At 54.8% G+C, this 57671-nt stretch carries 52 protein-coding genes and 1 other annotated feature (2 of these 53 running past the window's edge); of the genes, 9 read left to right on the top strand and 43 right to left on the bottom strand.

Annotation, left to right across the window (positions count from 1 at the left end; genetic code table 11):
• Positions 1-917, top strand: partial view of a Na/Pi cotransporter family protein gene (locus tag FHS19_RS09505; protein WP_183581675.1) — the 3' portion only. It extends 55 nt beyond the left edge of the window; only the last 917 of its 972 coding nucleotides appear in the window; its start codon lies off the left edge, out of view; it ends in the stop codon at positions 915-917.
• Between the two features lie 66 nt (positions 918-983).
• Here FHS19_RS09505 and FHS19_RS09500 read toward each other — a convergent pair whose 3' ends face one another.
• The 18 genes from FHS19_RS09500 to gpr all read right to left on the bottom strand — a co-directional run bounded on the left by FHS19_RS09500 (position 984) and on the right by gpr (position 19696).
• A complete protein-coding gene (locus tag FHS19_RS09500; protein WP_183582869.1) occupies positions 984-1412 on the bottom strand; it encodes an NUDIX hydrolase in 429 nt (142 codons plus the stop codon).
• A gap of 122 nt (positions 1413-1534) precedes the next feature.
• Complete coding sequence (gene mtaB / locus FHS19_RS09495; RefSeq protein WP_183581674.1) at positions 1535-2875, bottom strand: tRNA (N(6)-L-threonylcarbamoyladenosine(37)-C(2))-methylthiotransferase MtaB; 1341 nt, start codon at positions 2873-2875, stop codon at positions 1535-1537.
• A 2-nt stretch (positions 2876-2877) separates the two neighbouring features.
• Positions 2878-3642, bottom strand: a complete 765-nt coding sequence (locus FHS19_RS09490) for a 16S rRNA (uracil(1498)-N(3))-methyltransferase (protein ID WP_183581673.1) — start codon at positions 3640-3642, stop codon at positions 2878-2880.
• A 117-nt stretch (positions 3643-3759) separates the two neighbouring features.
• Positions 3760-4449 carry a site-2 protease family protein gene (locus FHS19_RS09485; protein WP_183581672.1) on the bottom strand — a complete coding sequence of 230 codons (690 nt, stop codon included), beginning with the start codon at positions 4447-4449 and terminating at the stop codon, positions 3760-3762.
• Positions 4449-5423, bottom strand: coding sequence for a 50S ribosomal protein L11 methyltransferase (prmA, locus tag FHS19_RS09480; protein WP_183581671.1), 975 nt, complete (start codon positions 5421-5423; stop codon positions 4449-4451). The genes FHS19_RS09485 and prmA overlap by 1 nt, the downstream gene beginning before the upstream one ends.
• Positions 5424-5560: 137 nt before the next feature.
• Complete coding sequence (locus tag FHS19_RS09475) at positions 5561-5758, bottom strand: YfhD family protein (RefSeq protein WP_183581670.1); 198 nt, start codon at positions 5756-5758, stop codon at positions 5561-5563.
• A 68-nt stretch (positions 5759-5826) separates the two neighbouring features.
• On the bottom strand, positions 5827-6195 hold the full coding sequence (locus FHS19_RS09470) for a hypothetical protein (RefSeq protein ID WP_183581669.1): 369 nt from the start codon (positions 6193-6195) through the stop codon (positions 5827-5829).
• Positions 6196-6478: 283 nt separating this feature from the next.
• Positions 6479-7597, bottom strand: coding sequence for a molecular chaperone DnaJ (dnaJ, locus tag FHS19_RS09465; protein WP_183581668.1), 1119 nt, complete (start codon positions 7595-7597; stop codon positions 6479-6481).
• 112 nt (positions 7598-7709) lie between these two features.
• Positions 7710-9563 carry a molecular chaperone DnaK gene (dnaK, locus tag FHS19_RS09460; protein ID WP_183581667.1) on the bottom strand — a complete coding sequence of 618 codons (1854 nt, stop codon included), beginning with the start codon at positions 9561-9563 and terminating at the stop codon, positions 7710-7712.
• A 66-nt stretch (positions 9564-9629) separates the two neighbouring features.
• Positions 9630-10253 carry a nucleotide exchange factor GrpE gene (gene grpE, locus FHS19_RS09455; protein WP_183581666.1) on the bottom strand — a complete coding sequence of 208 codons (624 nt, stop codon included), beginning with the start codon at positions 10251-10253 and terminating at the stop codon, positions 9630-9632.
• Positions 10254-10318: 65 nt separating this feature from the next.
• Entirely contained in the window at positions 10319-11872 is a 1554-nt protein-coding gene (locus tag FHS19_RS09450) for a TCP-1/cpn60 chaperonin family protein (RefSeq protein WP_183581665.1), read from the bottom strand.
• A gap of 14 nt (positions 11873-11886) precedes the next feature.
• Complete coding sequence (gene hrcA, locus FHS19_RS09445) at positions 11887-12921, bottom strand: heat-inducible transcriptional repressor HrcA (RefSeq protein WP_183581664.1); 1035 nt, start codon at positions 12919-12921, stop codon at positions 11887-11889.
• Positions 12922-13027: 106 nt separating this feature from the next.
• Positions 13028-13495 carry an N-acetyltransferase gene (locus tag FHS19_RS09440; protein ID WP_089548229.1) on the bottom strand — a complete coding sequence of 156 codons (468 nt, stop codon included), beginning with the start codon at positions 13493-13495 and terminating at the stop codon, positions 13028-13030.
• A gap of 72 nt (positions 13496-13567) precedes the next feature.
• Positions 13568-14764 (bottom strand): radical SAM family heme chaperone HemW, encoded by a 1197-nt coding sequence (hemW, locus tag FHS19_RS09435; protein WP_183582868.1) that lies wholly within the window; start codon positions 14762-14764, stop codon positions 13568-13570.
• 99 nt (positions 14765-14863) lie between these two features.
• Complete coding sequence (gene lepA, locus FHS19_RS09430; RefSeq protein WP_183581663.1) at positions 14864-16681, bottom strand: translation elongation factor 4; 1818 nt, start codon at positions 16679-16681, stop codon at positions 14864-14866.
• A gap of 82 nt (positions 16682-16763) precedes the next feature.
• The gene (locus FHS19_RS09425; RefSeq protein WP_183581662.1) at positions 16764-17165 is read right to left on the bottom strand and encodes a hypothetical protein; all 402 of its coding nucleotides are present in this window, start codon (positions 17163-17165) and stop codon (positions 16764-16766) included.
• A gap of 21 nt (positions 17166-17186) precedes the next feature.
• A complete protein-coding gene (locus FHS19_RS09420) occupies positions 17187-18569 on the bottom strand; it encodes a stage II sporulation protein P (RefSeq protein ID WP_183581661.1) in 1383 nt (460 codons plus the stop codon).
• A gap of 131 nt (positions 18570-18700) precedes the next feature.
• A complete protein-coding gene (gene gpr / locus FHS19_RS09415) occupies positions 18701-19696 on the bottom strand; it encodes a GPR endopeptidase (protein ID WP_183581660.1) in 996 nt (331 codons plus the stop codon).
• Between the two features lie 229 nt (positions 19697-19925).
• On the opposite strand from gpr, the gene rpsT reads away from it, so the two are divergent.
• Positions 19926-20198, top strand: a complete 273-nt coding sequence (gene rpsT, locus FHS19_RS09410; protein WP_183581659.1) for a 30S ribosomal protein S20 — start codon at positions 19926-19928, stop codon at positions 20196-20198.
• Between the two features lie 264 nt (positions 20199-20462).
• The gene (locus FHS19_RS09405) at positions 20463-21677 is read left to right on the top strand and encodes an MFS transporter (RefSeq protein WP_183581658.1); all 1215 of its coding nucleotides are present in this window, start codon (positions 20463-20465) and stop codon (positions 21675-21677) included.
• Between the two features lie 140 nt (positions 21678-21817).
• Here FHS19_RS09405 and murA read toward each other — a convergent pair whose 3' ends face one another.
• Positions 21818-23113 (bottom strand): UDP-N-acetylglucosamine 1-carboxyvinyltransferase, encoded by a 1296-nt coding sequence (gene murA, locus FHS19_RS09400; protein ID WP_183581657.1) that lies wholly within the window; start codon positions 23111-23113, stop codon positions 21818-21820.
• A 221-nt stretch (positions 23114-23334) separates the two neighbouring features.
• Between murA and FHS19_RS09395 the strand changes: the two genes are divergently transcribed.
• On the top strand, positions 23335-24228 hold the full coding sequence (locus FHS19_RS09395; protein WP_183581656.1) for a LysR family transcriptional regulator: 894 nt from the start codon (positions 23335-23337) through the stop codon (positions 24226-24228).
• A 45-nt stretch (positions 24229-24273) separates the two neighbouring features.
• Here FHS19_RS09395 and FHS19_RS09390 read toward each other — a convergent pair whose 3' ends face one another.
• The 7 genes from FHS19_RS09390 to FHS19_RS09360 form a co-directional block, all read right to left on the bottom strand.
• Entirely contained in the window at positions 24274-26370 is a 2097-nt protein-coding gene (locus FHS19_RS09390; RefSeq protein WP_183581655.1) for a multicopper oxidase family protein, read from the bottom strand.
• 203 nt (positions 26371-26573) lie between these two features.
• Positions 26574-27593: a DNA polymerase III subunit delta gene (gene holA, locus FHS19_RS09385; protein WP_183581654.1), complete on the bottom strand. Its 1020-nt coding sequence runs from the start codon at positions 27591-27593 to the stop codon at positions 26574-26576.
• A 377-nt stretch (positions 27594-27970) separates the two neighbouring features.
• On the bottom strand, positions 27971-29224 hold the full coding sequence (locus tag FHS19_RS09380) for a zf-HC2 domain-containing protein (protein WP_183581653.1): 1254 nt from the start codon (positions 29222-29224) through the stop codon (positions 27971-27973).
• Complete coding sequence (locus tag FHS19_RS09375) at positions 29221-29769, bottom strand: RNA polymerase sigma factor (protein WP_076169765.1); 549 nt, start codon at positions 29767-29769, stop codon at positions 29221-29223. Before FHS19_RS09375 ends, FHS19_RS09380 begins: the two co-directional genes overlap by 4 nt.
• A gap of 363 nt (positions 29770-30132) precedes the next feature.
• A complete protein-coding gene (locus FHS19_RS09370; RefSeq protein WP_183581652.1) occupies positions 30133-32832 on the bottom strand; it encodes a DNA internalization-related competence protein ComEC/Rec2 in 2700 nt (899 codons plus the stop codon).
• Between the two features lie 197 nt (positions 32833-33029).
• The gene (locus FHS19_RS09365) at positions 33030-33548 is read right to left on the bottom strand and encodes a deoxycytidylate deaminase (protein ID WP_183581651.1); all 519 of its coding nucleotides are present in this window, start codon (positions 33546-33548) and stop codon (positions 33030-33032) included.
• Between the two features lie 109 nt (positions 33549-33657).
• A complete protein-coding gene (locus FHS19_RS09360) occupies positions 33658-34335 on the bottom strand; it encodes a ComEA family DNA-binding protein (RefSeq protein WP_312887182.1) in 678 nt (225 codons plus the stop codon).
• 190 nt (positions 34336-34525) lie between these two features.
• Here FHS19_RS09360 and comER point away from each other — a divergent pair, with 190 nt between their 5' ends.
• The gene (comER, locus tag FHS19_RS09355; RefSeq protein ID WP_183581649.1) at positions 34526-35359 is read left to right on the top strand and encodes a late competence protein ComER; all 834 of its coding nucleotides are present in this window, start codon (positions 34526-34528) and stop codon (positions 35357-35359) included.
• Here comER and leuS read toward each other — a convergent pair.
• Positions 35356-37800, bottom strand: a complete 2445-nt coding sequence (leuS, locus tag FHS19_RS09350; RefSeq protein ID WP_183581648.1) for a leucine--tRNA ligase — start codon at positions 37798-37800, stop codon at positions 35356-35358. The two genes, comER and leuS, sit on opposite strands and share 4 nt — an antisense overlap.
• Positions 37801-37911: 111 nt before the next feature.
• Positions 37912-38148: a binding site (T-box leader), on the bottom strand.
• Positions 38149-38329: 181 nt separating this feature from the next.
• Here leuS and FHS19_RS09345 point away from each other — a divergent pair.
• Together FHS19_RS09345 and FHS19_RS09340 are read left to right on the top strand one after the other, a co-directional pair.
• The gene (locus tag FHS19_RS09345; RefSeq protein ID WP_312887181.1) at positions 38330-40630 is read left to right on the top strand and encodes a helix-turn-helix domain-containing protein; all 2301 of its coding nucleotides are present in this window, start codon (positions 38330-38332) and stop codon (positions 40628-40630) included.
• A gap of 256 nt (positions 40631-40886) precedes the next feature.
• Positions 40887-41861 carry a phosphotransferase enzyme family protein gene (locus tag FHS19_RS09340; protein WP_183581647.1) on the top strand — a complete coding sequence of 325 codons (975 nt, stop codon included), beginning with the start codon at positions 40887-40889 and terminating at the stop codon, positions 41859-41861.
• Between the two features lie 13 nt (positions 41862-41874).
• Here FHS19_RS09340 and FHS19_RS09335 read toward each other — a convergent pair whose 3' ends face one another.
• The gene (locus tag FHS19_RS09335; RefSeq protein ID WP_183581646.1) at positions 41875-42711 is read right to left on the bottom strand and encodes a helix-turn-helix transcriptional regulator; all 837 of its coding nucleotides are present in this window, start codon (positions 42709-42711) and stop codon (positions 41875-41877) included.
• 118 nt (positions 42712-42829) lie between these two features.
• Between FHS19_RS09335 and FHS19_RS09330 the strand changes: the two genes are divergently transcribed.
• Entirely contained in the window at positions 42830-43672 is an 843-nt protein-coding gene (locus tag FHS19_RS09330; RefSeq protein WP_183581645.1) for an NAD-dependent epimerase/dehydratase family protein, read from the top strand.
• 83 nt (positions 43673-43755) lie between these two features.
• Here the strand turns inward: FHS19_RS09330 and FHS19_RS09325 are convergent, their stop codons facing one another.
• Positions 43756-45369 carry a type 2 periplasmic-binding domain-containing protein gene (locus FHS19_RS09325; RefSeq protein WP_183581644.1) on the bottom strand — a complete coding sequence of 538 codons (1614 nt, stop codon included), beginning with the start codon at positions 45367-45369 and terminating at the stop codon, positions 43756-43758.
• Positions 45370-45789: 420 nt separating this feature from the next.
• Between FHS19_RS09325 and FHS19_RS09320 the strand changes: the two genes are divergently transcribed.
• On the top strand, positions 45790-45948 hold the full coding sequence (locus tag FHS19_RS09320) for an asparagine synthase (protein WP_076169753.1): 159 nt from the start codon (positions 45790-45792) through the stop codon (positions 45946-45948).
• Positions 45949-46078: 130 nt separating this feature from the next.
• On the opposite strand, the gene FHS19_RS09315 is transcribed toward FHS19_RS09320, so the two are convergent.
• The 14 genes from FHS19_RS09315 to FHS19_RS09250 all read right to left on the bottom strand — a co-directional run.
• Positions 46079-46927 carry a PhnE/PtxC family ABC transporter permease gene (locus FHS19_RS09315; RefSeq protein ID WP_183582866.1) on the bottom strand — a complete coding sequence of 283 codons (849 nt, stop codon included), beginning with the start codon at positions 46925-46927 and terminating at the stop codon, positions 46079-46081.
• A 20-nt stretch (positions 46928-46947) separates the two neighbouring features.
• Positions 46948-47754 carry a PhnE/PtxC family ABC transporter permease gene (locus tag FHS19_RS09310; protein ID WP_246426608.1) on the bottom strand — a complete coding sequence of 269 codons (807 nt, stop codon included), beginning with the start codon at positions 47752-47754 and terminating at the stop codon, positions 46948-46950.
• A complete protein-coding gene (gene phnC / locus FHS19_RS09305) occupies positions 47726-48514 on the bottom strand; it encodes a phosphonate ABC transporter ATP-binding protein (RefSeq protein ID WP_183581643.1) in 789 nt (262 codons plus the stop codon). The genes FHS19_RS09310 and phnC overlap by 29 nt, the downstream gene beginning before the upstream one ends.
• 48 nt (positions 48515-48562) lie before the next feature.
• Entirely contained in the window at positions 48563-49621 is a 1059-nt protein-coding gene (locus FHS19_RS09300; protein WP_183581642.1) for a phosphate/phosphite/phosphonate ABC transporter substrate-binding protein, read from the bottom strand.
• A 187-nt stretch (positions 49622-49808) separates the two neighbouring features.
• Positions 49809-50555: a phosphonate C-P lyase system protein PhnL gene (locus FHS19_RS09295; protein WP_183581641.1), complete on the bottom strand. Its 747-nt coding sequence runs from the start codon at positions 50553-50555 to the stop codon at positions 49809-49811.
• Positions 50503-51789 carry a phosphonate metabolism protein PhnM gene (gene phnM / locus FHS19_RS09290; RefSeq protein ID WP_312887244.1) on the bottom strand — a complete coding sequence of 429 codons (1287 nt, stop codon included), beginning with the start codon at positions 51787-51789 and terminating at the stop codon, positions 50503-50505. The genes FHS19_RS09295 and phnM overlap by 53 nt, the downstream gene beginning before the upstream one ends.
• The gene (locus tag FHS19_RS09285) at positions 51776-52621 is read right to left on the bottom strand and encodes an ATP-binding cassette domain-containing protein (protein WP_183581639.1); all 846 of its coding nucleotides are present in this window, start codon (positions 52619-52621) and stop codon (positions 51776-51778) included. The genes phnM and FHS19_RS09285 overlap by 14 nt, the downstream gene beginning before the upstream one ends.
• Positions 52618-53481: an alpha-D-ribose 1-methylphosphonate 5-phosphate C-P-lyase PhnJ gene (locus FHS19_RS09280; protein ID WP_183581638.1), complete on the bottom strand. Its 864-nt coding sequence runs from the start codon at positions 53479-53481 to the stop codon at positions 52618-52620. Before FHS19_RS09280 ends, FHS19_RS09285 begins: the two co-directional genes overlap by 4 nt.
• A complete protein-coding gene (locus FHS19_RS09275; RefSeq protein ID WP_183581637.1) occupies positions 53472-54620 on the bottom strand; it encodes a carbon-phosphorus lyase complex subunit PhnI in 1149 nt (382 codons plus the stop codon). Before FHS19_RS09275 ends, FHS19_RS09280 begins: the two co-directional genes overlap by 10 nt.
• Positions 54608-55216, bottom strand: coding sequence for a phosphonate C-P lyase system protein PhnH (phnH, locus tag FHS19_RS09270; RefSeq protein WP_183581636.1), 609 nt, complete (start codon positions 55214-55216; stop codon positions 54608-54610). Before phnH ends, FHS19_RS09275 begins: the two co-directional genes overlap by 13 nt.
• A gap of 14 nt (positions 55217-55230) precedes the next feature.
• Complete coding sequence (gene phnG, locus FHS19_RS09265) at positions 55231-55656, bottom strand: phosphonate C-P lyase system protein PhnG (protein ID WP_183581635.1); 426 nt, start codon at positions 55654-55656, stop codon at positions 55231-55233.
• Between the two features lie 64 nt (positions 55657-55720).
• A complete protein-coding gene (locus tag FHS19_RS09260) occupies positions 55721-56422 on the bottom strand; it encodes a GntR family transcriptional regulator (protein ID WP_183581634.1) in 702 nt (233 codons plus the stop codon).
• 23 nt (positions 56423-56445) lie between these two features.
• Positions 56446-57087, bottom strand: a complete 642-nt coding sequence (locus FHS19_RS09255; protein ID WP_183581633.1) for a DapH/DapD/GlmU-related protein — start codon at positions 57085-57087, stop codon at positions 56446-56448.
• Positions 57088-57099: 12 nt separating this feature from the next.
• A protein-coding gene (locus tag FHS19_RS09250; protein WP_183582864.1) for a PHP domain-containing protein crosses the window boundary here: on the bottom strand, positions 57100-57671 show its 3' portion. 277 nt of this gene lie beyond the right edge of the window; the window shows 572 of its 849 coding nt (coding positions 278-849); its start codon lies off the right edge, out of view; the stop codon is at positions 57100-57102.

The following is a 57671-nucleotide window of genomic DNA, read 5'->3' as shown; positions in this document are numbered from 1 at the left end:
GCATGAAGGTAATGGAGGCAGCCCTCGCCAAATGGGCTGGGCCCCTCCTGTCCGGCTTCCTGCAAAAGGCAACCGCTTCGCCGCTGAAGGGGCTCCTCTTCAGCACCGGCATCACGGCCGTCCTGCAGAGCAGCACTGCCGTAACTGTTCTTACGATGGGCCTGGTCAACGCCGGACTGCTGACGTACGAACGCACCCTCGGTATTATCCTCGGCAGCAACATCGGCACCTGCCTGACCACCGAGCTGATCGGCCTTCAGATCGGACGGATCGCCCTGCCGCTCTTGACCGTCTCCCTGATCGTATGGGCCGCCGCGGTCATCTTCAGCGAAAGCTCCCCGCCGGGAATCCGCCGTATTCAGCATCTGATGATGCCCGTCCAGTTTCTGTCGCTGGCCATCGCCGGCTTTGCCATGGTCATGCTGGGCATCCGCGTCATGCAGAAGGTCGGTCCTGCCCTGGAGCAGTCCGGTCTGTTCAGCTGGTTCCTGGACCGCGCAGCCGACAGCGTATGGTGGGGCATTGCCGCCGGAGCGGTACTGACCGCCCTGATGCACAGCAGCGCCGCCGTCATCGGCCTCGCTATCGCGCTGGCCTCCGCGGGAACACTGCCGGTCGACGTCGGCATCGCCATCGTGCTCGGCGCGAATGTCGGCACCTGCGTAACCGCGGTTCTCGCCTCCATCGGCAGCTCCGCCTCTGGCCGGTTCGTCGCCTGGACCCATGTGGTCCTGAACGTCGGCGGAGCCCTCGTCTTCATGCCCTTGATTCCGCAGCTGCACTGGGCCGTGGCGGCCATCACCGGCAGTGAAGGCGCCCAAATCGCCCACGCGCAGACGCTGTTTAATGTGATCAGCTCACTGGCCGCTCTACCTCTATGTTATCTCCCGATCTGGAAAAAAGCCGCGCACGCCTGACCGTAGAGCTCCCGCCTAAGTGTATTCTAGGGCAGACCGTTCCCTTCGGCCGACCCGAAATGATTCTTAAACCTCGATGCCGAGCAGGGACAGCCCTTTCCGGACGATCCGATCGTTGTTATCATACCCGTTTTGATCCTGACGGTGCCAGGCCTCATGCGGCTCATACCAGGCCACGCCGCTGATCTCCTCCACCTGGGGCCGGTGCGATCCGCCGACCGCCTCCACCAGGTAATAATGGACTTCTTTTTGAACCTGGCCATGAATCGGATGGTTGTACGTATACTTAATGATGTCCACGGGGGAAATGATGCTGCCGATAATACCCGTCTCTTCCTCGATTTCGCGCAGCGCGGTCTGCTCTACGGTTTCGCCCGGCTCCATCTTGCCTTTGGCCATCGAAATTTTGCCGTAGCGGTCCAGAATCAGCTGAATCTCCAGCCTGCCGGCGCTGCGGCGGAACACGACGCCTCCTGCCGATATTTCCTTCCTCATCACCCGCTCCTCCTCCTCATGCCATAGTACAAACAAGGATTTCACCTCCGGTGCTGCCGGAAATGAAATCCTTGCCATTCGCCCAAGATCCCGCCATGCACAGGGACCTTGCTATATACAGATTAAACCGCCTGCCCCGGTCTTTCGTCCAACACCCGAACGAGCTGGCCTTCGCACTCGTGAACGCCGGCTTTGGTCAGCTTGACGCGGCACAGCTTGCCTTGAAGGTCTTCCGGACCGTCAAAGATGAGTTGCAGATAGTTATCGCTGAAGCCGTGCATTTTGCCCGGACCATGGGTTCCTTTGGAAGTGCCTTCCGGGATGACATCCAGCACCTGGCCGACGAATTTCTGAGCATACGCCAGCTGCATCTGCTCGGACAGCGCGATTAATTCGCGCACCCGCGCATGCTTCACTTCCTCGCTCACCTGGTCGGTCATCCGCGCGGCCGGCGTGCCGTTCCGCTGGGAATACGGAAAGACGTGCATTTCCGAGAACCCGATTGCCTTCATCAGCTCATAGCCGTTGCGGAACATTTCGTCCGTTTCGCCGGGGAACCCGACGATGACGTCCGTCGTGATGCCGACATCCGGCATCGCCTGACGGATCAGCTGCATTTTGTTGTAGAACTCCTCGGTCGTATACTTGCGGCGCATCCGCTTCAGCACGGTGTCATCCCCCGCCTGCAGCGGAATGTGCAGGTGGCGGCACATTTTCGAGGAACGGTTCAGCACGTCAAGCATCCGCTCGTCGATTTGGCTTGCCTCGATGGAGCTAATGCGGACGCGTTCCAGCCCGTCCACCTTGTCGAGATCCCACAGCAGGTCCGCCAAGCGGTAGCTGTCCAGGTCGTCGCCGTAGCCGCCGGTATGGATGCCGGTCAGGACGATTTCCTTGTATCCCGCTTCCACCAGCTGATGCGCCTGGGTCACGATGCTCTTCGGATCCCGGCTGCGTGAAAGTCCGCGGGACCATGGGATGATGCAGAACGTGCAGAAGTTGTTGCATCCGTCCTGAATTTTCAGAAACGCCCGGGTTCTGTCGGCAAAATCAGGCACGTCCATTTCTTCAAATACGCGCGTCTTCATAATGTTGCGGACCGCATTGATCGGCTCGCGGGACTGGCGGATTTGATTCACGTACGGAATGATTTTGTCCCGGTCCTGGTTCCCGATGACCAGGTCAACCCCGGGAATGTCCAAAATTTCGGCCGGCGAGGTCTGCGCATAGCAGCCCGTCACGGCGACGATCGCTTCCGGATTTTTGCGCACGGCCCGGCGGATGATCTGCCGGCTCTTCTTATCGCCTGTATTGGTTACGGTGCAGGTATTAATTAAATAAACGTCAGCGTTTTCTTCGAAATCCACCTGCTCGTAGCCTTCATTTTTAAACAGCTGCCAAATGGCCTCTGTATCGTAAAAATTCACTTTACAGCCCAACGTATAAAATGCAACGGATGGCATGTTCAAGCTCCCCCCATTTCTCCGGATTCATAAAGCATGCAGGCCAGGGCAACCATACCCGCCGTCTCGCAGCGCAGGATCCTCCGTCCCAAGCCGATGCTGACCGCGCCGGATTCCTCCGCCGCCCGGCACTCCTCTTCGCTGAAGCCGCCTTCCGGCCCCACGATCAGAAGCACCTGCAGGTCTTCAGCAGCGCCGGTCTTCTCTATCCAAGGCTTCACTGCATCCCGCAGCTGAAGACCGTGTTCTTTCTCATAGCAGAAATATACCGCATCATACGCCGAAAACGAAGCCAGCAGGTTTTTCCAAGTGATCGGATAACCGACCTCGGGCACCCGGTTGCGGTGGCTCTGTTCGGCTGCCTCTTTGGCAATTTTGCTCCAGCGGCCGATGCGCTTCTCTTCTTTCTTGGCATCATACTGCACGATAGTCCGCCCCGACAAAAAAGGAACAAAAGCCGCCGCGCCGATCTCGGTGCATTTCTGGATCACCGTCTCCATCTTGTCTCCCTTAGGGAGGCTCTGGGCAATACTGACCTTAACCCGCGGCTCCTGGGTCATGGCCAGCGTCTCGACGACGGCGGTAGTGACAGCCCCTTGATCGATCGACCGGATTTCCACCAGCGCTTCCCGCTCGCGGCCGTCGCTGACGATAAAGGTGTCCCCTTCTTTACCGCGCATCACCTTGGCGATATGCCGCGCGTCCTCACCGGTAATCTCGACGGTATCGCCTTTAAACTGCTCCTGTGACACAAAATATCTCTGCATCTTTATCAACATCCTATTTCCAAAATCACAAACTTCATCATACAACTTTTAGGTTCGCATGACCAGACCCTATTCAACAAGCGAATACGGCCTCGATCGTACGCGTTCCCGCTCCGATTATATCGACACGCCGAACAATTTCAGGAAGGAGAACACGAACTGGTAGTTGATGCTATTGGCCCACATATATAGAGGACTGATCGTATACATCTGCAGCACCGGAATGAACAGAATCAGCAGGAAAATAAAGATGGACCACTGCTCAAACTGCTGCAGCTTAACCCGTACCCGCGGCGGAACGATATCTTCGACGATGCGGTATCCGTCCAGCGGTGGAAGCGGGATAAGGTTGAATAAGAACAGGAAAAAGTTCATGAAACAGAAATAGCGCAAAAACGTCGTGATCGCGAACAGCAGCCTTTCGTTCGTGATCCCATCCAGTACGCCCGTGGCGATCAGGATGGCATAAACGAGCGCCCCGATGATGCCCAGAACGAAGTTGCTCAGCGGGCCCGCCGCCGATACTACCACGCCCATGAGGCGGGGATTTTTGAAGTTGTCGCGGTTGACCGGGACCGGTCTGGCCCAGCCAAACCCTGCGATCACCAGCAGCAGAACGCCGAGAAAATCGAAATGAACCGCCGGATTCAGCGTCACCCTGCCCAGCAGTTTGGCTGTAGGATCTCCAAATTTATAGGCAAAATACGCATGCGAAAACTCATGCACCGTAAAAGCGATCACCAGCACGATCAGGACGAACGGAAGCTCTTCCAGCGGAAACCTGAGAATATTGTTCAGAAAATCCATCACGACCTCTTTCTCGCGACAAAGGCTATCCAGTCCTCGTCACGGCAAACGTCCTCGATCTCAAAACCGGAATCCATCAGCGCCTGCTGAACGACGTCTTCCTTATTTTTGTAAATACCCGAAGCGATGTAGACGCCTCCCGGCTCGAGTGCGCGATATACGTCGTCGATAAAGAGCAGAATGATTTCGGCCAAAATGTTGGCGACGATCACTTTGACGGGCAGGGTAACGCCCAGATCTTCGCGCTGATCACCGCTTAACAGAGACAGCAGATCGCTTTCCTTGACCGTAATCTGATGGTCCAGCATACCGTTCAAATGGCTGTTTTCCTTGGCGCTCGACACCGCCACCGGATCCAGATCCAGCGCCAGTACATGCTTCGCACCGAGCAGAACGGCACCAATAGCCAAAATGCCGGAGCCCGTTCCGACGTCGATGACTTCTTCCCCGCCCTGAATGACCTTCTCCAGTGTGCGCAGGCAGAGCGCCGTTGTCGGATGGGTTCCTGTGCCAAACGCCATTCCGGGATCGAGCTCGATGATCTTCTCCGCCTCGCTCGCCGGCGTGTAGTCCTCCCAGGTCGGCTTGATCGTCAGCCGCTCCGATACCTTCAGCGGTTTGAAGTAAGCTTTCCAGGCGGTAGCCCAATCGTCCTCATTCACCGTCTTGATCTCATAGCGCAGCTCTCCCGCGTCGATGCCGTACTTATGCAGCTGCCCGATCCGTTCCTTGACCTCAACAATGATGTGCTCCACAGGGGACTCTTCGGAAAAATAACCTTTGATCTCCGCCTGTCCCTCCGGAATATCGTTGAGAGGCATCTCGTACCATTGCCCGAACGACGTATCCCGTTTCTTGTTCAGGGTTCCAGACTCTTCGATGGATACGCCGCCGGCGCCGGCCTCATGCAAAAAATTCGAAATCATCTCCACGGCTTCTTCCGTGGTATGTATTGTAAATTCATGCCATAACATAATTCGTTAAATTCCTCCTCGACCTATGCATAAGTACCATTGTACTATACATCGGCGGCCGAGTACAAAATTTAGGGCTCCCTGCAAATAAAAAAACCGCAGGTACGCATCGCGCTTCCCCACGGTTTCGTGCATTCTTAATCTTCATCCGTCCAGCCGGTATCCATTTTCCGGAGCTGACGCTCGTCAGCCTCCTCGCTGCGGCGGAGCGCTTCAACATCTTCCGCATCGGCCAGAGCGCCCGAGAACTCGACGTCCTCGTTCTTCATCGACATCAATTCCTTGATTTTTTCCGTCTTGGTCATGATTTTGCCTTTTTTATCGCGGCTAGCCATCAAAGCTCCCATCCTTTCCTTGAACGGTCTATTCAGCTTTAGAACATGTTACGGTCTCTCTTTTGCGCCTAGACGAAGCCGCCGGCTTCCTCGACGATTCTCCTTGCCTTTTCGAACGATTCTTCCTCGACCACAACGCTCAGAATGATATCCCGGCCGGTCGGTCCTCCCTGTCCGCCGTCGCTCATCCCGCTCGCGGACGGATCGGCTGCGGCCAAGATGGAGACGTCCTTATCGCTGTATGTTGTGCCGAATGTCACTGACGTTAGGCTGGGCATACCGCCCGTAAAAGGGCCTGTGCTGTACAGCGAGGCTCCCGGAAACCGGCTGAAGCGGTCGATGGACAGGTCGACCACCCGCAGAGCCCGCAGCTTTTTGGCTACGCCCTCGGCTTCTTCCGGACTTTTAAAATAGGCCAGAATGCTCTTTTCAGACACTTGCATCACCTGCTTTTTATGTGGATTAAGCGTTTACGGCTTCTCACGTGCGGTTTTAGGCTTTGCATACGCAGTCCCTTTTATGCGCAGGAAACACCGTGGGCCGGGAATTGGAAACGTCAAATAAGGCGGTTCTGATTTCTGAAGCATTTACAGTTTGCATGGTATCTATAGTTTGCATGCAAAAAAAAAAGCCCGGCCGCCACGGCCGGACTTTCTAAATACAGTCCATCTTCCTGAAGGTTATCGGAAGACGTTTTACCTATATACTGCAATTGCGCGGTTACTCCCCGCGGAACGCTTTTTTCATGCGGTCGAAGAAAGACTGCTCCTGCTCATGCGTCTGCTCGCCGTCCAGGGAGGCAAACTGGCGCAGCAGGTCCTTCTGCTCGTCGCTGAGCTTGCTTGGCGTAACGATGACAACCTTCACGTGCTGGTCGCCCTGTCCGATGCCGCGCAGACGCGGGACGCCTTTGCCTTTAAGCCGGAAGAACGTGCCTGTCTGCGTTCCGGACGGAATTTTCAGCTTGACCTTCTCGGTCAGCGTCGGGATCTCGATCTCATCGCCAAGCGCCGCCTGAGCAAAGGTAAGCGGAACCTCGCAGTAAATATCGTCGCCTTCCCGCTCGAAGAAGTCGTGCGGCTTCACGCGGATGACGATGTACAAGTCGCCTGACGGACCGCCGCGAAGACCGCCTTCCCCTTCGCCGGTCATGCGCAGCTGGGCGCCGTCGTCCACGCCCGCAGGAATGCGCACGTGAATTTTGCGCTGCTTCTTCACCTTGCCGCTGCCGTGGCAGGTTGCACATTTGTCCTTGATGATTTGACCCGTACCGTTACAGTTGGAGCAGGTACGGCGGTTGACCATCCGTCCGAACGGCGTGTTCTGGACGACTTCCTGCTGCCCGCTGCCGTGGCAGACGGAACAGGTTTGCGGTTTCGTTCCCGGTTTGGCTCCCGAGCCGTGGCAAGTATCACAGTTCTCGGTTCTAGGAATGGTAATATCCGATTCCTTGCCGAATACCGCTTCCTTGAACTCGATCGTCATCGTATACTGCAGGTCGTTCCCCCGCTGCGGCGCGTTCGGGTCGCGGCGTCCTCCGCCCCCGAAGAACATGTCGAAGATATCGCCGATGCCGCCAAAGTCCGCACCGGAGAATCCTCCGCCCATGCCCTGGTTCGGATCGATATGGCCGTACTGGTCGTAGGTCGCACGTTTCTGGCCGTCGCTGAGCACATCATAGGCTTCCTTGACTTCTTTGAACTTGGCCTCGGCGTCATCCGCCTTGTTCACGTCCGGGTGATACTGCCTGGCCAGCTTCCGGTAAGCTTTCTTGATATCATCATCCGAAGCGTCCTTGCCGACGCCCAGGACTTCATAATAGTCACGCTTTTCAGCCACTCTTCCACCCCCAATATTTCAGTCATGCTCCGGTTCATGGACAAAAGGAAAGCCAAAGCAGCGGGATGCCCCGGCTTTGACTTCCCTATTCCTGAACATAACTTTCTATAGGTTAACCTTGATTTTTGTCCTCGTCAACAACCTCGTAGTCCGCGTCAACGACATTGTCCTTCTTCGCGGAGCCTGCTGCGCCGTCGGCATTGCCTTCGCCGCCTTGAGCCTGCTGCGCTTGAGCGGCCTGCTCATACAGCTTCACGGACAGCTGCTGCACGATTTCGGTCAGCTCTTCGGTCGCGGATTTGATCTGCTCCAGGTCGTCGGAATCGATGGCCGCTTTGACCTTGTCTTTCGCCGCATTAGCCTTTTCGACTTCGGAAGCGTCCACCTTGTCGCCAAGGTCCTTAATCGTTTTTTCCGTGGAGTACACGAGCTGGTCGGCGTTGTTCTTCGCTTCGATCAGTTCTTTACGCTGACGGTCTTCCTCGGCATGTGCCTCGGCGTCCTTCATCATGCGTTCCACTTCATCGTCGCTGAGACCGCTCGAGGACGTAATCGTGATCTTCTGCGTTTTGTTCGTTCCTTTATCGGTAGCCGATACGTTTACGATACCGTTGGCGTCGATGTCGAATGTAACTTCGATTTGCGGCACGCCGCGGGGTGCAGGCGGAATGTCGCCCAGGATAAAGCGTCCGAGCGTTTTGTTGCCCGCCGCCATTTGGCGTTCGCCCTGCAGGACGTGGATTTCAACGCTTGGCTGGTTATCCGCATACGTCGAGAAAATTTGCGACTTGCTGGTTGGGATCGTCGTGTTGCGCTCGATCATTTTCGTAAATACGCCGCCTGCGGTTTCAATACCGAGGGAGAGCGGAGTTACGTCGAGAAGCACGACGTCCTTGACGTCGCCTGTCAGCACGCCGGCTTGCACCGCGGCACCGAGGGCAACCACTTCGTCCGGGTTAACACCTTTATGAGGCTCTTTGCCTGTCAGACGCTTGATCGCTTCCTGTACGGCCGGAATCCGCGTGGAACCGCCGACCAGGACGATCTTGTCGATATCGCTGGAGCTCATCCCCGCATCGCTGAGCGCTTGACGGGTTGGTCCAAGAGTGCGCTCTACGAGATCGGCAGACAGCTCTTCAAATTTGGCGCGGGTCAGGTTAACCTCCAAGTGCTGAGGCACGCCGTCTACAACCGTGATGAACGGCAGGGAAATCGTCGTCGTCAGAACGCCGGACAGTTCCTTTTTCGCTTTTTCCGCAGCGTCTTTCAAACGTTGAACCGCCGCTTTGTCCTTACTCAGGTCAATGCCTTGATCCTTCTTAAATTCGCTCACGAGGTAATCGATGATCACTTGGTCGAAGTCGTCGCCGCCGAGGCGGTTGTCCCCGCTCGTCGCTTTAACTTCGAAGAAGCCGTCGCCCAGCTCCAGGATCGAAACGTCGAACGTACCGCCGCCAAGGTCATATACGAGGATCGTTTGATCTTCCGCTTTTTCCAGACCGTAAGCGAGCGCCGCAGCCGTCGGCTCGTTGACGATCCGCAGCACTTCGAGACCGGCGATTTTACCGGCGTCTTTGGTCGCTTGGCGCTGGCTGTCATTAAAGTATGCCGGAACCGTAATAACCGCTTGGGTTACCGGTTGGCCCAAATATGCCTCGGCATCGGACTTCAGCTTTTGCAGAATCATAGCGGAAATTTCTTGAGGCGTGTATTCTTTGCTGTCAATTGTTTCTTTATGGTTTGTACCCATGTGGCGTTTGATCGAGATGATCGTACGGTCCGGGTTAGTGATCGCCTGGCGCTTTGCCGTTTCGCCGACGATGCGCTCGCCGTCTTTCTTGAAGCCGACAACCGAAGGAGTTGTACGCGCGCCTTCCGGATTCGGGATAACGACAGCCTCGCCGCCTTCCATGACGGCTACGCAGGAGTTTGTCGTACCAAGGTCAATACCGATAACTTTACTCATGTATGGTTTCCTCCTTTGGGATATAAGAAATGGTAGATCAATACTTATATGTTAAACAGCAGTGATTTACATGCTGACTTTAACCATGGCTGGACGAAGCACTTTATCTTTCAGCATATAGCCTTTTTGCACTTCCTCAACGACGATGCCTTCCTCGTATTCATCGCTCTCCACCTGCATGATGGCTTGATGATATTCCGGATTAAACGGCTCGCCGACAGTAACCATGGCCTGCAGCCCTTCTGCTTGAAGAACGCCTTCCAATTGGCGGAAAATCATGCTTACGCCTTTCGTAAAGGACTCCATTTCGATGCCTTCGCCGGCAGCGGCGAGAGCCCGTTCGAAGTTGTCGACAACAGGCAGCAGCTCGGTCACCAGCTTAGAGGATGCGTACTTGGCCAGATCCTCTTTTTCTTTCTGGGTCCGTTTGCGGAAATTATCGAAGTCGGCCTGCGTGCGGATGGCACGCTGCTGATAATCGTCAGCCAGCCCCTGCAGACGCTCCACTTCGCTCTTCAGAGCAGCCGGGTCCAATGCTTCATTCTCCGCAGCCGCCCCTTCGGAAGCATCCTCCGGAGCCGTCTCGCCAGTTTGGCTTGCCTCCGCCTCGGCTGTATGTTCATTCACTTCTTCATTCGCTTGTTGGTTCAATTCGTTTTCATTCTCTTGAAATGGTTGGTTTTCTTTCAAGATGTCTTCACCTCCTTGGTAAACTGATCATGCTTTGTTCATCAGCCCATGCGGTCCCGAAGAACTCAATCTTCGTCCTGACCGCCATAGCCTCTCATTTTGATGACATTATGAATGCGGAGCACGGCGGCCGCCACTTCACCCGCTGCCTCCAGCCCGTGAATCTTGACCAGGGCCGGATCGACGATCCCCCGCTCCTCATAGCGAATGACGAGCCCGGTATCGCAGTCGATGCCCATGGAATCGGAGTCCTCCGCAAGCTGGGCGGCACGCGCTTCCTCCATCTTCTCCAGCGGGTTGTAGCCGGCGTTCAACAAAATTTGCGCCATGGGCTTGCGCAGCGCAGCCGCCACGGCGGCAATGCCGAAGGCTTCCATGCCCTTCACCGCCTCCCGCTGATGCTCCAGCTCGTAGGAGACGGCGAGCTCGGCCGTACCTCCGCCGGGAAGCACCCCGCCGGAGACGGCGGCTTGTACAGCCGAGGCAGCATCCGCGGCAATTCGGGCGGATTCCCCGACGACTTCCGCGGTGCTCGCCCCGACGATCAGCGTGACAAACGGCTCGCGCTCCTGCCCCCCGCTGCTGACCCGCACGCGTTCCAGCCTTTCGTCATAAGCCACATAGGGGGAATTCCCCAGAAGCTTGGCAAGCGAATCGCGCTCCTTATGTAAGGCGGTGCGTCGCATGGGCACCGCCCCCGTCATCTCGCTGACGCGCAGCAGATCGCTGCGGCTCACGCGCGGCACCACCATGATGCCGTGGTCCATGCAGAACTGCTCGGCATCGGGATGGATTCCCCGTTCCAGCAGAACAAGCCCCACCCCGAGTTCGGCCAGAACATGTAGCTCGCTGCTGAAGCGGTCGCGCAGTTCCATGTACCGGGCGAAGCCGGCTTCCGTCGTCAGAACCTCTTCATCCAGCGTCTCCGGCTCGAGCGCGTCATGCAGGACGAGAATCCGCGTGCCCTTCAGCACGGGTTTATCATGCGAATGAAGCGGCTTCTGCTTCAGCAGAACACCTTCATATACTTCATTATCGCCTTTCTCGTGGGCGGTAACCGCATCGGCTAGCAAATAGCCGGGTTCCCTCAGCTTCCGGGTCCCCACCTTCGAAGCGGCTTCCATGACAAGGCGGACGATATCTTCGCGCTCGCGTCCGGCGACATAGGCCGCCTTGGCAAGCAGCGGATCGTCCAGCCCTTCAATAACCCGGGTCCGGCGCCGCAGCGCTTCCACCGCCAGGCGAATGCCCTGCTGCATGCCGGCGACCACTTTGGAAGCGGGGACGCCTCTGACGATTTGCGCGACGCCTTCCTGCACCAGCGCACCCGCGAGCACCGTTGCCGTCGTCGTTCCGTCGCCGACCTGCTTTTGCTGGCTGCGGGCTACCTGGATCAGCAGTCTGGCGGCGGGATGCGTTACGTCCATCTTGTCGAGGATCGTCACGCCGTCATTGGTAATAATGACTTCCCCGCGGGAGCCGACCAGCATGACGTCCAGCCCTTTGGGGCCGAGCGTCCCTTCCACCGCAGAGGTGATGGCTCGGACCGCATTGCTGTTGTTAAGCAGGGCCGCGTAGCGTTCTTCACCTTCGCGAACCGGCTGCTGGCCTTGACTCATCCGTCCTCTCCCCCTTATTTATACCAGTGTGACAGCATGGCCGTCAGATCCTTGGACAATATGTTCAAAATGCTCATCACCCTGGCGTATTCCATACGGGTCGGGCCCAAAATGCCAATGGTTCCGAGCGCTTCCCCTTCAAGCGAGTATGTCGCCGTGATCAGGCTGCAGTTGGCAAACGCCTCATGATCGTTCTCCGTGCCGATCCGCACCTGAATCCCGCCTCCATCCTGGGGAGCCATCATCTTCGTAAGCGTCGGCGTCTCTTCGAGCAGGTCCAGGATCGTCTTCACTTTATCGACGTCCTTGAACTCCGGCTGGGTCAGCATGTTGGTCGTTCCGCTCAAAAACAGGCGTTGATGGTCGGCCTCACCGTCCAGGAATATGTTGTCCAGCACCTTCATGATTTCTTCATAGTTGGAAATATGGCGCTCCATCTCCTGCCCGAGTTCCGTATATAATCTTGTCTTCAGCTTATATATAGGTACATTCATCAGCTTGCTGTTCAGCAGGTTGACAACTTTCTCGATCTCGGAGACCGGCACGTCCGGCGGAAGCTGAACCGTCTTGTTCTCCACCTGACCTGTGCTCGTCACGATAATCGCGACGGCGGTTTCCTCGTTAAGCGGAAGCAGCTGAAAATGCCGCAGTGAAGTATGAAAAACTTCCGGTCCAAGCAGGATGGAAGTGTAATTCGTCATATGGGATAGTATCATGGCTGCATGCTGGATCACCTGCTCCATCGCGCTGAGCTTCTCGGCGAAAAACTTGCGCAGCAAGCGGATTTCCCCCGGTGGCGCCGAATAGGCCGGATCCAGATGATCGACATAATACCGGTAACCTTTATGAGATGGAATGCGGCCGGCCGAAGTATGGGGCTGTTCCAAAAAGCCCAGCTCTTCCAGATCAGCCATTTCGTTACGGATCGTCGCCGGACTGTAGCCGACATCGCCTCGTTTCGAAATGCTGCGGGAGCCTACGGGTTCAGCGGAACGAATATAGTCGTCCACAATGGCATTCAGTATCATTCTCTGACGTTCGGTAAGCATACCATTCCCCCCTTGGTGACCTTCATTTCGAGCATCGTTAGCACTCTAAAGAGATGAGTGCTAAGCGTTAATACAAAAATACCAAACTGACCTGAGCATTGTCAAGTCAGTTCAGCATCTTAAGAACAGCTATTTCATCGCATGCATGCTGCTTGGCACAGTTCACGCAATCGGTCCAAACCTTCTCGGGAAAAATCTCTTTTTCCACTACGGAAAATCCGTTTTTCAGAAAAAACGATACTTCGTACGTCAGGGCCATAATTTTGGGAATGCCTTGTCTTCTCGCCTCTTCCGTGAGCTTGCTCACCAGCTTGGAGCCAATTCCCATGCCTTTATGCCCTTCCGCAATTCCCAGGGAGCGGATCTCCACCAGGTCTGCGCCCAACTGGCAGAGCGAGCCGCAGCCGATCACTTTCCCGTCCGCCTCGGCCACGACAAACTGGTCCAGCTGCTTCTCAAGCACTTTGCGAGAGCGCGGCAGCATGATCCCCTTCTGTGCATAACCATCGATCATTTCGAAAAGCGGTTCTACGTCTTCTGGCACCGCTTTACGGCAAATAACTACCGCCGGCATCGCCATTCCCCCTCACACGTGCTGTCAACGATATGAATAAATATACAACAACACGCATAGAAGTTCAAGCGGTTATTTTGCCGTCAGCGAGCCTATAAATTCGCCGAAAACGTCGTTGCCGAACAAGATTCCCCGTTCGCTGAGGCGGTATCCGTCGCCCGTCTCCTCGAGCAGCCCCGCATTCAGCATTTTATGCAGCGGTTTGGCAAACATGTCTTCCATCGAAACGCCGAATTGCTCTTCGAAATGCGTCCGGGACACTCCCTTCAAGACGCGCAGGCCGACCATGAGGAAATCCTCCATCGCCTCTTCCCGCGGCACCTCGAAGCTTTCCATTCTCGGCAATCCTTCTTTGGTCGCTTCCGTATATGGATTAACCCCTTTGATATTCATATGCCGCATGCCGCCGACATAACCGTGAGCACCCGCGCCGAGACCGTAATAATCTTCATTCAGCCAGTAGGCCATGTTGTGGCGGCTGTGGAATCCGGGCTTCGCAAAGTTGCTGATCTCGTACTGCTCGTAGCCCGCTTCCTTCATTTTCTCCATCAGCAGCAAATACATCTTCAGCTCGTCGTCTTCATTGGGCAAAGGCAATTGATTTTTCTGGTACATCGTATGAAAAAGGGTATTCTCCTCCACCTTCAAGCTGTAGATCGAATAGTGCGGCAGGTTCAGCGCAAGCGCCTTGCTCACGCTCTCTGCCAGCATGTCCACCGTCTGGTTGGGCAGACCGAACATCAGGTCGATCGACATGTTGTCAAAGCCGGCTTTGCGTGCATTCTCCAGGCTCTGGTACACATCATCCGTATCATGGATACGCCCGATACCGCTCAGCAGCTCGTTCTGGAACGCCTGCACGCCAAAGCTTACGCGGTTAACGCCGCCGGCTCTCATCACGGCCAGCTTCTCGGGGTCGGTTGTTCCCGGGTTCGCCTCCATCGAAAATTCAATATCTTCCGACCAGTCCGGGAAATACGTCTTGACCGACTTCAGAAAATACTCCATTTCGTCCGGCTTCAGCACGGTCGGGGTTCCCCCGCCGACGAAGATACTCGTTATTTTACCGGGCGGAACCTCTTTGACGGTTCGTTCCATTTCCCGCTCCAGCCCCTGCAAATATTCCATCACCGGCTGGTTCTTCAGCACATAGGAATTGAAATCGCAGTAAAAGCATTTGTTCGTGCAAAAGGGAATGTGCAGATAAACCGCTTGGGGTTTACGGTTCCCCTGATACTTAACTCTTGGCGTCCCTTGCGGATTCAACATCGCCATCGCAAATTCCCTCCTTATATTTAGAAAGGGAAAGCCGCAGCGGCTCTCCCGTGGAATGGTCAAATGTTACTCTATAAGCTTGGTAAAATCCGACTAGTTGTCATCGATTTTCAGGACGGCCATAAAGGCTTCCTGCGGCACTTCGACGCTGCCGACCTGCTTCATGCGCTTCTTTCCTTCCTTCTGCTTCTCGAGAAGCTTCCGCTTCCGCGAAATATCGCCGCCGTAACACTTGGCGAGCACGTTCTTTCGCATCGCCTTGACCGTCTCGCGGGCCACGACCTTCGTCCCGACCGAAGCCTGGATCGGCACCTCGAACATTTGCCGCGGAATGAGCTCGCGCAGCTTCTCGCAGATGCCGCGTCCGCGGTGGTACGCGCGGTCACGGTGCACGATGAAGGAGAGCGCGTCGACCTGCTCCCCGTTCAGCAGGATGTCCATCTTCACGAGGTTGGAGCGGCGGTAGCCGGACAGCTCGTAATCAAAGGAAGCATAGCCCTTCGTGCCGGACTTCAGCTGATCGAAGAAGTCGTACACGATCTCGGACAGCGGAATTTCATACGTGATCGTAACCCGGGTCGTATCCAGGTATTCCATGTTGACGAATTCTCCGCGCTTGTTCTGGCACAGCTCCATGATGGTGCCCACATAATCGTTCGGCACGATGATGGCCGCCTTGACGTACGGTTCCTCGACGTATTCGATTTTCCCGATTTCCGGATAGTTGGACGGGTTGTCAATTTCGATCGTGTCGCCGTTCGTCAGCGTAATGCGGTAAATAACGCTCGGCGCCGTCGTAATGAGCGGGATGTTGAATTCGCGTTCGATCCGCTCCTGGATAATTTCCATGTGCAGCAGTCCGAGGAAGCCGCAGCGGAAGCCAAAGCCGAGAGCGCTCGACGTCTCCGGCTCGAAGCTCAGCGAAGCGTCGTTCAGCTGCAGCTTCTCCAGCGCCTCGCGCAGGTCGTTGTAATCGGACGTCTCGATCGGGTACAAGCCGCAGTATACCATCGGATTGATTTTGCGGTAGCCTGGCAGCGCCTCGGGTGTCGGATTCTTGGCATCGGTGACCGTATCGCCGACCCGGGTATCGCCTACGTGTTTGATGCCCGCCACGATGAAGCCGACATCGCCGACCTTCAGCTCGTCCACGATCGTCATCCGCGGCTTGAACGCGCCGACTTCGATGACTTCGAACGTCTTGCCCGTAGCCATCATCTTGATTTTCGAGCCCGCTTTGATGCTGCCGTCAATGACGCGCACATACACGATGACGCCTTTGTAAGGATCATAATGCGAGTCGAAAATGAGCGCCTTCAGCGGCTGATCCGGATCGCCGTTTGGCGGCGGTACCTGCCGGACGATCTGCTCTAAAATCTCTTTGATGCCGATGCCGGCCTTCGCCGAGGCCAGAACGGCATCGCTTGCATCCAGACCGATAACGTCTTCAATTTCCTGCTTCACGCGGTCCGGATCAGCGCTCGGCAGGTCGATTTTGTTAATGACCGGAAGAATCTCCAGGTTGTTATCCAGTGCCAAATAGACGTTGGCCAGCGTTTGCGCTTCGATTCCCTGGGCGGCGTCCACCACCAGCAGCGCACCTTCGCAGGCGGCCAGGCTTCGGGAAACCTCGTACGTAAAATCGACGTGTCCGGGAGTATCGATCAGGTTCAACAAATATTCCTCGCCGTCATCGGCGCGATAAGTCAGGTGAACGGCCTGAAGCTTGATAGTAATCCCGCGCTCGCGTTCGAGATCCATCTGGTCCAGCACCTGATCCTGCATTTCGCGCGAGGTGAGGGCGCCCGTATACTCAAGAATACGGTCCGCAAGCGTCGACTTGCCGTGGTCTATATGGGCGATAATGGAGAAATTTCGAATGTTCTTTTGCCTTGCTTGTACGTCTGTCATGCCTTACCCCCAAAAACAGCCTGATGTGTAATCAATTCATTATAACAGTTGGAGGAAAGGCCAGCAATCCCACCTGCTCGCATTATTCCGTTACGTTGCTGAAGAGGGAGACGACGAGGCGAATTCCCTTTTGGGACAGCTCCTGCAGCAGACCTGCCGTCTTATCCGCCAGCACATCGACCGTCGGGGTGCCGCTCTGGTCCACCAGCAGCTGCTCGGGTGTCTTCTCATGCCAGTCCTGGACCTCGACCTGTTCCTGCTGCGGCTGCTCGTCCGCCGCCTTGAACCGGTTCGAGCTTTGGCGCGGCTGGGAAGGCTGCTGCGGAGAAGCACCCTGCTGCGGCCCCGCCTGCACAGCGGCAGCCGCCGTCTGCGCCTGCGGCCCGGGCGAAGGAGCATCCGGACTGGCCAGCTGCATGCCGACCAGAACGCCGATGCCCGCCCAAATTCCAAGCACGCACACTTTTTTAGCCCATTTTGACATGATCATACCTCCCGTGCACTCTTAGCTTTTATTATCCTTCTTGGCGGGGGCCGTTTGACCGGCACTGGCCTTTTCCGCCTTTTGATCCGCGTAATAGACGTCGGCGATCGTCTGTGCCAAAACTTCCGACGTCCGCTTCAGCTCCGCATCGGTGCTGTCGATCCCGCCGACCTCGATCAAAATGCTGTTCTCCGACAGCGACTGGTTATATTCCCCGTTGCCCATGGAGGAATCCTTCCCCCAAATGCCGCGGGACAATCCGGGATAGGCCTTTTCCAACCGTTCATGGATGGAATTGGCGAAGGCTTCGTTTTTGCGCCAGTTTTTGTTGCCGTGCCCGATGATGAAGAAGACCTGCGCGTAGCTTTTACCGTTAATGTCTTTTGTCGTCCGGCTGTGCCCTTGAGAATCCCGGTGAATGTCGATCAGGTATTTCATGCCGCTGTTCCCGCTCATCGCTGCCTTCACCGTCTCACGGGAATATTTATAAGAAAAGTTATAATTATAATCGGCTACCGTCGTCATGTAGTCCTGCTCCGAGTGGGCGGTCCCGATGCCAAGCTGTTCCAGCTTTTTGGCCATGTAGCTTCCGACCAGCATGACGTTTTGCGAAGGAGACGTAGAGCTGGGGTTGTCGCTGGTTTTGCTCAGCAGCGGATTGTACGCCTCCCTCGGATGGGAGTGATAGATCAGGATCGATTTGTTTTTGGAATTCACCGCCGAGGATTGTCCCGAGCCTCCATGGTCCTTGGCAGGCGATCCTTCACCGGAACCCTTCTTGCCGCCTGCTTCCGGCTCTTGAACCGGCGGGTCATTCGGCTCCATCGCCGTGTCTTTGCCCGAGCCGGCGTTTTTTCCGGGATCAGTCTCGGCCTGACCGGCACCGTTCTTCTGGGGATCGGCTGAAGTGTTATTGCTTTTTCCTGCCGTATCCGTTTGTCCCGCCGTTTCCGCAGGCGGATTATAATCTTCGGGAGGAACGACGTTGTCATTGCCTGCCGAATGCCTCAGCAGGACCGGATCGTTCGCGCCCATGCCCGGCATTTCCCGGGCCAGCAGGCTTTTCGGATCCTTAGGGTTGACGCTGGTCAGCATCTGGAATACGAAAGTCGTCATGTTTTCCCCGGAGAAGGTCGAGTTCCCTTTTTCTTTATTCAGGTGGGGCAGCTCCATGCCTAACATATCAATGAAGAAATTGCTTGATACGGAGCCGGCGAATCCTTTCATGGAAGAAACCGGAGAATCGTTGATTTTCTGCTCGGCCATCCCTCCTAATCCCAGAAGCAGGAAAAACAGCAGCGATCCGACCACCAGCAGCACAAAGGTACGTCCCATAGACAGAATATACAGCAGTCTGGCTCTCCATTTGCCGATATTCCAAAGCTGAAAACCATTCCTCTTCATTCTGTTGTCCTCCTGAAATCTCTTATACTTCAACTCTATGAGCCGGAGAGATTCGATAGAACCAAAAAAAGAAAGCCCGATAGATTCGGGCTTCCTCATTATGATAGAAGAGAGAGGAGGGGCTGCACCTCTTAGTGGGTGTAGGCCCCCGTGTTTCCGGGGTCTACCGCGTCGTGCAGCGCGGCGTTCAAGCCGCTCGCGACAATATTGGCGATATCTTCGATAAATTCGTCAATCTCTTTCGGCGTGACGATCAGGTCGTGGCCGAGCGGTTCGAGCACTTCCTTGACCAGAACTAGGCGCTCCTGCTCATTGATATCGTCCAGCATCCCCATGATTTGCCGGGTCTGGTTCGTCTCCTGGCCGAAATGATTCTTCATCATTTCCATGACATTGTTCACAATTGTCGACGCGTAGCATACGGTCGGGACGCCGATGGCAACGACCGGAACGCCAAGCACTTCCTTGGTGAGGCCGCGGCGCTTGTTGCCGATGCCCGAGCCCGGATGAATGCCGATGTCGGCGATTTGGATCGTCGTGTTGACGCGCTCCAGCGATTTGGACGCCAGCGCGTCGATCGCGATGATCAGATCCGGCTTCGTCCGTTCCACGATGCCCTGCACGATCTCACTGGACTCGATCCCGGTCAGTCCAAGCACCCCCGGGGCAATGGCGCTGATTTCCCGGTATCCCGGGGCCACCTGGTCCGGCATCAACTGAAAATACTGCCGGGTGACGAGAACGTTCTCCACCACAAGCGGTCCCAGCGAATCGGGCGTCACATTCCAGTTGCCAAGCCCGACGATGAGAACCGTCTGTTTCTTCTGAATGCCGATGAGCGCCAGGAAATCCTCAAACTCCCGGGCGAAGGCCTCGGCCACCTGCTCCTGCAGCTTCGTGTCCCCGTTGCGGAGTCCGGGAACCTCCAAGGTAACGTAATGGCCCTTGACGCGGCCAATAGCCTGGGAACCCGCCTCATTCAGCACGTTAAGTCGGGTAATCTTGATGCCGTCCTTCTCCGTGATTTCTTCATCAACCCCCGGGATCGGTCCGGCATGTCCCGCCATTTCCCTGGCATCGACCGCCAGGTCGGTCCGCACGGAATAGCGCTGCAAATCCAACTCCATATATATCTGCCTCCTTTGGCTTGTTATGGATAGTTTGCGGGAGCGGCGGCCAGTTTATGCAAAACCTTTTACACCGGACACCGTTTATACGCTGCCGGTCGATGCGCCTCTTAAAATCCAAACCTTTGGAACGCGATGATAGTATTGCTTTTTAGAGTACCCCATGCTAAACTATTTTAAGTTGTGAATCATTTCGAGCTATTCGAATGCCTTACAGGAGGTGAATGCAATGCCAAACATTAAATCCGCCGTTAAACGCGTGAAAACAAGCGACAAACGCCGTGCGCTTAATGCTTCCCAAAAATCCGCGCTTCGTACAGCTGTGAAGGCTGCCGATTCTGCGCTGACGAATAATGAAGTCGAAGCTGCTCAAGCTGCTGTTCAAGCTGCATCCCAAAAACTGGACAAAGCCGTAACTAAAGGCCTGATCCATAAGAACGCAGCCAGCCGCAAGAAGTCCCGCCTGGCGAAAAAACTTAACGCTCTCAGTGCACAAGCCTAAGGGAGCGCTATCCATACGATGAAATGGAAAAGTCCTGAGCAGCTCCCAAGCTGATCAGGACTTTTAAATTTTGTGGATCGAATGAACTGAAGAAATGAATATAGTCGCAAAAAAATTTCCGATAAACGCGTACAGAGCTGCCAACGCCATAGCGGCGTGCCTTTTGCTCTTTTATATAGCACGGACAGCCATGTTCGAAGCAGCCTCACGAAGCAAGTGTACAACCCATGTGCTGTATACTAGGTTTAACAGGAGATGACGTCTATGGAAAGCTGGAAGAAAAATCTATGGGTTTTATGGTTCGGCTCGCTGATCGTGTCCTCAAGCTTCTCGATGGTGGTACCCTTTCTTCCCTTGTTTCTGATTGAAATCGGTGTCACGAAAAACATTGAGATGTGGTCCGGCCTGCTGTTCAGCGCAGCGTTTTTTGCGGGAGCGCTTTCATCCCCGTTCTGGGGATCCGTCGGCGACAAATACGGCCGCAAGCCGATGATCATCCGCGCAGGATTTGTGCTGTGCATCATTTATTTGCTGACGGCGTTTGTCACGCATCCGGTGCAGCTGCTCATCCTGCGTATTTTGCAGGGGCTTCTCTCCGGGTTTATTCCCGGGGCCATTGCCATCGTCGGTACCAACACCCCGGAGAAAAGGGTCGGCTACGCGCTGTCCACCATGTCCACGGCCACGGCAACGGGAAGCATCATGGGGCCTCTGCTCGGCGGCGTGCTCTCCAAGGTGTTCGACAACCGGCTGGCCTTCGGCAGCGCGGGCGTGTTGTGCTTTTTGGCCACGCTGCTCGTTATCTTTTACGTCAAAGAGGAAAAGTTCGTCCCGAGCAAAGGCAAACTTTCGGTGTTTAACACGCTAAAGCAGGCCGCTGTCAACAAAATGCTGATGATCGTTCTGGTGCTCACCATGGTGACGCAGTTCTCGGTCATGACCATCGAGCCGGTGCTCTCCCTCTATATTGTGGAGATCGGCCACTCGGCGTCGGATGCGTCCATCCTGGCAGGCTTCATCTTCTCGCTTGTCGGGATCGCCAGCATCATTTTCGCCCCGCGCTGGGGCAAGCTGGCCGACAAGGTCGGGTTTCAGAAAATACTGATGATCGGCTTGTTTGCCGGAGGCGTCGGTTCGCTGCTGCAAATCCCGTTTCATAACATTTGGGCGTTCTCGGTCGTCCGCTTCCTGTACGGCTGCTTCTTCTGCGCCGTGTTCCCGGCGCTGAACGGGCTTGTCGTCCGGTCTACGCCGAGCGATTTCCGCGGAAGGGCCTTCAGCCTTAACCAGACCGCGAACCAGCTCGGCGGCATGTTGGGACCGCTTGCAGGCGGTGCAATCAGCGGTGTGTTCAGCATTCATACCGTGTTCCTCATCACGGGGTTATTCCTGCTGCTGACGATGGGCCTCGCCTACTGGTCCCAGCGTTACGGGAGCTTGTCCGCTCAGCAGGCCTCGACTAAAGCTATAGACGGCTAGAATCGTTTGTGTTTCGCCATAAGATTGATCCGAACCATGAAACCATTTAAAATAGCCCCCGCTGCCGTTCTTCCGGTTTGGGGGCTGTTTGCCGTCATGAACCAGGATACCTGAAACAGCCCCTTGCAGCCGTCCGGCGATCACGCCGTTGTCGTATATTCCGTGCCGCCCGAAGCGGGTTCACCTTCATGGATCACCAGACCGATCCCCGCTTGGCCGAACAAATGCACCGCGTTCTCATAGCCGCGCTCAATATGCTCGATGCCCGTGATCCGCGTCGCCTGCTCCGACTGCAGGCCGGCCATGATCAGGCAGGTTCCCGCCCGTACATCGGTCGCATGGGCGTAACCGCCGTGCAGCGGTCTGCCGCCTTTAATGATGGCATAGCCGTTCCTCGCCTGAATATCGGCCCCAAGACGGTTTAATTGGGCGACATGGCTGAAACGGTACGGGTATACTTTTTCCCTGACGGCACTGTAGCCCGGCGCCTTCAGGAGCAGGCTCGTAATCGGCTGCTGCATGTCGGAATTAAACACCGGATACATGCCCGTCCGTACCCGCGTCGGTTTGATATTCCCCTGGCTGCTGGCGATGATGTAATCGTCACCGCTTTCAAATTCAATGCCGATTTCGCTCAGCTTGGCCATGATGGACCGCACATGCTCGGGAATGACCTGCTTCAGGGTCAGCGTGCCGCCCGTGATGCCCACCGTCATCATAAACGCCCCCGCAATGAGACGATCCGGGATCACCCGGTACCGGCATCCCGTCAGAGACTTCACGCCGCGTATACGGATCGTATCTGTGCCGGCTCCGGTGATGTCGGCTCCCATCCGGTTCAGCAGCCGGCAGACATCCACCACTTCCGGATCCGTCGCGCAGTTGTGCAGATGGGTTATTCCCGCCGCCAGCGATGCAAGCAGCACCGCATTGATCGTTGCGCCGGATGTCAGCAAATCGAAGCGGAAGTCGGTGCCCGTGAGTTTTTCCGCGGATACCGTGTACTGCTTCTCCTCCAGCGTCACGTCCGCCCCGAACGCCTTGAATATTTTCATATGCTGGTCAATCGGCCGCTCCACGAAATTGTCACCCCCCGGATAACCGAGCGTCACCCGCTTGTACTTACTGAGAAGTCCCCCGATCAGATAATAAGATGCGCGGAACGAAGACGTCAGCGCCTGATCGAGGACGGATGAATGAATCCGGGATGAATCCACGACAAAATGGCCGTCATCATTTTTGCTCACCTGCAGGCCGATGCGGCTTCCGATTTCTCCAATGGCACGGATATCGTAAATATCCGGAATGCCCTCCAGTATTGTCGGTGTGTCTCCAAGAACGGCAGCGGCAATGAGGGCGAGGGAACTGTTCTTGGACCCTGGAATGACCACGCTCCCGTCGAGCGGGCCTCTCTGCTTCACTTCTAACCAGCGCATGCGAACTCCACCATTTCTTTATAGTTTTTGGTCTGGAACAATCATAAGGTAGAATATGCTGCACACTTGCCGGAGGACAATCTGATTTGGAGAAATAGCCTCGCACCCCGGTTACGATACCATAACACGCCTCCTTCCCGTCTTCAGCATTTATGGATTCACATGGGTCTATTTTTATCTATAATAAGATTGATCCACAGGAATGTGAGGTGCATATAACGTTGGAACTGCTTCAGCTTGAGTACTTTCGTACAGTAGCCCGATTGGAACATATGACCGAGGCTGCTGGGGAATTACATGTCACCCAATCTTCGCTCAGTAAGACGATTCAGCGGTTGGAAGAGGACCTTGGCGCCCCTTTATTCGACAGAAACGGCCGGAATCTGCGGCTAAATGCGTTTGGCCGTTCTTTTTATCAACGTGTCGAGCGGGCTTTGTTTGAATTGGAGGAAGGTAAACGCGAAATCGCGGATATGACCAGTGCTGATTACGGAACACTGACACTGGCTGTGAACACCGCCTATATGCTGCCGGATATCCTCAACCGGTTTCGTGAAATTCGGCCGCAGGTTCAGTTCCGTGTAGAGCAGTTGGGAACCCATGAAATGGAAACCAAGGTAAAGAAGGGTGAGGTTGATTTTTGTTTGTCTTCCCCACCCATTCAGGGCAGCGAACTCGTATGCGATGTCGTTTTCCAAGAGCAAATCTATGTGACCGTTCCAGCAACCCACCGGCTCGCGGGCAGAAACCGTGTTCGTTTATCCGAACTTAAGGAAGAACGGTTCGTCAGTTTAAAAAAGGGTTACGGGATCCGCGACTTGATGGATCGTTATTGCGAGCAGGCCGGATTTGTACCCACTAACGCTTATGAAGGCGATGAGCCCGCAACCTTAGGTCCCTTGGTCCTAACCGGACTTGGCATTGCCTTTATACCCGAATCCGCATTGCAAGCAGGGTCACGGGTCAACGTGGTTTGCCTGCAAATCGAGGATCCGGTGTGTACACGGGAAATTGGGCTGACAAGACATCAGAGCCGCTATTTTACAAGTGCAGCCAAGGAATTTCGCCAAGTCATCATCGAGCACTTCCGGAACATGGCTCAATCCGATACATAGCCCCGTTGTGTCTATTTAAAAAATGGCTCAGGGTGAACCACTGGCTTATTCCGGCTGGTTGGATGTTTTCATTCCGACTTCAAACGGTGTGGTAATCCCTTCATAGGACAAGTGCATCGTCATTCCCTTTTCGGCATGCCATAAATTATGGCAATGGTCCATCCAGATCCCCGGATTATCTGCCTGAAAAGCAACCTCATAGACTTCACCGGGTGCTACATCCAGCGAATCGGTCCACCAAGGGCTTCCGGTCGTTGGTTTTCCGTTCCGGCTGAGGACGAGCATCGTATGCCCATGAAGATGCATCGGATGATGATCCCAACCGCGGTTGATAAAAGTGGTTTTTACCCGTTCACCTTCTTTGACCGTTAACATTGGTGTGTCCGGAAAGACGCGTCCGTTGATGGTATATAAAGCGTATAATTTACCATTATAGAACCCCAGGCGCGAATCCAAAACGATTGTGAAAGTGCGGTCAAACTTGCTGTGGATGCCAAAAGGAGCCGGTTGTTTCTCCCCATATGCCCCCGGGTCAAAGACTGGAATGTTTTCATTTATAACCGGGGCTGAATGGGTGACCGCCCCACTAAAGACGATCCCCGGGGTGACGCCTGCCTCACTTCGGCTGCTCAATTTTACAGGCGTTTTTGGCATCGTAAATAAAATATCATATCGTCCGCCGCCGGCGATCAATAGCTTCCGATCCTTTATAGCGGTTGGCGCGTGAACTTCATTGCCGTCAATCGCCGTCACTTTGAACGGGACACCCGATAATTGGAACGTTTGCGGGTAGTTCTGGGCGTTAATGATGCGCAATTTGACCTGGGTGCCGGCAGGCATCGTTTGACGGTCCAGTGTGTCCTTTAACCCATAAGTAGGGGTTAATGCGCTGCCGTCCGACAATTGCCAAGCGTGACTTAGTACGGTGATGTCCTTTGTATTCGGCTGGGCAATATCGTTTGGTTCGACGATGAGCGAACCGAATAGCCCTTTGATGACTTGTTTTGCCGATTGTTGATGGGAGTGGTACCAATACGTTCCCGCTTGTTTGGCTTCAAAACGGTATACATGCGTTCCCCCAGGCGGTACGGAATCTTGGGTCACCCCGGCAACTCCGTCTTCCGCATTCGGCACATTATAGCCATGCCAATGAACCGTCACCCCATCTTCAATATCTTTATTTTTCAAGACGACTTCAACGATCTCCCCTTGTTTCACGCGTAATTCCGGCCCCGGAGCCATCCCGTTAAAGGTCCAAGCCTCCATCGTCTTGCCGGAACTTAATTTCACTTGTTTTTTCTGGGCGACCAATTCGAAATGGCGGTTAGCCTTTTCGGTTTGGGGACCCGTTAGTGCCGTTACACTTATTTCTTTAACATTCATGGCATTTTTCATGGTATGGTTCACGGAATGGTTCATCGCTTGCATATCCATGTTGTGATCCATGCTTCCCATATTCATATGGTCAGGCAGCACGGATGCTTTCATCGATAAGGCGTACCAGCCGCCAATAAGGATCGCAAGGCAGACAAAGGAGATTACAGCATGTTGCAGTTGGGTAGATACCGTCATAGAATGATTGGTGCTGATCCGTTTTTGGCTTAGGCGCTGCTGCCGAAACCACAAAACAACGATAACCGCAGCGAAGGACAGCCATAGCATAACGGCATTCAGGACATTTAACTCAAACGGGTAAACCACATAAGAAAAGTAAAAGCCTGCGATCGAACTGATCAGAGCAGCTTGCACGGGAAGCATGAGCTTGGGTGAAGATAACACCTTTCGATCCGTTTCATCTACAGTGGATTGAAGATTGTCCGATATTCGGCTGGTGATCTTACGGAGGATCGAAAGGGATACAAGTGTGGAGATCGCCGAAGGAATGAACAACGGCATGGTAAGAAGGACCTTCTCTTTTATAAATTCCCATCCATAAGTCCCTAATAAAAACAGGATGACGACTTCGGCAATGACCAGCCCTTGAGCGATAAATAAAGGGATCATTAACCGGGCGATACTCCGCTGCAGCTCCTTATTTGTGGACCGGTAGGGTAGACGGCTCAGACGATTCGCGATCACCCCCCACAAAACAATCAAGAGAAACAAGACGATACAATCAACCAGATAGATCAGTTTGAACATGATAACAAGCTCCTTTCTCTATAAAAGACGAGAACATATACTGATGTAAACCCATCATAATGAACTTCATTCATTTATTCCAACGCATTTAAATCCATGAAATTATGGATTTGAAGGAATGAATTAATCGAATAAAAAACACCGCCCTCACGCTCTAAAGCGCAAAGACGGTGCCTCCTTAACATCTATTCGATTATGCCGCTCTACCCCGCCAGTCTGAGCAGGAACAGCTCCAATCCGAGCACTTTATCGATGGCCCCGGTCTTCATCTGGTAATCGAGATCCCCGAGCCTGCTGAGAATCGCCTTGAGCTGGTTCGGCTGGAACTTGCGTGCCTGCTCCCCGGCAATCTTGACCGCATAAGGATGCAGTCCAAGCTGGGAAGCGATTTGCTGCTGTGAATAGCTTTGGCCGCCGAGGTCCTTCACCTGCAAAATAATGCGGAACTGCCGGGCGATCAGCGCCGCGATCTTGATCGGCTCCTCCTTCTGCTTCAGCAGCTCATAGAAGATGCCCAGCGCCTGGTCCAGCCGCAGATTGGCGATCTCCTCGACGAGGGCGAATACGTTCTGCTCTGTACTCCGCGCCACCAGCCGGTCCACGATGTCCGTTGTCACCGTGCCGCCGCTTCCAGCGTACAGGCACAGCTTGTCCACTTCGGCTGCAAGCGTCTGCAGCTGTGTGCCCGCATGGCGGACCAGCATTTCCGCCGCCCCCGGAGCGAGGCTGCATCCACGCTGCTTGGCCTTCTTCTCGATCCAGCGCAGCAGCTCATCGCTGCCCATCGGCATAAAGGAAAGCGCCGTGCCGGCGCTTTTGACGGCCTTAACGACCTTTTTGCGCTCATCCAGCTTCTCGTTGTTCACCAGGAAGATCAGCACGCTGTAATCCGCCGGATTGCCGATGTACTCGAGCAGTGATTCCATGCGGTGTTCGACTTTGCCCGAGTCCTTCCCTGCGGTAAATACAGCTGCGTCCCGAACAAAAATAAGCTTTCGCTGCACCATAAAAGGAATCATTTCTGCCTCTTCCACGACTTCCTGGATCGGGGTTTCGGCCAGATCATAGTGTACGATCGCAAAATCCCGCTCCTCCTTCTGCAGCAGCTGGTCCTCCATCAGTGAGGTAAATTCATTCATCTGGTATTTCTCGGTTCCGTACAGGAGGTAGACCGGCGATACGTCACCCTGCCTGATCGCTTTCACCGCCGCCTTTACATCCATTGCTGCTCCCCCTTCTCTCTATCCATGCCCATGGATATCTGTGAATCCCGTCCGCAAGGTACATCGTTCCCATGCCCCATCCACCCGGCTGCAAAAGCGCTACATCCATTCTACCAAAAACGGCGGGGAAGAAAAACAGGCCTCCCCCGGCAGGCCGAATCACGGCGAACGCACAACAACAAAAGGACCCCTGCGGTTCGCATAAGGTCCTTTTGTTCCAGCACATCTATTATAAACACCGGCGTGAAAAGCTCTAGAAACTTAACCGCCGGTGGTCATACGACGTTTTGGATCATGCGTAATATAACCTATTCCATATCTCTATCATGTGTGCATGCTTAGCAGCACATTTTTTTATGTTTTTGTCTTCAGGCAGCTTACGGCGTGGAACCGTCCTGTTTGCCCACCTGATACGTCTGGCTTACCGTCGCGCCGCTGGCATCCGTGGTCTGGTACGTAAACACGGTGCTGTCGGCAGACCATACCCCCGATACCCACGTTCCCGGCAGATCAAGGGTACTCACCTGCTTGGAGCTGCCATCCGAAGTTAGGCTGTAGATGACCAGCTTTTTGTTTTCGACGGAGGCTGCATACTGGCCGTCAGGAGAATACAACTTGTTCGAATCTTCTTTAGGCTTGATGGCCATAATGCCCATTTGTTCCGACGTGTCCCCTTCTTGAGATCCGTTAACCTCAGGAGCAGTGCTATCCGCCGCTTGACCGCCGTCTCCATCCGGAGGAGCAATGTCCTTCTGGACATCATCCTGTTTCGGAGGCGTGCTTTCCGTATCGGCCGGAGCGTTTAGAGCCGCCTGGCCTCCATCCCCTTCCTGCATACCGGTGCTATTGTCAGCCGATTCGGTGGACCCGGCTTTGCCGGCATCGTCCTGGCTGCCGGTGTCCGTTTTCCGGCTGATCTCCGGATCCTGGGCCGGCGTGTTGGACAAGTCCTGCTTCTGCGCATAGGTCTGGGCTTCTTGACCGGCCGCCTTGTCGCTCGCGGCAGCGTCGCTGCCCGCGTCTTGGCTCTCGCTGAGCTGCGAAGAATCCGTAGATGCCGGCGTTTGCCCTTCGGAAGGGTCCTGCGCGGGCTCGGAAGAACCTGCATCTTGTTCGACAACGTTGCTCTTCGATGCTTCTGAGCCTGATGTCGCCGCCGAGTCCATGCTGCTGGCCTCGCTGGAGGCCGCCGTATTAACAGGCGGTTCTTCCGCCGTAGACAATTGCTTCGGGTTATAGTTCAGCACCGCCACCCCAAGAATGACTACAGCCGCCGCGCCTCCAAGGGCCGTACGTCCGGCTACCGTATTCCAGAACTTGCCCTTGCGGGCCGGACGGGACGGTACGGGTACCATCTCGGCTGAAGCCGGCATTTCTTCGAGCGAAGCGCTCTTCTCGTGGCGAGCCTGATCGATGGCATCCAGCTGAGGCATGATGGCATCGACAAGACTGAATTTAGGCGTTACTTTCGGCAAATCTTCGAGGTCTCTGGACAACGATTTCAGCAGCCGAAAGGTATCCGCACACTCCGGACATGTCTTCAAATGTTCATAGAGCTTGACGGTTTCCTCTTCGTCCAAGTCGTAATCCAAGTACCGGTGCATCCACTCCACCACCTCTGGACACTTCATCCTGATACACCACCTTTCTGATGCTCTTGGAGCATGTTCTGCAGCTGCTGTCTGGCCCTGAATAAATAGGATTTCACCGTATTCAGCGGCAGGTTGAGACAGTCAGCGATTTCATTGTAGGAGAAATCCTGCAAATATCTAAGGACGATCACAGTCCGGTGATGATCCGGCAGTTGATTGATGGCCTCCTGGATGTCCTGGGCCAAATAGGAGGATAAGACCTCTTTCTCAACATTCTGTTTGTCCTGAAAAACGAGCTCATGTTCGTCGATCGAAACCGTAGGTTTCGTCCGCCGGAACTTGTCGATACAGATGTTCGTAACGATCCGCTGTATCCACGTTTTAAATTGTGCCTTCTCTTCGTAGGAATCGATTTTGGTATAAATCCGAATCAGTGCTTCCTGGGAAGCGTCGAGCGCATCCTGCTCATTATTCAGAATATAAAAAGCTGTCCTGTAAACATGTTGTTCAATTTCTCTTAATAGGGTGATTAGAGCGTCGCGATCGCCCGATTGAGCGGCTCTGATGAGTCCCTGCTCTACCACAAAGGATCCCCCTCTCCCTGCAATCTTACAGACGTGTAAGACCAGCAAATTGTTGCAATTTGTAACCACATTTTTAAAGTTAGTGAAAAGGCAGGCCCCGGAAGTGCTTGCCTTTCCTAAAAAATACCGGATATAAGCTTCAACCGATAGCGGTTTTTTTCTTCTGCTTCGATCCACCCGTAATCGTTTGTCAAATCAGCTTCCCGTAAAAATCCGGGAGGTATGTACGTCAAGGGTGACACCACCGTTTTACTTCATCTGCCGATGAAAACCACAATTAAGAATACCAAATTCCAGAGGCGGAGTCACCTGTAGATTCTGCGGCCAACTTCATCATTCTAAGCGTTTTTCATAGACAAATCATTACGATTTTGTTATCAGCTTGGTTCTAACACGGATTTTCCCGGATTTTACCAAAAATTGGATTTCTCCCTGCAGATCGGTCCTGTAAACGGCCGCTCCTTCCTCGGAAATCCGCTGCAGCACATCGGCATGCGGATGGCCATACAGATTGTTCACGCCGGCCGAAATAACGGCTGCGGCGGGCTTCCACCGGCTCAGCCATTCCGCTGAACTGGCTGTCTTGCTGCCGTGGTGCGCGATTTTGATCACATCCACAGGTGCTTCCAGCATCTCGCTTGCGGTTTGCAGCGCCGGATCATCCACGGTTTGCCTATGATCCGCAACCGCCTGCCGAAGCCGGCCGGAATGCAGCGCCTCAAGAATCTCTGACTCGGACGCCTTGTCCATATCTCCGGTGAAAAGGAAGCGCCCCCCGTTCATTTCGAGCAGGAACACGACTGAATCGTGGTTCTGGTCCTTGACGACCGGCAGCGCCTCCTGATCGGTTTGCGACAGGATCGGGCCGAGAAAAGCCAGATGTGTCCGGCCGTCCGGGTCATATTCCATTCCTTGGTGAATGGCATAAATCGGAATATCCTTGTCTACGGCGGCAGCCATCAGCCGGTCGAAGGCAGCTGTGCCGGCCAGCGTCCCATTGAATAGAAACGCCCCGACTGGAATCTGTTCCAGCACCGCCTGCATGCCCCCGGCATGATCCTGGTCCCCGTGCGTCACGATGACCGCGTCCAGCTTATGAATTCCCCGCTTCTTTAATAATGGAACGAGAACCTTGGCGCCGACCTCAAACGGCTGCTTCCGCTCCTTCCAGCCGTCCTCCGCCTTGCGGAAGCTGACGGTTCCGCCCCCGTCGACCAGAAGTTGCTTTCCTTGCGGAGTCGTGATCAAAATACTGTCGCCCTGTCCCACGTCCAGCACCTGTACCGCTCCTGCCCCGTGAAAGCGCTGCGGCTGGTATCCTGCGTACAGAAGAACGATGAGTATGCTTAGTCCTCCAAGGGCTCCGGAGGCAAGCCGGGCTCTCGTCCGGGACGGCAGAGCCGCTGCCGTGCGGCGGGATGCAGGGGCCACACCCAGCGGCACGGTTTCGTCCGGCTCCGCTGCCATCTGCCGCCGGCCTAGCGCCCATTTTTTTCCGAAGTAGAGCAGCCCATACAGTGCTATAAAATAGGAAGCGATCCAAACCGGCGAAGGTGACTTCCAGATGGTCACGAATTGCGGATACCCGTTCATCCATTTCACCAGCCAAAAAGACAGATCGTCCAGCCACTCGGCTGCCGCCGCCAGCACCCTGCCCCCGGGCAGCCATAGCGAGCCAATGAGCAGCGCGGCCGTCCCCACAGGCAGAACGAGAAAGGTAATAAAGGGAACGAGCACGAAATTAGCCGCAAACGACAATAAGGAGAACTGATTGAAATAATAGATCGTCAGCGGAAAGGACACGAGCTGGGCAATGAGCGTAACGCCGACCGCACCGGCGATTCTGGACTGCAGAAAGGACAGCTGCGGATGGATCAAGGGAACATAGACCATCAGGCCTGCCGTCACGAGAAAGGACAGCTGGAAGCTTACGCTCAGCAAATAGTATGGATTCCACAGCAGCATGAGCAGCGCTGCCGCGCTGAGGATGTTCAATCCGTCCTTCAGCATTCCCTTTCTGGCTGCATACAGCCCGATCATGCTCATCATTCCCGCCCGCACGACGGACGGACTGACGCCTGATAGAAGAACATACAGGGGCACGAGCAGCATGACAAGCAGCAGCGACTTTTCACGGGACAGGCGCAGCAGGGAAAAGATATAGAGCAAGCAGCCCACGTACACGGCGACGTGCATGCCCGAGATCGCCAGAATATGGGTCAGGCCCAGTTGGGAAAACTCTGCGTAGGTTTCGGGGTCCAGGTCGTCTTGAAGCCCGATGATCAGCCCCTTCATATAACCGGCATGGGGTTCCTGGAAAATCCGGTCGATCATCCCGCTTAGGCTGTTCCTCGCCTGATCGTTCCAGCGCAGAAGACGGGTCATGCCGAAGCCTGACGGAGGTGAAGACTGGACATTGGAGGCGCCGGCGGCTTTGAACAACCAGTGAATTTTCTGAGTTACCAGGTACTGCCGGTAATCGAAGCCGCCAAAGTTCCGGGCGGGCTGCGGCTGCGCGAGACTGCCGGAAATCCGGACCCGGTCCCCCCGCTGCCATAGGCGGGCTGCATCCTGCTCCTGCCGGCTTTTTAGCTTGACTTGCACCATGACCTTTTCGGATACCTTCCGTTCGCTGCCCGCACTCGTTCCGGCTTCCCGTGAGTTGGGTTCGCCGCCGGCCCCGGTCCCGCCTGCGGATACCGCTTGCCGAACGCTCATGACAAAATCGGCACGGTCCCCGTCGACCTCAACGGCGGAGGCAATCATGCCTGTCATCCGGACATTGGCTCCGTCCATTCGGGCAGCATCAGCCGCCTGAAAGGCTTCAGGGAGCTTGGATATATTTGCGGCTTCCTGCAGCTCCCAATACGCTCCCGATGCCGTTAAGGCACACCAGATGATGATCACGGTTCGGAGGAAGCTTCGCCGGTACATACCGAGCGCTGCCAGCAGCAGCGATGCGCCTGCGAACAGGAGAAGCAGTCTTGATCCCGAGCAGGCATACGCCGCGCTGCTGCCGGCGATCCAGCTTACCGTGAAAACGATCAGCGGTCTTTGTTTCATATCACACACTTCCCTTCTTTACATAAAGGCTTCCGACGGTTTCTCATGCGCACTTCGTATGCGACCCTCTTTCCGGAAACCAAAAAAGGACCCCTGCCGGCAGCCGTGCTGCGGACAGAGGTCCTTCCCCTAATGATTGTTCATTCCATATTTCCCAATAACCCTGTATAATCGTATGTTCCGTATTTCCGCCCATTTTAATCCGCCACCGTCATCACCGTTTCCCGAGGCGGCTCATAGACGGGCAACCGGCGGAAGGCAATGCCCTTCTGCCGCATCATTTCCGTGACCTTCTCCGTATCCTTAGGATATGGACGGTGATACACGATCTCGGTCACGCCGCTGTTCGCCAGCATGTTGGCGCAGGTCCAGCACGGCTCGTCCGTAACATAGACGGAGCTGCCTTCCCGGTCGATGCGGTCAGTGAACAGCAGCAGGTTTTGCTCGGCATGAATCGTCCGGACGCAGCGCTGCTTTTTCACCATTTCCTGCTTTCCGTCCACGTCCACAAGCTCGTACTCCTCAGCGATCATGCAGCCCGCTTCCGAGCAGTCCGGCACGCCCATCGGCGCTCCGTTATACGCGGTGCCGAGCAGCTTCTTTCCCTGGACGAGCACGGCTCCGACATGGCGCCGGGAACAGCGGGAACGCGTCGATACCATGTATGCAATATCCATAAAGTAAGTGTCCCAGTCTTTTCGGGTATCAACCGTCATGTATCCATCACCTGATTTCCGTAGAATGTGTACATATTGTAGCACAAGAAAAACGTTTACCGAAATACCTTCCAGGGAGACAGACCGCATTTAGCGCCTAAAAGATAACCTACAGTTCTATGTACGGCTTCATTTTTTCCAGCATTTTGGGTCCGATTCCCTTGACCTTGTCCAAATCCGTTACCGATTTAAACGATCCATGCTGATCGCGGTATTCCAGGATGGCTTTGGCCTTCGCCTCACCGATCCCCGGAAGATCGGTCAACTCCGATAGTCCCGCGGTATTGACGTTGACCTTTTTGACCTGCCCGCCGGCATCCGTCTGCGAACCGGACCCTGCATCAGCCGAACCTCCAGCCGACGGCTGCTGGGACGGAGTCCCTGCCGGCCCTGACGCCGCATTCGCCGCGAGTTCAGCGGCAGAATGGGTACTGCCGTTTACCGCTTGGCCCGGCGCCACTTCATCCCCCGAACTCTGCGCTTTGTCTGCCGTATTTCGGCTATCATTCGCTTGTGCCGATTCCGATGGTACGGAATCCTGTTTGGCGCCCGGTTTGACGTCCTGCTTAGAGCCTTGCTCCTTCTTTTGTTTTTTATCCGCTGCCGCGGCATCTTTTGCCGATTCTCCCGCTGTTTCGCCCGTTTTTTCGCTCAATAAGCTTTCAACCCTGCCGTTGAGCGGCTGCCACTGCTCTATGCCGCTGCTTGTATGAACTCCTGACAGCAGAATGGCCCCGCTTCCCAGCACGGCACAAAGTGCGCTGACGACTGCCGATATCTTTCTCACAACATGACACCCCGATTCTATGAAATGAATTGAAATAACCCGCTGTCGATCCATAGATGAAGTACTCAATAACATAAAACGCAATTGCTCGAACTTTGGTAAAAAAGCCGTCATTCGGGCCAAGTTCTAATGCATACACTAATGGGAACGATCATGTCGTTACTGCGAAGCACGAAAGGAGGGAACCTATATGAAGGTAGGATTTATCGGAACCGGCAGCATGGGCAGCCTGCTGCTTGAGGCCCTGATTGATTCGGGTTCGCTCGCTCCAAACCAGATCTATGCCAGCAACCGTACCCCCGAGAAGGTTATCCGGCTCCAGCAGCGACACCCCGGACTTCATGTATGCACCAGCAACGCGGAAACCGCGCAAAACAGCGATCTGATCTTTTTGTGCGTGAAGCCGCTTCAATTTAAAGCGATTCTGGATGAAATCGGGAGCACAATTCGGCCCGATCAGATGGTGGTATCCATCACGAGTCCGGTGCAGATCCAACACCTGGAGGCTGCTTTGTGCTGTAAAGTGGCCAAGATTATTCCGAGCGTGGCCCACCGCGTTCAAAGCGGCGTCTGTCTATGTATGTATGGCAGCCGGATAAAAGAGGAAGACAGGCAGCTCATCGAGCATCTCCTGTCTCCCATCAGCAAGCCCATCCTCATCGATGAGTCCTTTGTCAGGATCACATCGGATTTCTCCAGCTGCGGGCCTGCCTTTTTAAGCTTTTTTCTGGATCAGTGGATCAACGCCGCCGTAGAAACGACCGGCATGGAGCGCGGCGAACTGACGTGGATCGCCGGGGAAATGCTGCTCGGTACGGGTAAACTGCTGACGCAGGGAGGCTTTACGCCCCACGAGCTGCAAAAGCGGGTAACCGTTCCCGGCGGCATTACCGCCGAGGCGCTTGCCCTGCTGGACAGCAGCTTAACCGGTGTCTTTCACCGTCTGATCGCCACAACCCACGGCAAATACGAAGAGGATCTAGCCAAATGTGACGCCCAGTTCGGCGGCTCCAGTGCCGATTAGTTGGCGACGATGTTCACAAGCTTGCCCGGTACCGCAATGACCTTGCGGACGGTTTTTCCGTCAATGGCCTGCTGCACGTTCTGCAGCGACATGGCGTGTTCCTGCATGGCTTCCTGGCTCATGTCCTTGGCGATCATCGCCCGCTGAACGATCTTGCCGTTGACCTGAATGACGATTTCCACTTCCGATTCCACGGTCCAGGATTCGTCATAGGACGGCCACGGTACGTAAGTAATGCTCTCCCGATGACCCAGACGCTCCCAAAGCTCTTCCGCGATGTGCGGAGCGAGCGGAGACAGCATCTGCACGAAGTTCTCGATCGCCAGACGCGGCAGCGAATCCGCTTTGTAGGCGTCGTTAATGAAAATCATCAGCTGGCTGATCGCCGTGTTGAAACGCATATTCTCCAGGTCGTCGGTCACTTTCTTGATCGTTTTATGCCATGTCCGTTTGAATTCATCACTGCCGTCGCCGTCCGTAATTTTGCTGCTGAGGCTGCCGTCCTCGCTGACGATCAGGCGCCATACGCGGGACAGGAAGCGGTGAGCGCCTTCCACGCCGTTCTCGTTCCAAGGCTTGGTAGCTTCCAGCGGCCCCATGAACATTTCGTATACGCGCAGCGTGTCGGCACCGAACTGTTCTACGATTTCGTCCGGGTTGATGACGTTGCCGCGGGATTTGCTCATTTTCTCATTGTTTGTTCCCAGAATCATGCCTTGGTTGATCAGCTTCTGGAACGGCTCCTTGGTCGTGACGACACCGAGATCGTACAGGAACTTATGCCAGAAACGGGCGTACAGCAGGTGAAGCACCGCATGCTCGGCTCCGCCGATGTACAGATCGACAGGCAGCCACGCCTCCTGTTTCTCCATCGAGCACAGCTCATCCGGATTTTGCGGATCGATGTAGCGCAGGTAATACCAGCAGCTGCCGGCCCATTGCGGCATCGTATTGGTCTCGCGGCGGGCCTTCATGCCCGTCTCGGGATCGATCGTCTCCACCCAGTCGGTGACGTTGGCCAGCGGCGACTCCCCTGTACCCGACGGTTTGATTTGATCCACATCCGGCAGCAGCAGCGGAAGCTGATCCTCTGGAACGGTCTTCATTGTGCCGTCCTCCAGGTGCAGAATCGGGATTGGCTCGCCCCAATAGCGCTGGCGGCTGAACAGCCAGTCACGCAGGCGGTAGGTTACCTTGCCCTGGCCTTTGCCGTTCTCTTCAAGCCACGCGATCATTGTAGCGATGGCTTCCTCGGTGTGCAGTCCATTCAGCGGGCCCGAATTCACATGCTCCCCGTCCCCGGTGTAAGCTTCCTCCTCCACGTTTCCGCCTTTGACCACTTCCACGATGTTCAGGCCGAATTTCTTGGCGAATTCCCAGTCGCGGGAATCATGCCCCGGCACCGCCATAATGGCTCCGGTTCCGTAGCCTGCCAGCACGTAATCCGCAATCCAGATCGGCAGCTTCTCGCCGCTCACCGGATTGACTGCATAGGCTCCGGTAAATACGCCCGTTTTGTCTTTGGCCAAATCGGTACGCTCCAGATCGCTCTTGCGGGTTGCCTGCTCCTGGTAAGCCTTCACCGCATCCTTCTGTTCAGGCGTCGTAATGCGCTCTACCAGCTCCTGTTCCGGAGCGAGTACGCAATAAGTGGCGCCAAACAGCGTGTCGGGACGGGTCGTAAATACCGTCAGCTTGGCGTCATGCCCCTCGATTTCGAACTGTACTTCGGCGCCCTTCGATCTGCCGATCCAGTTGCGCTGCATATCCTTCAGGCTCTCGCTCCAATCCAGCTCATCCAGATCCTCCAGCAGCCGGTCGGCATACTCGGTAATCTTCAGGATCCATTGGCGCATCGGCTTGCGGACAACCGGATAGCCGCCGCGCTCGCTCTTCCCGTCGATGACTTCCTCGTTGGCCAGTACGGTCCCGAGGGCTTCACACCAGTTCACAGGTACTTCGGCGACATACGCGAGTCCGCGTTTGTACAGCTGGATGAATATCCACTGCGTCCATTTATAATATTCCGGATCGGTCGTGCTGATCTCGCGGTCCCAGTCATAAGAGAAGCCGAGCGACTTGATCTGACGCCGGAACGTGTTGATGTTCTTGATCGTGATTTCCCGCGGGTGCTCGCCCTTATCCATCGCATGCTGCTCCGCCGGCAGGCCGAATGCGTCCCATCCCATCGGATGCAGCACGTTATAGCCCTTCATCCGTTTGAAGCGGGAGACGATGTCCGTCGCCGTGTAGCCTTCCGGGTGGCCGACATGAAGTCCGGCTCCGGACGGGTACGGAAACATATCCAGCGCGTAAAATTTCGGCTTCACAGGATCCTCGGTCGTCTTGAATGTGTGGTGCTCATCCCAATACTTCTGCCATTTCGGTTCAATCACCTTATGCTGGTAGCCTTGGCCTTGAACCTGCTCTTGGTTACTCATGCTCATTTGCCTCCTAAAATGCGCCCGCTGCCCGCCCGTTGATCCGGGACGGACTCGGCTCGCGTCTTTCATGTTTGCAACAAAAAAACCTCTCATCCATAGCGTATCATCGCTAGGGACGAGAGGTTTGATTCCCGTGGTACCACCCTAGTTAGCGGAGGACATGCTTTATCCCCGCTCCCTTTGCACCCTTAACGCGGGTGAGTCGATGATCCTTGACGCGTTCGTGCACGCGCTTCACATCATAGCTCAAAGGCGAGTTCATCCCAAATCGTCAACCGGCTTGCACCTACCGCCGGCTCTCTGCATGACATCCCCGGGACTAATACCCCTTATCATCGCTTCATTTGCAATTTTTTTCATGGTTGAAACATTGAACCATATTATATATAAAAAAATCCATCGAGTCAACGTATCCCGCAGTGGCGGACAAGCCACGCTTTTCCCGCCACAAAACCCGCCAGCCGGAATTATTCCATGTCCAATGGGGATTTTTTTGTTATGATTGAACCATAGGGAGGCGGAAAGATTGAAGCGTAACCTCAAAAGGTACATGAAATCCAAGCTGTTTTTAAAATATATCTGGTCTTATCTGTTTATTTTGCTGCTTCCTCTCGTTTTTGTAACCGTCTTCATCTACCAAAACGCTGCGGGCAATCTCCGGGAGGAAATCGAACAAAGCCATCTGAACCAACTGACGCAGGCGGAAAGCATCGTCGACGGACGGATGAAGGAGCTCGGCGAGATCGCTTCAAGAATCGCCTACGACGACCGTCTGATCTCTTACCGGGTCCATGATCCGTTCTATTCCCGGGAGGCGATTGACGCTCTGGATCAATATAAGTCAACCAGCTCCATCATCGGAGATGTATTCTTATATTTTCATCACGACGACCGGATTTACTCTTCGCAGGGGCTGAGCAGCCTGGATGTGTTCAACGAGAAGTACATATTCCAGAATTGGTCCAAAGACAGCCTCAAGGGCGATTTGAACGACGTGTCCTTTCCCACGATGCGTCCGGCGGACCGGGTGATCCGGGGCACTTACAGGCAGCAGTCGCTGCTCGCCTACCTGGTGCCGATTACGCCGAACAGCCCGAATCCCCATGCAACGGTCATGTATTTGATCGATGAATCGGAGCTCACGGGTCTGATCGATTCCATTCTCGGCAGCTACAAAGGGCTGGCGTACATTTTCGACAACCACGGGCAGGTGCTGGCCGCTAACAATCACGGCGAAACGATCAGCGGCCTCGACACGGGACACCTATTTTCCCTTGATCCGGGCATTCACAGCGTGGAGCTGGGCGGAAAGGCGCATTCCGTCGTGTCCACCAAATCGGACATGAACGGCTGGACGTATGTGACGCTGATGCCAAGCGATCAGTTTTTCAGCAGCGTGCTGCACATCCGCAGCTTTATCATCATGCTGTTCAGCATCGTGGTGCTGGCAGGTATCGGCATCGCCCTGCTTCTGGCCCGCAGGCAGTATCACCCGATTTCGGCCCTGGTCGATTTCGCCAATTCCAAGTCCAGAAACGACCGGGGAACGGGGGATGCGCTCCTCCCGGGCAATGAGCTGGAGCATATCCGCTCCGCGCTGCAGGAATACAGCTCCCGTGCCGACCTGCAGGAACCGTACGCTCGGAACCATCTCCTGTTGAGACTGCTCCAGCAGGGAGAAGACCGGGAATTGGAGCCGGATCTGCTGGAAGCCTTTAATATCCGGTTTGACCGTTCGCAGTTTTTTGCCATCGCCATGGAACGAGGCGAACTTGCCGCCCCTTCCCAGGATTACCAGGACTGGCAGACGCTCGCCTCCCTCCTTGCCGAAGTGGACATTCCCGGGCTCCGGGCCTCCGCCTACAGCGTGGAGCTGCCGCGGCGGGATCAGATGGCCCTCATCGTCTGCTTTGACCCGCACCCGGCCATGGAGAGTTTCATCCATATGAGCCGGATCGTCGATGCCGTCCGCATCAATATCCTGGAGGCGTTCGATTTTAACCCCATCATGGGGGTCGGCACCGGATATTCACAAGCGGGGCAGCTTAATCAGTCGTTTATCGAAGCCTGCTCGGCGCTGGAATTCCATACACCGTCGGATAAAGGCGGCATAACGTTCTTTGAAAAGCTGGCACTGGCGAGTGAGGAAGCCTTCTGGATTCCAAAGAACGTACTGATGAAGCTGTCCCAGAGCTTGAAGCAGGGCAGCCATGACGTCTCTGCCCACATGATCGGCGAAGCGGTGTTGAGCCTGAGGGCGGGCAGCCCGTCACCGCTGCTCTCCCGCTGCATCTGCTTTGACATTCTCAATACGATGCTGAAGACCGCTTCGGAGCTTGGCATCCACCATATTACGCAGGAGATTCCGACCAGCAGCGCTTTTCAATCGCTGGATGAATTCGAGGGGCAGCTCAGGAAGCTGGCCTCCCATATCTGCACGCAGGTTCAGCAGGAAACCAAGCATAAGGAGAGCTCGCTGAAGGATCAGATGCTTGGCTATATCGACCAGCACTTTATGGATCACAATCTCAGCCTGGAGAGCCTGGCGGATCTGTTTGAAATTTCTCCTTCCCATTTCAGCCGGACGTTTAAGGAAAACGTGGGGCTGAACTTTACCCAGTACATCTGGCAGAAAAGAATGGAGCAGGTCAAGCGGCTGCTCGTGTCGACCCAGGAACCGCTCAAGGAAATCATCGGCCGGGTCGGGTATGCCGACGCCCCGAATTTTATCCGCAAATTTAAAAAGGAAACCGGCTATACGCCGGGACAATTCCGCAAGCTGAACCATCCGGAAGGCGCATTGATCGGTGAAATGCTCCAGGACTGACAACGAACAGCTGATTTGTTCAGCTGTTCGTTTTTCTTTTAGGAAAAGCTGCGAGTGTGGTAAGACAAGGCGTTATACCTGATATTTTTGCGTACGGATTGCAAGGCTTTATTTTCGGTACTCCGTATAACAGCGCGGCAACAACTTGTACGAAATGGAAGTTTGGATCCCTGTCATTAAGCCGTAGTTAAGCTCTAGATGCAGTGCCGCATCCCCCCGGTAATACGGGCTATTTCCTATAGAAGGTGTGAACTAGATGGAACATGCAATCATCGCGCAGCACGCGCTAGCTCAGTACGATATAAATGTTGTATCCGTGTCGCCCGTAGCACAAAGCGGTGCCGCGGTTTTCAAAATTGAAGATTATCAAGGATTGCTATACAGCCTGCGTGTTCACATTTCTAAAATCAGTACGCTTGAAAAGATGTGGACGCGCCGGGATGTGCTCGATTCTGAGCTGGTATGGCTGGATGCGCTTAATCGCGGCACCAGTCTTACCCTCCCTGTGCCAAAACGCAACCGGCAGGGTTCTTATGTTACACAAGTGGACGATATAAGCTGCACGATGCTCAGTTGGGTGGAAGGCGAGCAAAAACAATACTTTACCAGCGATCAGGAATTGAAGTCCACCGCTGAAATGACGGCAGCTTTGCATCATCATGCCAGGGAGTGGCAGCCCCCTTCGTCTTTCATCCGTCCAACCGTTCATCGTGAACGCATACAGAATGCTCTGGACTTGGTCAAGCAGCAGGTGCAGGGAGGGTTATTAGATGCACACGATGTTCAGATTCTTGAAGCCGCCGGGGAAAAAGCGATGGCTTTGCTGGACACACTCCCTAAAACTAAGTTGACCTGGGGCGTATTGCATGGTGATATCGTTCCCACCAATATCGTGTTTGTAGAGGGGGCGGCCAATCCCATTGACTTTGGCGCATGCGGGTTCGGTCCTTTTCTCACTGACCTGGCCATCACTTTTACCTTTATTCACCCCCATGCCAGACAGCAATACATGGATTGGTACGGAGAGCATTTTCCGCTGCCCAATGATTCTGTTGCACAAATCGAAGCATTATTTATTTCGCTGATGCTAATCGGGATGAGGAACGCTCTTGGTATGCCTGAATCGAGCCATGGATTGCCGACGCATGTGCAAAAGTGTGCATCTCGCGAATTTGGCAGGTATGCAAACGGGGAACACTTTTTATTTACAGGCACGCCATTTTGGGAATGAAAAGCAATTAGACTTAATCCTTTTTCCGATTGCTCATTATACTTTGCAGGCGCGCAGCCGTATCCGTTGAAGCTGTATAAATCATAATCTTCACGTCCGGATTGGCTGGCGGTTGCAAGGTCACATGTTCAAACTCCATCTCTCCGATTAGAGGATCGTACCTTTGTTTGTGGCGATCCGTTACGACCTGAACGTCATGCAGCGGCCAGAGCTCGCGAAACAACGGGCTGTTCTGCATAAATTCCTCAATAAGCTCTTTAAACCTCGTATCATTAGGAAAATGTGCATAATCTGCACGAAAGTGTGCAATCAAGATCTGTGCTCTGGATTGCCAGTCCTGCAAGTCCGATCCGAGCTTGGCATCCATTAAAAGATGTCTCATCCAATTGAGTCTCAGCTGCATATGATTTGAAAACGGCGGGATTCGAAAAACGATCTCAGCTGCTTCGTTCCACAGCAGCAAATCCCAGTATCTTCCAATTACGAATGCCGGATTAGGTTCAAGAGCCCTTATTACCCGTTCCAAACCAATATTTAATTGCTGATCTTCTACTTTTTCCTGTTGTACCGGTCTTGCAAGAAGATGGAGATGAAGACGTTCATCCTCCGTCAATCGCAGTGCTTTGGCTATGTTATTAAGTACATCCTCTGATGGATTGACACTTCTGCCTTGTTCCAAAGAGGTATACCATGATGTTCCAATATGGGCAAGCTGGGCAACTTCTTCCCTTCGAAGGCCCGAGGTCCGTCGTCTTCCATAGGATACTAACCCAACATCTTCCGGAGTAAGACGTTCTCGCCGCGAACGCAAAAATTCACCTAACGACATCCTGGAAGAGGTCCCTTCCATGAATAACTCCTCCTTATCCTGACACTTCCAATCGTACGATAAACGCAGGAAGGTAGCTGCCGGCTCATTCTATTATACTGCCGGTATAGCGTTAAAAAAAACTTAGGAGGATATGAAAATGAACCTTTTCGTAACAGGAGCCACAGGTAAAGTAGGGAGCCGTTTTGTTCCGCGTATGTTACAGCGCGGTCATCACGTTAAATTGTTGGTTAGGGACGCTGCCAAGGCGGATTGGCTTCAGCGGCAAGGGGCTGAGGTTGTAGAAGGCGATCTATTGCAACCGGACAATTACGTTGACGCTCTCCGCGGCACGGATGCTGTGATTCACTTGGCAGCACAGTTCCGTGGTGTAGACGAGAACACCACCAGAATATCAAACTTCGATGGCAGCATAGCTTTAGCTCACGCTGCGCTTACAGCGGATGTGCCAAGGTTTGTCTTTTCCAGTACCAATAACGTGTATGGTTCGGTGAACCGTTCGAGACCAAATCGTGAAGATGACGAGCTCAGTCCCGTTCATCCTTATCCTCAAAGCAAAGTTGAGGCCGAAGAGGCGCTGCTGCGGCTTCATCGCGAACAGGGATTGGGAGTGCGCATCGTTCGGCTCCCATTTGTTTACGGTGAGCGCGACCCCCACATCACGGAAAGTCTTCCGTTTTTTCGCAATTGGAATCCAGCCAAACGAATCCACATGGTACACCATGCGGACGTAAGTCAAGCCCTGATGCTCGCAGCTTCCGCATTTGATATTGATGGCCGAATCTACAATGTTGGCGACGATGCGCCGATCTCCGTTTCGGAGCTGCTTCAGCTTCATCAAAGCGAAATATCGTCAGAAGGGCTGCAGCAGGATTTTGATCCGTGGGACATGGTCGTCGATACAACGCGTATAAGAGATGAATTACACTATCGACCGATCTACCCGTCGTTCTATTCGGCAAGAGATGCAGGTGCAATATAAATCAGCCCCAATGTATCAAAAGAAAGGCCGCCGTATCGGCGGCCTTTCTTTTTTGTGCGTTGCACAGCTCACTGCTGATCGATCTACTTGGACTCCTGACCGTCCCAGCGGTCATAGGCGGCCTGGTAGATTTCCACAATGCGGTCTCCGCCCATTTTCTTCACCTGGGCTTTATACTTGTCCCAGTTCGACAGCGGCTCCTGCCCGGTCACAAACTTGGCTTCCATCTGCTCGACGTAGTTGTTCAGGTCCGACAGCAGCGAAGTCACCTCGGTTTGTTCCTCTTCCGTCAGGAATACGTTCGGATACGGCACTTTGGCATACGGCAAAATTTTCTCCTGGTTCTCCTTTTCGACCCATTCGTCAATGTCGGAACGGAGCCCCTTGCTCACTTCCGGAAGGCTGACGCCCGGCGTTGTGATGCCGTAGTTCGGAGTCAGCTTGCCGCGGTAGTTTTCGCGGTCGCCACCATCCGGTACCGGCAGCCATTCTTTGACGTGGTTTGCCTCGTCTTTGTATTTCCAGAGCACGCCCTCAGGCCCCTGGTTGAACAGCGTGGAGCCTTCATAGCTGTACTGGTAGTCTACCCAGCGCATCGTTGCCTCCGGAGCGGGATTGGTGCTCGAAATCGCAAACGTTCCGTTTTTGGAAATCCCCGAAGACTTGGCCACCACCGGCGAGTCCGGAAAGCCCGTTTTCAGCGGCGTCATGAACGGATTGTCGGTGTTCGGCTCGCCGCCCAGCATAAAGTACGGCAGCCAGTCGTTGAACAAGGCCACCTGATTGTTTTTGCCCTTGGCCTTCTTCTGGTCGTCGGTCTGGGAGAACGTTTCATGGTCAAGCAGATCGTCCTTCCACAGCCGGTTCAGGAAGGTCAGATACTCCTTGAACCCTTCCTCCTGCGGCGTGTAGTGGACTTTCCCCTGCTTGTCGGCATAATATACCTCGTCGTAGATGCCCCAGAAGCCCAGCATCTGCACGCGGATATCCTTCAGCTTGGTCGACGTGAGCGGAATTTCGTCCGCCTTGCCGTTGCCGTTCGGATCCTCAGTCTTGACCCGTTTCAAGTAATCGTACAGCTCGTCCGGCGTTTCCGGCAGCTTGGTTACGCCGAGCTTCTTGAGGAAGCTGCCGTTATAGTACAGCGGGCTCTTGTACCATACCGCGCCTTTATCCACGTAAGGCAGGGCGTAAATATGCCCGTCGGGGGTCGTGATCGACTTTTTGACGTCCGGATTTTCGTCCAGCAGCTTCTTGATGTTCGGCGCATATTCATCAATCAGCTTTTCCAGCGGAATCAGCGTCCCCTGGCTTCCGTACGTCACCTGCTCAGCCGGCGTCAAAGCCGACGCGTAGAAAATATCCGGCAGGTCGCCGCTCGCAAAGATCAGATTTTTCTTGGTCTCGAAGCTGTCGACGGGAACCGTCTGGAACGTGAGCTTGATGTTCGTCATTTTTTCCATGTCTTTAAATACCTGCATCGTATCCCACTTGGCGCTGCCCACGTCAGGCGCAAACACCGACAGCGTAACCGGCTTGTCGACGATCGGGAAGCCTTCCTTATGTACACTCTCCGCCGAGCCGGAGGCTTGGCCGCCGTCCCCGCTTTCTTTCGAGCCGGAACCGCATGCGGCCAGCAGCGAGACGACCATGGACAAGCACAGAACGATGGCCCAAGGCTGTAAACTTTTTCTCATCAGATGATTCCTCCTGTTCATTGTTGTGCGCGGCTTTACGTATGCCCTCGGAGTGTCCCCCTTGAATTCGGACTAAAGCCTACTCCACGCTTTTTTCCGCAGCTCTGGGTGAAGGTTTGCGTCGGCTGCTGCTGCGCTTTGTTTGTTAGCGTTTACAAAAAGTGTAGTAACAGGCTGGTTTCACGTAAATATGTTATTTTTGATATGTTGAATATGTATACAAAATCCAATGTTTAACGGGGACGCGGAAATTAGCAATGCTAAGCCATTGTATAGCAAGTATGTCAAATATGTCATTGGGAAAATCTACATATCGGCCGGATGCCGCATCGCGCAGTTTAGCCGACTATGAATAATTCGCCGTGCAGTAAACAAAAATAACCCGTGTCTATCCAAACCAACAGCCAAAGGAGTGTCGTCATGCGTGAAGGAATGATTCCTGCCGTTCTTGGAACTGTAGTTACCGCTTCCGGCGCCGCACTGCTGGGCAGCAAGTATAAGCTTGCCGCCACGGGGATTGTCGGATTCGGTCTGGCCCACATCGTACTGGGTGCGATCGATCTGATCGAACACCGGTAATCCGTTTGGAGGACCGTCTGCAAGCGTTAAGCGCTTCGGACACAAAGAACCTTGGACATCCCCTGTCCAAGGTTCTTTATTTGCGCAGGCGGCCGGATGCCAATGGAGGTGCACGTCCTGCAGCTGCCTGTTATTTTCCCGGCTTCAGCTTCCGCTTTGTACGGTTTGCGGCGATTTCCAGCAGAATGGCGAAGCCTAGAATAAAGTAGGTGATCGCTCCGATTTCCTGCAGATCGAAATAAAAGCCGCTGGCCATAAACATATCATAGCCGATCCCGCCTGCCCCCGCGGCCGCTCCCATTGCAACCGCCACGGAGAAGTTGATTTCGAACCGGAGCAGCGTCCAGGACATCAAATAGGATAAGGAGGACGGAATGACGGCCTGGAACACGATTTGCCACCAGTTCGCACCGCTGGACTTCAGCGCTTCAATCGTACCCTTGTCCATCTCCTCAAAGGCTTCCGAATAAGCTTTGATCAAATAACCAATGGAGTGAAAGGTCATGCCGATGACCGCGGCGACGCTGCCAAGTCCTGCTGCGACGGCGAAAATCAGCACCCACATGACCGTAGGCACCGCGCGGATGAACGCGACCATACCTTTAATGGCAGCGGACGTGAGCGGCGAGGACAGGTTGCGGGCCGAGAACAGGCCGAGAAGCAGCGCAATAACCGCTCCGAACAAAGTGGCAAGAAAAGCAAGCCCCAGCGTAATCAGCACTTCAAACAAAGCCGCGGCGAAGGTGAAATGGTGTAAACGGGGCTGCAGAAACATCGTCTTCAGGTTCAAAAGTGTTGCATAGATGCCTTGAAAGACCTGGATCCCTTTGTAGTCAAAGCTGACGAAAGCGAGCACGGTCAGCAGGCCTAGCCCAATCAGGGTCAGCCTGATCGTTAAAGCGGTCTTGTTAAAAGGCTTTTTTGGCGGGATGCCCGGAAGTCTTCGGTCCGGACGGAGATGGAGCTCAGCGGCAATCATCTTGTCGACGGCCTCGGCGCTCATCCGATCATCACCTTTCGGATATAATTCGAGGTGAATTCGATGACCAATATGGAGATCACGATCACGATTACAATCAGGCTGGCTGCGTTGTAATCCAGATTCTTATAGTACAGATTGAACAGGAACCCCACGCCGGTACCGGTCAGAATGCCGATCAGCGTCGCATTGCGGATGTTCGTTTCGATCATGAACAGGATCCAGCTGATGAGCTGGGGCAGGGCAGCCGGGATGACGGATTGGAAAATGATGGAGATATAACCGGCCCCGGTTGCCCGCAGCGCTTCCGCCGAATGGCTTCCCGTCTCATCGATGGACTCCAGAAAGGCGCGGGTCAAAAACCCGAACGAGCCGAAGAACAAAGCGAAATAACCGGTCATCACGTTTTGCCCGAAGGAAAACAGAAGGATCATCGACCACGCGGTGACATCGATATTCCGGAATATGGTTGCGATCGAACGGCTGGCCAGCTTAATCCCGGCATGGACGCCGATCGTCTGGGAGCCCAATAGGGCGAAGACGAGCGCAAACACCGAAGCGACGGTTGAAGCGGCGATGGACATCAGCAGCGTTTCCACGAGCGTACGGAGAACGTCGGGAAACTTGGCCAGAGATTCGGCATTGGGATAAAAATGGGTGACGCCCCAAACCAATGCGCCCGGGATGGAACTCACCCCCTGGACGAAATCATACTGGGTCAGCACGGCCGCAGCATAAGTTACAAGCAGGAGCAGCCCCCAAAACAAATACGCATGCCTTCGTTTGGCCGTAAAGTAATCAACCTGCTTGCGTCTCGCCTTGATCAGCACGCTGCTCTCTCCTCTCGCTTCCGTAAACTCGCTCGAGCTCTTCGGATGTCATTTTTCCCGGCGTTCCGTTGTAGACGATCTTCCCTTGATTGACCCCGATGATCCGGTCGGAATATTTCAGGGCCGTCTCCACCTGATGCAGATTGACGATGACGGTGATGCCCAGGTTCGTGGAGATATGCCGCAAATGATCCATGATCACTTTAGATGCATTCGGGTCCAGGGAAGCGATCGGCTCATCACAGAGGAGCATTTTGGGCCCCTGGATCAGCGCCCTGGCGATGCCGACCCGCTGCTTCTGTCCCCCGCTGAGCTGGTCGCAGCGCTTGTAGACCTGCTCTTCCAGGCCGAGAATGCCGAGAATTTGGTATGCCTGCTGCTTCTCCTCTTCCCGGTACAGACCCAGCATGCCGGCAATCGTGGACTTGTAGCCGAGCCTGCCGTGCAGGACATTTTCCATCACGCTCAGCCGGTCAACCAGATTGTAGTGCTGAAAAATCATGCCGATGCTCGTTCGCAGCCGCTTTAGCTCGTTCTTGCGAAATTCCAGGACATTCCTGCCTTCAATGCATATTTCTCCGCTGCTGGCATCAATCATCCGGTTAATGCAGCGGAGCAGCGTCGATTTCCCGGCCCCCGAGGGGCCGATGATGGATACGAATTCCCCACTCCTTACCGAAAAGCTTACATCCGTTAATGCCCGTGTTTCAGACCCATACTGCTTGGACACATGCTTGAATTCCAATAACGCAGTCATCGTACACCTCCAGGCGGTTTGGTATGGAGTTCATATGCCGGCAGCCGGTTATTTGGACAGCTCGCGAATCGGTTCGAACCAGGCGTCGTCGACCGGCAGGAACCGTTCATTACCACTCTCTTGCTTGAACAGCCCGCTGTCTTTAGAATCTTTGGGAAGGAAAATTTTCGGATTATGCGTCACGTCATCGGAAGTAAACGCCTCGGTAATCTTCTTCTGATCTTCCTCGCTGACCGTTTTCGTGTTCGCCACAAATGGGGAGTTAAGGACCGGCGTTACCGAAATCACGACAAACTCTTTTCCCGAGAGCGTATTGAAAGGTTCAGCGGCGCCATCCTTTACTTTATAGACGGCCCCGGGTTTGTTGGCCGTTCCGTCCGCCAGCTCAACGTAATTGGAAACGCACGTATCGCAAAACGCGGCGACGTCCGCCTTGCCGGTCAGCAGATTCACCGCCGAACCCTGATGGGAGCCGCCAAACAGAACGTCGCTGAAAAATTTATCTTTGCCGCCCTGCATCAAATCGTCTTCCTTCAGGTCCTTGTACTTGTCCATCTTTCCAAAATAGCTGATGATGCCGGCAGACGGCACCTTGAATCCCGAGGTCGAGCTGTTGGAAACAAAGGAGAACTTTTTCCCCGGAAGAGGGTCAAGCTTAAAACCGTCCCCGCTTTTAAACTCACCTTCATCGCCTTTCCTGACGTTCAGCCAGGAATAATATACGGCGTCATCCAGCGTACCCGATTCCCCGCTGTTGGTGAACAGCGGCTTCACGTCCTCGGTCTTGTTTCTTGCTTCTACATAACCCTGAGGGCCCATATAGGCCAGGTCCGCGCTTCCGCTCGCAATCGCCTCGATCGCGATGTTGTAATCGGTCGTCATCTTGTGCTCCACTTTTTTGCCGGTAGCCTGCTCCACGATCTTTCCGACCTCGTCGCGCGCATCCTTCAAATCCGCTGCGGATTCGTTCGGATACCATACGATCGTCAGGGTGTCCTTGTCCTTCGAGCCGCCAACGTTCAGGCCTAATGAAGCTGCGCCTGAAGAACATCCGGCAGTGGTCACGGCCAATATCAGCATCAAGAGAAGTGAAATCGATCTTTTCATGGTTTCAGCGCCCCTTTTTCCTTGGATAATGGGATACAATTTTAGGATGAAGATGAACAGTCAGCAGAAGATTAACGGGGTAACAAGTTTGTGTAAGAAAAACGTCTCTCGCCGTACCTTCAAAGTAGACAGACCGCGTTTTAGCGGAAGTCTTTCTTGAGAGATCAGGAAGCCAAGGCTCCGAAACTTATACTTTCTGATCTCTTAAGAAACGACCCGCCGCTTCCGGCGTGCCGCCTTCATGAAACCGGCCGTCCTGCATATGGTATTGGCGGCTGCACAAGCCCTCCATAAATTCCAAGTCGTGAAAGATCCCGAGCATCGTCGTTCCTTCGTGCATCAGCTGCTCGATCAGCGTCTTCACCTTGACCTTGGAAGCATGGTCCAGACTCGCGGTCGGCTCGTCAAGAAGGAGCAGTCTGGGACGCTTCACCATCGCTCTGGCGATGTTGAGACGCAGCTTTTCCCCTCCGGAGAACGTGGCGGGATAGCTGTCGCGAAGCTTGGAATCCAGCTCAAAATGATCGAGCATGCGCTCTGTCTCCCCGGCCGCCTGCTGCGGATCCTTGCCCATTTCCAGCAAAGCCTGCGTGACCAGCTCCCGGGCCGTCGTCCGCGGCATGACGTTCAGAAACTGCGATACGTAGCCAATCTCCCGCTTCCGGAGGTCGATCATCACCCGGTCCGGCGCGGAGGCCAGATCGACTTCACCATAGGCTGCCGATTGGTACCGGATGGTCCCTTTCTGGGGGAGATAGGTCCGGTAAATACAGCGGAGGACGGTCGACTTCCCGCTTCCGCTTTTGCCCGTAATGCCGATAAATTCGCCTTCGTTCACATGCAGGCTGACGTCTGCGGCCGCCTCGATCTGCTGATCCAGGTTATACAGAGTGAACGTTTTGGACAAGTGTTCGATCGTGAGCAGACTGTTCAATCCCTTTACCCCCTTCATGATCCCTGTAATGGGTTCTCTGAATGAGCTTTCCGTCCACAAATACGGCCGTAATGACCGGGAAATCCCCATCGATCTTTTCGATCAGGATCAGATCCGCTTTTTTTCCCTCGCGCACCGAGCCGATTTCGTGGTCCAGATTGACCGCCCGCGCGGGATGAAGCGTCACCAGCCGGAACATGTCGGCCAGATCCTGCCCGCAGCGGTCCACAAGGAAAAATACCGCGTGAAGCAGCGCCGCCGGATAATAATCGCTGCACAAAATGTCGATGCTCTTCTCCTGGATCGCTTCGGCTGCGGACAAGTTCCCGCTGTGCGAGCCGCCCAGGATAACGTTCGGCGCACCGGCCACGGTGTACATGCCCTGCTGTTTGGCCCGCCGGGCAATCTCCAGCGTAATCGGAAACTCGCTGATCGTCGCGCCGAAGCCCTGGACGAGCTCCAGCTTATCGAGCGAGTCGTCATCATGCGAAGCGACCGCGATTCCGGCTTCCCGCGCCAGTCCGGCAATTTCGCGGATGCCTTCGATCGTCATTTTCTCCTTGCTCTGGTGCCTCCGGATCAACTCGTCGATCCCCTCGTCGGTCATATCGTCATAGCCCTTCACCGTGGCCTTGTAAATCTCCAGATCCCGGTATTGCCCTTGGCCGGGGGTATGATCCATAAACGAAACGAGGTGAACCTTCTTTTCGGCAATGTAGTTTCTGAGATTGTCCACCTCCAGCAGGTTATCGATTTCAAACCTTGCGTGAAAACGGTGGCGTACCAAATGCTGGCTCGTATGCGATTCCTCGATCAGCTCCAGCAGCTTGCGCACGTTGTCCGGCTCGCGGATCGGGCGGTATTTGTACTCCGACCCCCTGAAAATGGACAAGGAATGAAACATCGTCGTAATGCCGTGCGTGATCAGCTCTTTTTCCGTTTCCCGGAGGCTCAAACGAAAATCCATCAGCGATGTCGGCCTCGGGGCAGCCATATGCTCGATGTAATCGGAATGAATGTCGATGAACCCCGGAGACAGATACCCGCCTGCGGCATCCAAGACCTCCGTTTGCGTATCCACAGCAATGACGCCTTGCGGGGCGATTCTGCCGATGCGGTCCCCCTGAATGAGCAGGTCGTATCCGCTCAGAACCCCTTCCTCCGTAATGATCCGTGCGTTCGTTATGAGAAACAAAGGCGATTCCTCCTTCGAAAATAAGCTAAAGCAGGGAATGGACCAGCTGCTGGGTATAAGCCTCCTGCGGGTCCTCCAAAATTTGATCGGTCAAGCCCTCCTCCACGACTCGCCCGTCCAGCATGACCAGCGTCCGGTCGGCGAGCATGCGGACCACGCCGAGGTCATGGGAGACGAGCACGATGCTGATGCCAAGCTCCCTTTGCAGCGCCTTGATCAGATCCAGAACGCTGGCCTGAACGGACAGATCGAGGCCGGTGGTCACTTCATCGAGCAGCAGCACCGGGGGACGGTTCGACAACGCTTTGGCAATCTGGACACGCTGCTGCATTCCCCCGGAAAAATGCTTGGGCGCTTCCTTGATGCGGTGAATCGGAATATGGACCTTTTCCAGCAGTTCCATGCCGCGCGTCTCCATCTCGGAAACACGGCGGCTGCCCGCCGCGATCATTTTCTCCGCGATGTTGCCGATGGAGGTGAAATCCATCCGCAAACCGAGCATCGGGTTCTGGTACACTTTTCCCATGAGGTGATTCCGGATGTAACGCTTCTGCTGCGTCGACTCCGCAAACAGGTTGCGCGAACCGTCTTTGTAAGCCTGAAGATAGACCTCGCCACTCGTCGCCTCCTGGTCAAAATACAGACACCTCATCATGGTGGACTTTCCGCTGCCGCTTTCCCCCACCACCCCGATGATTTCTCCCGGGTACAGGTCAAACGACACGTCCTGGCAGGAGTACACGGTATGGCAGACGGTACAAAAGTTTTTGTAAAGCTTCCGGCTGCCTGGATTCATGCACTGCGGGCAGCCTGGCCCGAACTGCTTGTTTAAATGTTGTACGGAAATCATCGGTTGTTCCGACTGGATCATCGGCTTTCAGCACCTTCCCGCCAGGATTGTTCATTCATCCGCTCCAAACAGTAGCTCGTATCATTGCATTGAAAATAAGCCGTGCCGCTGACGTCGTCGTACAATTCATCCATGAACACGCCGGTGGATCCGCACAGCCTGCAGGACCTGTCTTCAAAAGACTCCGTTTCAAACGGGTAGTCCTCAAAATCAAGAGATACGACTTTGGTGTAAGGCGGCACCGCGTAAATCTTCTTTTCCCGTCCGGCCCCGAGCAGAATGAGCGCTTCGGAAGCATTCAGCTTGGCATTGTCGAATTTGGGAATCGGGCTCGGTGCCATCACATAACGGTCATGGACCATTACCGGGTGGTCCGCGCCGGTCGTCATGCTGCCGTAATTCATGATTTGCTCGAACAGCATGAGCCAGGCGCCGCTGTATTCTTTTTCGGCGTGCAGCTTCTTCGTTTCGGCTTCCCGCGGTTCATACATCCGCAGCGGTTCCGGCATCGGCACCTGCAGCACCAAAATTTGACCCGCCCGAAGCGGAATCTCCGGAATGCGGTGCCTGGATTGAATCAGCGTCGCCTGCGCCGTCTCATCTGTGGTCCGGATATCCGTCGTGTTCTGGACCAGCTTCTTGATACTGACGGCATTGACGGATTCATCGGAGCCTTGGTCAATGACCTTGACTATATCGTCTCGGCCGACCAATGATAGGGTGAGCTGCAGCCCGCCGGTTCCCCATCCCCTGGCAATCGGCATTTCCCGGGAGGCAAAAGGAACCTGGTACCCCGGAATGGCGATCGCCTTCAGCGTCGCTCTGCGGATTTCCCTTTTGGAGCCTTCGTCGAAAAACGCGAAATTGTAATTTATTTGCATATTTCCTCCACCTCCTCCTTTTCGCCCGCCCTGGACGCTGCCGCTCCCATCTTTGTTTTCCGCACGTCGTTCATTTTGGACTGGAAGGTGACGTAATGCGGCAGCTTCAAGTGGGACATGAAACCGGTGGATTCCACGGAATCGATATGGTACAGCACAAACTCCTGATCCTGGGTCGGAAAACGGCTGTCTCCCTGTTCCAGGCTGTGATCCAGAATGCCCATGGCAATCGCCTTGGTCTCGTTTTGTCCGTAGCAGAGCCCGTAACCGATCTCAAAGGACAATTCCTTCCCGCCCTGCTCCTTCGCCACCGCGGCAGACATGAGCATTTCCGCCTCCGTTACCTTGATTTCGCCGATATAATAGCTATCCTCATCATCTGAACCAGACCCGAGCGGATCGTCGATGCAAACCGGCACGCTCCCGACCCGCAGCTCGCCGACGGTGGGATGCAATGCGCCGTATCCGCGGATAACCGCGTAGGCGAGCGAGGTTACCGTCCCGGTCTGGCCCCGGGTCAGCACCTGCAGCTTTTGGCTGCGGCTGGCCGGAAACGTAATGCTTTTGCGCGTCACATCATCGGGTTCGGTGTTGTCGTCTGCCGGGCTGATCATGAGCCCCTGCTCGATCAAATAGTCCATGACCTTCATCAGCTCCGGCGGGCGGCCTGCCTCGTTCACACTTCCAAGATCATCCGCAAACGCCTTCAGCCACCGGGCGGCATCCTCATCCGTTTCATGCATCAAGTCAAAATCCAGCAGCCGGTGGCTGTAATCGACCGAAGCGCCAAGAATTTGCCCGCCCGGAATATCCTTGAAGCTGGCGGAGATCCGCCGCTCCACCCTCATTTCGCGCGTGTGCACCGCTCTGGAATAGTGCTTTCGGGGAAGCGTGGAGCGGTAGGCTCTCAGCAGAAACACCGCCTCCTCCGGGCTTCCTTCCGCCTGCTTGATGGCCAGCGCCGCCAACGTTTCGTCGTACAGGCTGCTCTCCGACATGATCTGGTCGATCAGCCCTCTCATCCCGCCTTCGATGCGGCTCACGTCCAGAACCTTCCCCTGCTTGATCCGTTCGAATTTGATCCGCTTCAACGATTCCTCGATGGCAAGCGTTCCGCCTTTTACCGCTACATATCCCATAGCAGCACCTCCCTCTCCTCGATTCGCGACGTCCGGGGCAGGCACAGCAGCTTGTTATTTTTGTCAACGACCAGCATGTCGATTCCCAGGGGATACTCCGCGTTTTTCTCCGCCCGCGCCTCCAGCCATCCGGGAGTCAGCGGAATCCGGACAAAGCTTTCATCCTCGATGCCTGGCCCTTTGAGGCTGAGCTCAAAGTCTTCGGACAGTTCCCCCGACTCCACGATCACGGTGGCAGAGGCGTGCGGGTCGGCCAACGTACCGACTTTGGCACCCTGCAGAGCCTTGAGCAGATCCCCTTCACCCGCGTCGTGCAGGACAAAAATGTAATCCGCCTTCTCCGGCTCCGTCCGTTTGGCGAAGGTCAGCTGGTTCAGGAGCCCCGTAAGCTCCGCTTCCCGCTGTGAGCAGATGCAGAACGTCACCTCCGTATCCAGCAGCATCAATGCGAGCACCCAGGTGACGGGCAGACCTCCCCACTGGCCATCGGCCTTGTCCGCTTCCACCGTCAGATCCGAAATCAAGCCGGGTCTCGACATGGACTCCACCACTTTGCGGTAAGCGCGCTGTATATCATGCACTGCGTCGAAGTTCATCGCTCTCTCCCCCTCTAATCCACATCCATCGTTTCAAAATCGACCTTCGTTTTGGCGATCGCGGCGAAAGCCTGGCTGCGCATGGCATCGATCCGGGCTTCTTCATCCAGCAGCGCCTGATCCCATCCCCGGGTCTCCTCCAACCCCGCCTGATATGCCGCGTCGATCAGCGCGAGCTGGTAGGCCAGCTCATGGTCATGCCCTTTGACCAAGCCGATGCCCATGCTGCCTTCGACCTGCACCTTGCATTCGCTCACCAGCACTTCCCCCAGATAGAACAAGCTTCTCTTGGCGGTCTCTCTCACTTTGACCATAACCAGTCCCTGGCTTGGCTGCTCGACCAGCTTCACTTCATAACGGTCAGCAATGACCTGAGCCATACGGGCGGCGAGTTCTCTTGCGCCTTCAATCAGAATTTCAGTCCGTTGTTTTCGTTTCATCCATTCCGGGCCTCCCTGCATCTTTTAGAGGTTGTTCAAAAAGTCCGCTTTTGAACACGCACCTTTAGAGCTCGTACGTAAAGTAGTCGCTCCGGTACATAATTCTCGTATATTCCAGCGGCTTGTTCGTCTGGCTGTCCAGACAGCCGGTCTCCACCACGAGCATTGGAATGAGGCTGGTGCAGGCAAGCAGCTCCCTTTCTTTCCTGCCGGGATAGGTCACGCTGAGCAGCGTCTTCATCGACTCGAACCCCGTATACCCTTTTCCCCGGTAGTAATCGAACATCGAGGTAATGTCCCGGCCTGTCCGCCCGATGTCCGGAAACATCGACTCCGACACATACGACGCGTGAATCGCAATCGGACGGTTGTCAATGAGACGGAGCCTGCCGATCCGGAACACCCTCTCTTCCGGCTGCGCTTCAAGCGCTTTATACACTTTGTGGTTATACTCGATGGGATCGCAAAAAATGTTGCGTGACTGATAATCATATCCCATGTGGATCATCTTCCGGCTGAAGCTTTCGCCTCCCGAGAAGAGGAGCGGGATGCGCTGATGCTGGTCGCGGACAAAGCTGCCCTTCCCCTGCCTGGAGTAAACATATCCCAGGTCCTGCAGCTTCTCATAAGCTTTCCGGGCAGTCATGCGTGGCACTTTGAACAGCCTGGCCAAGTCGTTCTCCGACGGCAGCTTGTCATCCGCCTCATAGATCCCTGCCTCCATATCGGCTATGAGCTTATCCATGATCTCCATTTCGTCATGCATCCCTTCTGCTCACCCTCCTCTGCTTAAACCCCATACTTACGGATAAAGGAAGCCGTATCGTTCAGTTCTTCAAACCGCTCCTGGATGACCTCCCGCGGCCAATCCCACCAGGCGATCTGCAGGAGCTTCGAGACGACATCCTCCGAAAATCTCATTCGGACCGGTTTGGCCGTAACGCCGACCACAATCGCATACGGTTCGACGTCCTTGGTGACGATAGCTCCGGATCCGATCACTGCTCCGGTGCCGATATGGACGCCCTTCATGATAATCGCGCCGTGACCGATCCAGACATCATGACCGACCGTTACCCGGTTGCCCCGCCGCCGATTGAAGATCGCCTCGTCATCGGTGGCAGCAAAACCGTAATCCCTTCTCCGGTAAGTCATGTGATGCTGCGTAACCCGCTCCATGGGATGGTCCACCGGGTTGATGCATACATGCGAAGCAATCGACGTATATTTGCCGATTTCGGTGTAGTTGATCGTTACGTCGTCCATAGTATAGGTGTAGTCCCCGATGTGGGATTCGATGATTTGATTGCCTGGACCGACGGAGGTCCAGGATCCGAACGTGCTGTGAAGAATATGCGCGCTTTCGTGAATGTCAGGCTCCGGGCTCAGCCGTTTATTTTCCGCTGGGCGATGAATTGAATGCTTTTGCATACATGCTCCCCCTTACTTCGGTCTTCGCTTCTTGAGCTCTTGGACGCAGGAAATGCCCGGATCTTTGCTTCCCAGCCGGACCTCCCTCTCCCCGTAGAACCCGTGGAAGTCGGAGCCTCCGGTCATGACGAGATCGTAACGGCGCGCATATTCCATAGCCCGTTCCTCGTCCTCGGCATCATGCAGCGAATGCCATACTTCGATCCCCTGAAGTCCCATGCCCACCAGCTCGCGGACATATTCAAAGTTGCCGTACTGGCCCGGATGGGCCAGAACCGGCACCCCGCCGGCCTGGATGACGGCCTCAATAGCGTCACGGGCATGAAGGTAGTCCAGCCGGACGTAAGCCATGCCGGGCTCCTCTCCATTTCCTCCGCGGGAAAACAATTTTTTGTACAGCTCACCATATATCGTTTTGGCATAGCCATTGTCGATCAGCGCGTGCATAATGTGCTGCTTGTATACGCCGGTCCCCCCATCCGCATACCGCGAAACCTGGTCCCAGGTGATGCTGTACCCCGCCTCAATCAGGCGTTCAACCATCACACGGGAGGCTTCATGCCGCTTGTGGATCATCGGGGTGC

The sequence above is a fragment of the Paenibacillus rhizosphaerae genome, assembly GCF_014192015.1.
In the GTDB taxonomy this organism is placed as follows: Bacteria; Bacillota; Bacilli; order Paenibacillales; family Paenibacillaceae; genus Paenibacillus_AQ; species Paenibacillus_AQ rhizosphaerae.
This window is presented reverse-complemented; position numbering and strand designations above follow the sequence as displayed.

What these genes read in the sequence shown, in the direction of transcription:
- gpr (WP_183581660.1), bottom strand. Translation starts at nt 19,696, where the DNA reads ATGGAGTTGGATTTGCAGCGCTATTCCGTGCGGACCGACCTGGCGGTC.
- prmA (WP_183581671.1), bottom strand. Translation starts at nt 5,423, where the DNA reads ATGTTATGGCATGAATTTACAATACATACCACGGAAGAAGCCGTGGAG.
- FHS19_RS09370 (WP_183581652.1), bottom strand. Translation starts at nt 32,832, where the DNA reads ATGAAACAAAGACCGCTGATCGTTTTCACGGTAAGCTGGATCGCCGGC.
- holA (WP_183581654.1), bottom strand. Translation starts at nt 27,593, where the DNA reads ATGGATGTAAAGGCGGCGGTGAAAGCGATCAGGCAGGGTGACGTATCG.
- comER (WP_183581649.1), top strand. Translation starts at nt 34,526, where the DNA reads ATGAAGGTAGGATTTATCGGAACCGGCAGCATGGGCAGCCTGCTGCTT.
- leuS (WP_183581648.1), bottom strand. Translation starts at nt 37,800, where the DNA reads ATGAGTAACCAAGAGCAGGTTCAAGGCCAAGGCTACCAGCATAAGGTG.
- FHS19_RS09450 (WP_183581665.1), bottom strand. Translation starts at nt 11,872, where the DNA reads ATGAGTCAAGGCCAGCAGCCGGTTCGCGAAGGTGAAGAACGCTACGCG.
- lepA (WP_183581663.1), bottom strand. Translation starts at nt 16,681, where the DNA reads ATGACAGACGTACAAGCAAGGCAAAAGAACATTCGAAATTTCTCCATT.
- FHS19_RS09380 (WP_183581653.1), bottom strand. Translation starts at nt 29,224, where the DNA reads ATGAAGTGTCCAGAGGTGGTGGAGTGGATGCACCGGTACTTGGATTAC.
- FHS19_RS09405 (WP_183581658.1), top strand. Translation starts at nt 20,463, where the DNA reads ATGGAAAGCTGGAAGAAAAATCTATGGGTTTTATGGTTCGGCTCGCTG.
- FHS19_RS09285 (WP_183581639.1), bottom strand. Translation starts at nt 52,621, where the DNA reads ATGATCCAGTCGGAACAACCGATGATTTCCGTACAACATTTAAACAAG.
- FHS19_RS09420 (WP_183581661.1), bottom strand. Translation starts at nt 18,569, where the DNA reads ATGAAGAGGAATGGTTTTCAGCTTTGGAATATCGGCAAATGGAGAGCC.
- FHS19_RS09440 (WP_089548229.1), bottom strand. Translation starts at nt 13,495, where the DNA reads ATGCCGGCGGTAGTTATTTGCCGTAAAGCGGTGCCAGAAGACGTAGAA.
- hemW (WP_183582868.1), bottom strand. Translation starts at nt 14,764, where the DNA reads ATGTTGAATCCGCAAGGGACGCCAAGAGTTAAGTATCAGGGGAACCGT.
- phnC (WP_183581643.1), bottom strand. Translation starts at nt 48,514, where the DNA reads ATGACTGCGTTATTGGAATTCAAGCATGTGTCCAAGCAGTATGGGTCT.
- FHS19_RS09490 (WP_183581673.1), bottom strand. Translation starts at nt 3,642, where the DNA reads ATGCAGAGATATTTTGTGTCACAGGAGCAGTTTAAAGGCGATACCGTC.
- hrcA (WP_183581664.1), bottom strand. Translation starts at nt 12,921, where the DNA reads ATGCTTACCGAACGTCAGAGAATGATACTGAATGCCATTGTGGACGAC.
- mtaB (WP_183581674.1), bottom strand. Translation starts at nt 2,875, where the DNA reads ATGCCATCCGTTGCATTTTATACGTTGGGCTGTAAAGTGAATTTTTAC.
- FHS19_RS09475 (WP_183581670.1), bottom strand. Translation starts at nt 5,758, where the DNA reads ATGGCTAGCCGCGATAAAAAAGGCAAAATCATGACCAAGACGGAAAAA.
- phnG (WP_183581635.1), bottom strand. Translation starts at nt 55,656, where the DNA reads ATGAAACGAAAACAACGGACTGAAATTCTGATTGAAGGCGCAAGAGAA.
- FHS19_RS09325 (WP_183581644.1), bottom strand. Translation starts at nt 45,369, where the DNA reads ATGAGAAAAAGTTTACAGCCTTGGGCCATCGTTCTGTGCTTGTCCATG.
- FHS19_RS09275 (WP_183581637.1), bottom strand. Translation starts at nt 54,620, where the DNA reads ATGGGATATGTAGCGGTAAAAGGCGGAACGCTTGCCATCGAGGAATCG.
- rpsT (WP_183581659.1), top strand. Translation starts at nt 19,926, where the DNA reads ATGCCAAACATTAAATCCGCCGTTAAACGCGTGAAAACAAGCGACAAA.
- FHS19_RS09390 (WP_183581655.1), bottom strand. Translation starts at nt 26,370, where the DNA reads ATGTTCAAACTGATCTATCTGGTTGATTGTATCGTCTTGTTTCTCTTG.
- FHS19_RS09485 (WP_183581672.1), bottom strand. Translation starts at nt 4,449, where the DNA reads ATGGATTTTCTGAACAATATTCTCAGGTTTCCGCTGGAAGAGCTTCCG.
- phnH (WP_183581636.1), bottom strand. Translation starts at nt 55,216, where the DNA reads ATGAACTTCGACGCAGTGCATGATATACAGCGCGCTTACCGCAAAGTG.
- FHS19_RS09365 (WP_183581651.1), bottom strand. Translation starts at nt 33,548, where the DNA reads ATGACGGTTGATACCCGAAAAGACTGGGACACTTACTTTATGGATATT.
- FHS19_RS09340 (WP_183581647.1), top strand. Translation starts at nt 40,887, where the DNA reads ATGGAACATGCAATCATCGCGCAGCACGCGCTAGCTCAGTACGATATA.
- FHS19_RS09300 (WP_183581642.1), bottom strand. Translation starts at nt 49,621, where the DNA reads ATGAAAAGATCGATTTCACTTCTCTTGATGCTGATATTGGCCGTGACC.
- FHS19_RS09335 (WP_183581646.1), bottom strand. Translation starts at nt 42,711, where the DNA reads ATGGAAGGGACCTCTTCCAGGATGTCGTTAGGTGAATTTTTGCGTTCG.
- FHS19_RS09330 (WP_183581645.1), top strand. Translation starts at nt 42,830, where the DNA reads ATGAACCTTTTCGTAACAGGAGCCACAGGTAAAGTAGGGAGCCGTTTT.
- murA (WP_183581657.1), bottom strand. Translation starts at nt 23,113, where the DNA reads ATGCGCTGGTTAGAAGTGAAGCAGAGAGGCCCGCTCGACGGGAGCGTG.
- dnaK (WP_183581667.1), bottom strand. Translation starts at nt 9,563, where the DNA reads ATGAGTAAAGTTATCGGTATTGACCTTGGTACGACAAACTCCTGCGTA.
- FHS19_RS09315 (WP_183582866.1), bottom strand. Translation starts at nt 46,927, where the DNA reads ATGATTGCCGCTGAGCTCCATCTCCGTCCGGACCGAAGACTTCCGGGC.
- FHS19_RS09280 (WP_183581638.1), bottom strand. Translation starts at nt 53,481, where the DNA reads ATGCAAATAAATTACAATTTCGCGTTTTTCGACGAAGGCTCCAAAAGG.
- FHS19_RS09425 (WP_183581662.1), bottom strand. Translation starts at nt 17,165, where the DNA reads ATGTCAAAATGGGCTAAAAAAGTGTGCGTGCTTGGAATTTGGGCGGGC.
- FHS19_RS09500 (WP_183582869.1), bottom strand. Translation starts at nt 1,412, where the DNA reads ATGAGGAAGGAAATATCGGCAGGAGGCGTCGTGTTCCGCCGCAGCGCC.
- FHS19_RS09260 (WP_183581634.1), bottom strand. Translation starts at nt 56,422, where the DNA reads ATGCATGACGAAATGGAGATCATGGATAAGCTCATAGCCGATATGGAG.
- FHS19_RS09255 (WP_183581633.1), bottom strand. Translation starts at nt 57,087, where the DNA reads ATGCAAAAGCATTCAATTCATCGCCCAGCGGAAAATAAACGGCTGAGC.
- FHS19_RS09320 (WP_076169753.1), top strand. Translation starts at nt 45,790, where the DNA reads ATGCGTGAAGGAATGATTCCTGCCGTTCTTGGAACTGTAGTTACCGCT.